Genomic DNA, 57,671 nt, shown 5'->3' with positions numbered 1-57,671 from the left:
CCCAGCGTTAGATTAAACAGCATTGTATCATTAAAGAGTTTAGGATGTTGCAAGATGAGATGAATATTTTCTCTAATAGTGGAAAGTTTCAGTGCCTTGTTGGAAACTCCTCCATAGATAACCTCTCCCTCAACCAAAGGATAGAAGCCTACAAGTATGTTAGCAAGTGTTGTCTTTCCAGAGCCACTCGCACCGACGATAGCAACCTTTGACCCTTTCTTAATATGCATATTAATATTAGTTAATATTTTTTTGTTTTTCTGGTAGGCGAAGGAAAGATCCTTTACCTCTATATCAATAGCATCTTGAGAAGCAAAAGGATCGTGCGCTTCTTCTCTTTGTGGTTCCTGTTCCATCGTATAGATGCTGTTTATACGTGCACAGGCTGCCCTGGCGGTAGAGAGTGCATACTGAAAATTAATAATATCTTGTGTAGGTGTTACCATCACCCACAGATATGAAAAAATAGCGAGCATCAATCCCACGGAGAGATCCGAGTATGCTACCGCTAGGATACTCACTGCCCTGAAAACCTCATAGCCACTCAAAAATACCAGGTAAGAATACTTCATCGCTGCTTCACTCTTATACCCGTATGCAATAGCATGCTCTTTGAGTTCCCTGGCCTTCACTTCACTCTTATCAAAGAAGTAGGCTTCTTTATTTGCTGCACGTATCTGATGAAAGAGCTCCAACGTTTCATTCAATGCAGACTGAAAGAGTTCCACCGCTTTGTTTTCCTCTTTTTTAAGTTTACCGATATTTCGTGCCAGTTTGGCAGTAAAGAAGACCACGATGGGATTGGTGATCAAAATGAACAGGGCAAGCTGCCAATGGATCCACAGGAGTACCGCTGCAGAAAAAAGCAACACAAAACAAGCGATGATGAACTTAGAGATCGTACTGCTGACAAAACCGTCTATCGTCTCTACATCCGTGACCAGTTTGGAAGTCACCGCTCCGACACGCATCGTCTCATACTCTTTGAGTGAAACATATTTAAGATGTTTCAGTAAAGACTCTCTCATTTTATACGTAATATTTTTTGATATGATCGTAAATATTCTGCTTTGCATAATGCTTAAAAGTACGCTGGAGACGCGAAGAAAGATGATAAGGGCTAACACAAAGAGTACATACCCTTTGGTGTCCGAGGTGAAGAGGTGTACAGATATCCAAGTGATGAATCCATGGTCCTGTCCCAGTAAAAGCTCATCGACCAGTATAGGGATAAAGAGTGGAATGATGACGACAAGCAGTGTTGAGAGCAATGCAAGTACATTGCCTAAAAAGACATCTTTTTTATAGTCGAACAGTTGTCGTACAATGCCTTTGATACTACAACTGTTATTTTGCATTAGATTGAGTCTACTATCTGAAGTATCTGTGTGAGGTCTTTCTCCTCTACACAATGCGTAGCCGCCTCTTTCAGTACAGGTTTTGCACAAAATGCCACACGTGTCTCTGCATGGGCGAACATACTGAGGTCATTGGCTCCGTCGCCTACGACAAGGGTATCTTCACGACCTACACCAAGCAGTCCCTGCATACGGGTGATCATATCACCCTTGGCATTACTATACATCATCTCTCCGCCTACCTGTCCGGTAAGTACACCATTTTCAGCATGTAAGAAATTTGAGAAGTCTGCATTCACCCCCAGTCTCTCACAAGCTGGTTTTGTGGCATTTCTAAAACCGCCTGAGAAACAGACCACTGTATACCCTCTCTCTTTGAGCCCTGTGACTACTTCTTGCGCACCGGGCATCATTGGGAGATCGCTGCAGATCTCGTTGACCTTCTCCTCTTCCAGGCCTTCAAGCAGGGCTACCCTTGCTCTAAGGGACTTGTAGAAATCCAACTCGCCTGCCATTGCACGCTCGGTTATCGCTGCAACCTGCTCTTCAAGTCCAAGTGGGGCTGCAAGAAAATCAATGGTCTCGCCATCCATCAATGTTGAATCAAAGTCAAATACTGCTAATTTACTCATCCTAATCCCTACTTAATATTTGTTAATATATTATGCTTTGGTCATTCTGTAATAACCCTCTATGCATTATTTAGGTAGAATTATAACTAATTAAACTATAACTATAAAGAGTATATTCATGTTTGAAAAATTTTGCGACATTCTTTGTAACGATAAGAAGTTCATTACGGTGGAGATAAACCCTCCTCACGGTGCCTCCATAGATGGTATCATCGCTGACATTAAAAAACACGATCTACAGAACAAAGTCACAGGTTTTTCATGTACAGACAACCCTTTGGCAAAACTCAAGATGTCAGGTGTACTCTCTGCCATCAAAGTACAGCAGACATTCGAAAAGCCTGTCATTGCCACGATGAGTATGAGAGACAAAAACAAGCTCTCTCTGCAATCCACACTTCTTGGAGCGAATGACTTTGATTTACGTTGTATACTGGCACTAACCGGTGACCCTGCAAAGTATTCAGACCAACCGGAGGTTAAAGGTGTGCTCGAACGTGACTCTACCCTGCTTCTCAGTATCATCTACCACCTCAACAAAGGGGTTGACTACAGTAATAAGCCATTAAATCCTGCACCTAAACCTATCTATCCGTTTGCTGTGAGCAATGCCACTGCAAAAGATATGAACAGCCTGAAAAAACGTATGATCAAGAAACTCAATTACGGTGCACGTGCCATCATCACCCAGCCGGTATATACCCTGGAAAATGCCAAAGAACTCTTAGCGCTTTTTGAAGAAGCCAAAGCGCTGAGCATACGCGATACAGCAAAAGAAGCCCAGCTTGTCTTAGGTCAGTTCCCTATCGTAAGGGCTAAAACGGCCAACTTCATCGATGATAAAGTCCCTGGTATCTCTGTACCTAAAGACATTATAGACGAAATGAACCTCGCAGCAATGGACGGAGAAGAGAGAGAACAGGAAGTAGGATTTGCCCTTTCAAAACGTATCTTTGATGAGATGATGGATATCCACGGAAAAGTGCATTTAATGACACACAACCGTTTTGATCTGTGTAGTCAACTCATAGGTTGACCAAGCCCCGCAGAATCCTTATTCTTCAAACAGGATTCTACCTCTTTAAGCCTCTACTCCATCAAAGATCAACGGATAGAGTAATCCATACAGTGTCACAAATAACAAAGGGACTGCCCAAATGAGGCCTATACCGAGTGCTAATGCACCCAGTGTCATAATGAGACTGAGTAGCAAAAACAGACCAAAAACTTTAAACCAGTGTTTTGTGACCGTTTTTCTTGAAAGCTCCATCGCCTCCCAGACATCCATGCCTTTATCAGCTATAAGCGGTAAAGTAAAGATATAAGCGATACTCAAGTAGATACCCGGAAGAATAAGCAGTACAAAACCTATCACTGTCATGATATAGATGAGTAGCGCAGCTAATGACAGTCTACCCGTAAGATGATAGTAATTAAATATAGACTGAAATGCTATATGCTCTCCTCGTGCATAGTGGATGGCAAGCATAATAACACCTACGATAAGCGGCATAAGTACCGGATAACTTAAGATAGTAACGATCATCTGGTTCAGGTAATTTGGTTCAGCAGGCGGTGGTGGAGAAGGGAAAAAAGTACCTAATATGATCTGTACGATCACAGAGATAACAACATAGACAATAAATGCAGCTAAAAATATTCCCTTGACACCTTCTATACGTCTAAACCCCTCTTTAAGCATCTCGATAATATCAAAATCATATTCAGGTATGTTTTTTACAACTACATTTTCATTTTTCATCATGTCCCTTTTCGTATCAATAAATCATTATAGCTTAAAAACAATTATTGTTAAACTTCTTCTGATATACTCACAAAAATCTTAATTAGGAGACACTATGTCTGAATTACAAAAGTTCCGTTGGGTCAACAAAATAGAAGGGATCTCATTTATCATCCTGATCTTCATCGCTATGCCAATGAAATACAGTTTTGGCTATCCAATTGCCACTAAAGTCGTAGGTATGTTACATGGTCTGCTCGTGTTTGCATTCATCTATCAGATCATTGAAGCGAAAAAAGAAGCTGGATTTACTTTGAAAGAGACGGCACTCTACTCTATTTTTTCGCTTATACCATTTGGTTCATTCTATACAGACAAACTGCTTGCTAAAAAGATGACGATAGCATAACGTGTCCCTTTAGCTACTGCTACAATAGTTGCAAACCATTTGAACTTATAACGTAAAACCCCCGCAATAAAGGTCAATGGATCCCCGATGATCGGAACCCATGACAACAGGAGGGTCCACCCTCCATATCTGTCAAAAAAACCTCTTGCTTTTTCCATCTTTTGTGCAGAAAGATGCCCTTTCTCTTCTAGATAGGTTTCACCTTTTAACCCTAACCAGTAATTCACCATAGATCCCAGTGTATTACCCAGTGTTGCAAAGGACCATAAGAGGATAAGAGAGTTGTTTTGAGAGATATCGTAAAGAAGCAACCCTTCACTTCCTAACGGAAGTAGTGTGGCAGAGAAAAAGGCCACTGTAAAAAGTGTCATATAAACCATTAAAGTGTCTTAAAGTGCATTTCACCCTCTTCTATGACACCGACCATGCCCTGGCATGCCAATGAGGGCAAAGAGATGTATGTACCTACTGTCTTACACTGATGAAAATGGCCTTCGATCACAAGGTCTGCTTCACTGTAGTGTTCCAGTATCTCTTCCACTCTTTTCTCGAAGCCAGAAAAGGTAAAACAGATATGCTTTTTTGACAACTTTTTCATACGATGATCGATGATCGCCTTTTCAAAAGGTTTAAGGAATGTCAGTGTCTTTTTATTACGTAAGAGTTTACAGTAGAGGTCATACCCCAATCCTGTAGCATATTTGTCACCATGAGAGATCGCCACTTTTTTCTCTTCCAGATCAAACATGACCGGTTGCTCTTCTCTACTGTATACATGAATATCCGGAAACACATCTTTGAGGCAAAAATCATGGTTTCCTTCGAAGTAGTATATATCAAGTTTTTGTGAAAGTGTTTGCAGAAGATCTATGGCTTCTTTTGAAAAGGTCTGAATGTAATCATTATGTCCAAAGAGCAGATCAAAGTTGTCACCCATCAAAAAGAGCTGAGGGGTCTCTAGTTCTCCACTCTCTAGCTTTTTCAGTAATACTAAAAAAGCATCTCCGTGATGGGGATAATGTGAGTCGGCAATAAATAAGGCATTTTCCTTGATTATATACATTGCGACCCTTTCATTTCTAAAATTACCTCTTATCTTACTTGAGGTGTTGTTTCTCTCGTCATTTTTTTTAGAAAAAAACGAAGCAAAAAAATCGTCACTGTTCTCGAATCGCTTCGCTTTCAAGGGCGTTCACAGTGACAAAAACACACTTCGTGTGATTGATAAAAAATATCAATGAGTGATTTTTATGGGATATAGGCGATCGTCGGGATGCCCATACCTTCATCATATCCGCACATCAAGTTCGCAGCCACAAGTGCTTGCGAACTTGCACCACGCAAGAGGTTGTCTATGGCAGAAGAGACAAAAAGTGCATTGCCGTTTTTGGCTGCAAAGATGTCACAAAAGTGTGTGCCTGCCGTACTTTTAATATCGACCGGTGTTTCTCTGATACGGATAAACGGATCGTTTTCATAGTGTTTTTTCAACACTTCCATCGGATCGATATCTTCTTTTAACGTCGCATAGACAGAGACCAGTTCACCACGTGTCGCAGGAATGAGATGAGGCACAAAATTGACATTCATCTTAGCACCGTGTATTTTTTCTATCTTCTCTGCTATTTCGGGTGCATGTCGGTGTTTGATCGGGTTGTAAGCAAAGATATTATCGTTGATCGTCACGAAATGTGCCGTCTCGCTCAGTGTTTTACCTGCACCGCTCACACCGGACTTTGCATCGACAAAAAGAGGTGCAGAGGTATCAAGATACGGTATGAACGGTAAAATACCCAGCAGTGTTGCCGTTGGATAACAACCAGGACCTGCAGCAAGGCTTGTACCCTTCAACTCTTCTCTGTAATACTCGATCAGTGCATACGTTGCATCACCCAAATGCGCTTTATCTTCATGGGCACAATAGTGTGCTTCATATGTATCAAGCTCTAGACGGTAATCTGCAGAAAGGTCGACAACTTTGACCCCTTTATCCAAAAGCAATTTAGCAAAGCCCATAGAGGCTTTATGAGGAAGGGCCAGGAAAACAAGTTCACAGCGTTCAGCCACAGAGTTGGCATCTGCTTTTTCAACAGGCAGGCTAATGACATCTACCAATGAAGGATGCAGTTTCTCTATCATTGTATCTCCCTGCGTTGTGGCAAGATAGGTCAACTGAAAGCCACTGTGGGTCACCAACATCTTCACCAGTTCAAGTCCTGTGTATCCACTGGCTCCTACAACACCTACTTTTACCATCTTATACCTTCTTAATCTAGGATGATCTCTTTGTAAGAGATCTCTTCGATATCATATGTCTTTTTACCGCTAGGAAGTACCAATGAGACTTCATCTCCCTCTTCTTTACCTATCAGTGCACGAGCCATAGGAGACTGGATAGAGATCAATCCTTTAGAAGGGTTTGATTCTGTACCACCTACGATAGTATAGTGTACCTCTTCACCTGTATTTTGGTCTGTCAATTCTACTGTTGATCCGAAACTCACTCTTGTATGCGGCAAAGTCGAAGGATCTACGACCTGTGCACGACCTACTATATCCGTAAGTTCTGCAATACGTGCTTCCATCAAGCCCTGTTTGTCTTTGGCAGCATGGTACTCTGCATTTTCCTTAAGGTCACCGAGTTCTCTTGCCTCATCGATGACTTTGGCTATAGCACCTCTCTCTACAGATTTTAAATGTTCAAGTTCTTCTGATAGTTTCTTGTAAGTTGTTTGTAACATCGGCTCTTTTTGCACGATAGATCCTTTAAAATGATTCATTTATAGTTAATTGGAGGTATTATACCAAAAAGGTTATAATACCGAAAAAATAATGGACTTCTTTTAAAATTCATAAAAGAACTCTACATCTAAAGTATAAAGAATGACAAGAATTAAAATTCAGTACAAGCGAAGCACTAAATGATGAGTCGTAAGCAAATACTAATCACCAATGATGATGGTTTTGAGTCTGAGGGACTTATGGCACTGGTTGAAGCACTCAAACCTTTAGGTCATGTCAGTGTAGTAGCACCAACCACAGAGAAATCAGCGTGCGGACACTCATTGACATTGACCAGACCCCTTAATTTTGTCGAGGTCGAAAAGGATTTTTATAAACTGGATGACGGGACACCTACAGATTGTGTGTTTCTCGCACTAAATAAGGTTTTTACCAAAGAGAAGCGACCCGATATTGTCATCTCAGGCATCAATATAGGCGCAAATATGGGTGAGGACATCACATACTCCGGTACAGCATCCGCGGCAATGGAAGCCGTACTACAGGGAATCCCGGGCATTGCCATCTCCCAAGTCTATAAAGACAAAGGTGAGAGTATCAAGGAGTTCGGATATGAACTGGCACAAAAAAGCATCGTCACCCTCGTAGAAAAGATATTTGCCGATGAATTCCCTCTGCCCCCACGTAAATTTTTAAATATCAATATCCCTCCTGTACCAACTTCAGAGTGTAACGGCTTTAAAGTAACACGTGCGGGTAACCGTCTCTATACACACCATGCTGAAGTACATCATAATCCTCGGGGTAAAGAGTACTACTGGATAGGTCTACCGGCTCTAGGGTGGATGGAAACACAAGGACATCTCACAGACTTTGAAGCGATCAACGATGGCTATGTTTCCATTACCCCTGTACATCTGGACATGACAAGCTATGACGATATCAAATCTTTGGATGCATGGTTATGAGATTCCAACGCTGCCGTATGCTCTTTGGAGATGAAAATTTTGAAAAGTTACAAGAAGCAAAGATCCTTATTCTGGGTGTTGGTGGTGTAGGTTCTTATGCACTTGACTGTCTCTACCGCTCAGGTGTAAGTGACATTACCATACTGGACTATGATATCTATGATGAGACCAACCAGAACCGACAGATAGGTTCAGAAGCTGTAGGGATGATCAAGGTTGATCGTCTGAAAGATCTTTACCCCGGCATCAAGACCATACATCAGCATATGACCGTGGCCTGGGTACAAGAGTTTGATTTTGAACCGTATGACATTGTCATAGATGCCGCAGATACGACTAAAGTGAAGATAGAAGTGGCTAAAAAGTGTTACAAAAAGCTTATCATGGCACTGGGTTCGGCCAAGCGTTATGATACCAACAAGATCGAAGTCACTTCCATTTGGAAAACCCATGGAGATGCACTTGCAAGAAAAATACGCAACGAACTCAAAAAAGCAAAATTTGACCGAAATTTTACTGTTGTCTTTTCTCCTGAACAGGCGAAATGTATAGAGAAAGGTTCGTGTGTTGCAGTAACAGGCGCTGTTGGCCTTACTACCTGTTCGGAAGCGATAAAGAGGATCCTTAAATAGTTTTCGAGTCCTAAAGTAGCAAATGTCTCATCTACACTGTTACTTTGGGACAAAACTGGCATAATTTAACTATTTTAGTTAGACTTCTTGATAAAAAACAAAGAGTATGACCTATGACAACTTTCCCACTTGACAATGTAAAACGCTTAAGAAAAGAGCTTGCAACCCACCCCGTTTATGCATCGGTACAAGACATGGATGATCTCACCATCTTCATGCAACATCACATCTACTCAGTCTGGGATTTTATGTCCTTGGTCAAATACCTGCAACATCAAATTGCACCGGCAAGCACACCTTGGCTTCCTCATGGTGATGCGCAGGTGCAGCGTTTTATCAATGACATTGTACTAGAGGAAGAATCAGATGAAGGGATCCCTCTGGAAGATGGCACACCTACCTACACCAGTCATTTTAATCTTTATAGAACAGCTATGGAAGAGGTAAAAAAAGGAAGCAACAGCCTTATTAACGAATTTATAGACAAAGTGACATCAGATTCTTTGGAGAGTGCACTGAACACGGTTCAAATACCCTCTCCTGCCAAAGTGTTCATGGAAACGACATTTAACTTTATCCATAGCGATAAACCTCATGTGATCGCTGCAGCATTTGCATTGGGGAGAGAACATATTATCCCGGAAATGTTCCGTGCATTGCTGGATAAAATGAAAATATCACGAGAGGAAGCAGAAGTCTTTCATTATTATCTCGATCGTCATATAGAGCTTGATGGGGATCATCACGGGCCGATGTCTTTGCGTATGCTGGACCTTTTATGTGAGGGAGATGAAGCAAAGATCGTAGAAGCTGAAGAAGCTGCCCTCCATGCGATCAGAGCTAGAATAAAGTTTTGGGATGGTGTTTTACTGGCGATAGAAGAGAGTAAAAAACAATCAGCCTAAGCAGCATAAACCTTATAAAAGATATACATTGTTAAGGTTTTCTCAAACTTGAGCACATTCATCTTTGGCTCAAGTTATCCAAAATAGTATAGTGTCTATCAGACGTCCGTATTTCCGCAGTGTCCGCATTTTTTAGCCGCAACCGGGATGGTCTCAGCACATTCACTACATACTTTTGTTGTCGGTGCTTTAGCTGCTTCAGGCTCTTTGAGTCTATTATAGGCTTTAATGAACATAAATACAACAAATCCCAGGATCACAAATGAGATCACATCGTTAATGAACATACCGTACTTGATCGCTGGTGCACCAGCCTTATCCAAAGCAGCCATACTTTCATAACTGTTGCCATCAAGTGCGATAAAAAGTTGAGAGAAATCCACCCTCCCTATAAGCAGTCCGACCGGAGGCATTACAACATTAGCCACCATAGACTTCACGACTGTAGCGAAGGCCCCACCAAATATAAACCCCACTGCCATATCTACCATATTTCCCTTGATCAGAAACTTTTTAAACTCTTCTAACATGCTTGTCCTTTTTTGTAAGATAATAAATTATAATACAAAAGAGAAGAGATAACTCTTAATAGTCTCGATAATAGCTTCGTTTGGAATAAGGATAAAAAAGCCGTTAAATAGTGTATACTTCACTATGGCTATATATCAAGAGACGATCACACTATCACCAAAGTCCAGAGGGTTCCATCTCATTACCTCTGAGATAGAACAAGCGCTACTTTCGATGCCCTCCACTGAGACTGGGCTTTTACACCTGTTTATCAAACATACCAGCGCTTCGCTGAGTATCAATGAAAATGCCGATCCTACCGTACGAGAGGATATGGAAAACTTTTATACTGACATTGCTGATGACAAGTCCTACTATATCCACACGTATGAGGGGTCAGATGATATGCCAGCACATATCAAAGCTTCACTGCTTGGAAGTTCACTGACTATTCCTATCACACATGGAAAGATGAATCTTGGTACGTGGCAGGGGATCTACCTTGGAGAACATAGAGATCACGGCGGGAGTCGCCGTATAGTAGTTACCTTATATAGTTAACTTAGCTTAACTTTCTATTTCTGGCAGCCAGAACTGTCAATACAAACAATCCTGCAACGGCATAATAGACCCACATAGGAATAGGCACCGGATCACCTGCTGCATAAGAGTGTAAACCTGAGAGATAATAGTTTACACCAAAGTATGTCATCAGTACTGTCGAGTACGCCCATGTGGCAGTGACATTGTAGATGAAGTTTGACTTCAATGCCGGGATGAATCTTAAGTGCAGTACGGTTGCATAGATAAGTATCGTCACTGCTGCCCAAGTCTCTTTAGGATCCCAGCCCCAGTAACGTCCCCAACTCTCATTTGCCCAGACACCGCCAAGGAAGTTACCTATGGTCAATAGGAAAAGACCTATGATCAGTCCCATCTCGGAAAGGTTTGTCAACTCTTTGATGGATCGGTCAATATTTTCATTGCCGTTTTTACCTCTCATGATATAGAGTATCAGTACCAATAGGGACAAGATAGAACCAAGACCGAAGAAACCATCACCAGAGATAATAGTTGCCACATGTATCATCAGCCAGTATGACTTCAGTACCGGTACAAGATTCGTGATCTCAGGGTTGATGAAGTTCATATGGGCTACTCCCATCGTCACACCTGCCAAGATAGCCGTACCTGCCAAGGCAAACGGTGAACGTCTGGCCAGGATAATACCTGCTAACACCGTAGAAGCTGCAATGAAGACAATAGATTCATAAGCATTGGACCAAGGTGCATGTCCTGAAATGTACCATCTAATACCCAATCCGACAATATGCAGAGCGAACCCGACGATAAGCACAGCGAGTGCTGCACGCATGATCCATTTCATAGAGAATGCAGGTTTTAGTACATTGATAAATGCAAAGATCAAAAGTACGATACCCAATAAAAGATAGAGCGGTACAAGCTTACCAAAGAGTCCAAATTTATTGTATTTGATCTCCATATCTATATGCCTTTTACTTGGTATCACTGCAGATCCGTATTTTTCCTGGTACTGACGTATCCCTGTCAGTGCAAGATCAGCCCTTGACCAATCACCTGATTTAAGTCCCTGTGCAACCATTTGGAAATAGGCAGCCGTAGCCATTCTGACAGCATCAGCCTGCTCCTTAGGAAATACTTTGATCGCATCCAGAGGTGCCATCCATTTGTTGTTGGCATCATTTGGTTTTGGGAAAATACGTAAAAGAGACCCCTGATATGCCATAAAGGCAACATTGACCCTTTCGTCTATCTTGATAAGTTCTTTATCATACTGCGATTTTTCCAGTGGCTTCTTTTGACTGGCCTCTGTCACTGCTGAAAAGATCCTATACTCGTTATCTTCCTCTGAAAAGAAATCTGTAAATCTTGCATATTTTGTATTCTCTGGCAGACCCAGTGTTACCGCGATCTTTTTATGCCCGACTTTGATCATCGGTACATTCTGATACAGATCCGGCTGCATGATCATACCCAGTAACATTTGTGTAGGTTCCAGATCAAAAAGGAGTGATCTTCCTGTGATCTTCGCGATCACATCATGGGCGACCGTATCCATAGGTTTCATACGTCCCTGATGGTCCTGTACTGCGATTTTTCCAAAGTTCTTTGCATGATCAGCATCATAGGATCGCATCGTTTTTAGCATTTCATCATCGATGGTCGGTGCTGCAGCATTCAGATGTTGCGGATTGAGTGCCAGCAGTGCCACAAAAGCCACTGCTGCAGCAGATGTCTGTAGTTTTCTTGCTCCCTTAAGAAGTTTTTGAAATCTTCCGCTAGGTGCAAAAAGTGACCATATCATTCCGATCGTCAGCAAGATATATCCGATGTAGGTAGGCAGAGTTCCCGGATCATGGTTCACAGAAAGTACGGTACCTTTTTCATCCTGGTCATAGGAAGACTGGAAGAAACGGTAGTTTCTATGATCAAGCACGTGGTTCATATATATCTTATACGGCATATTGATATTCTGTTCTTTGTCTATCAGTACGACGTCACTGGAGTATGATGCAGGTGTCATAGAACCCGGATAACGTTCCAGTTCAAAGTTTTCGAGTTTGATGGAAAACGGCAGATCGATCAGTTTGGCGCCTACACGCATATCGATATGTACACCATTAAGATCTATCTGCTTAATTTTTCCCATTCTACCTTGATATGGACGTGTAATAATGATCTTGCTTTGATCCCCTACACTGACTTTCCATTGCATATACTCTGCCTGACCTTTTTTTGTCTTAAGATCGTGAGATTCCAACTCCACGATCGCTTTTTCATGTATATCTTTCAAAACGATCGCATTCGATCCAAATCGGTATAACATTCTGTTCTTGAACTCATTTATACCTGCATTTAATTCACCTGAACTTCTATCGTTCATATTGAGTGTTTGAAGTGTAAACGGGAAATCTACTTTATAGCCTGCACCATCTTCCTTGATAAGGAAAGTCGGTTTATCGGTTGTAGGTTCAATGTCATATCCCAGGTAAAAACCGCCAAAATCTTTTCTTTCGCCTTTAGCGATATAGTAGATCTCACCTTTTTGACCTGTTGAGATCTTAAGTTCTAAAAGTTTTTTTCCTTTTTCAGACGGTATGACCTTCTCTTGAGCAGTCGGCAAATATTTGAGCAGTTCCACTTTTATTTCTTTATCACCAACCATGACACTCTCAGTTACCGTATTATGTGTCATCGTCGAGAAATAAAGTTCTTTTTCAAGCGTAGCACTCTTCTCCCCTTGTGTCACATGCACTTGTAAAACCTTTGCATCTGAAACCATGGTGTGACTTAATTCACCTTCACGTATGTGCATGATACCTTCATAGCCTATGTAACGTGTGACAACTGCACCTAGAGCGATAACTAAGAAAGAGAAGTGAAAAAGAAAAACAGCAGGTTTGGTTTTGTAACTTTTATATTTGAGGATATTGTAGATCAGAATAGCGATAAAATAGCCCAAAAAGACTTCAAACCATTGTGTTTTGTAGATCAGTGCCCTTGCAGTTTCCGTACCATAATCATTTTCGATAAATGTTGCAGTACCGATCAGCGCACCAAAAGCAAACAACATAAACACAGCCATTTTCATGGAAAAAATATACTTCATCTCTTAATATCCCCTTATACGATTGAGTAGAAGATTATAACGGATGTTTACTAACCGAACGTTAATCCTCAAAATTTCACGCCTATTGTAGGGACAATAGAAGGGAACTGTTACCTAAGAACCCTCACTCTGTAATTCTATCACTACACGAAATCCTATAAAATAGTTTCGCCCGCCAGAACCCAAATTGATGCGTGAAGAACAACGGCTGTTCTCGGCACTCCCGTTCCAAGAACCGCCACGCAAGACCCTACCCTTCTCATTGGGTATCTTATAGGCTGACCCGTCTGTAGGTGTGTTGTCATAGCTTTCACTATACCAGTCTGCACACCACTCCCATACATTTCCGTGCATATCGTACAATCCCCATGCATTGGGTTTTTTGGTACCGACATCATGTGTCACACCTTCAGCGTTGTCCGTATACCAGGCATAGTCACCAAATTCCTTCTCATCATCGCCAAAACAATAATTTCCGGTACTTCCTGCCCGGCAAGCATATTCCCATTCTGCTTCGGTAGGAAGACGGTAGGTCACACCATCTCTTTGTGTTTTCCATGCACAATATGCCTTGGCATCATGATAACGCACACGTCTTACAGGTACATCCAAACCAAGATGTTCATGCCTCTCTTCAGGTACTTCTGCGCCTGTAGCCTGTGCAAAGAGCATATACTCTTCCACGGTCACCTGTCGCTTAGCCATCGCAATATCATAGTTGATATGTACTTCATGTACAGGTTTTTCTCTCTCTTTGGCAAGTACGTCATCAGAACCCATAAGAAAAGAGCCTCGGGGCAACTGTACAAAATTCTCATCAAAATAGGATTGCATCATGTTACTTTAACTCTCCCCAGCTGTCGCCTACACTGACTGAACACTCCAATGGCACATCCAACTCCAAGATATTCTCCATCGTATGCACAAAACGTTTGGAGATTTCTTCTACTTTCTCTTCTTTGACTTCAAAAATGAGTTCATCGTGTATCTGTAAAAGCATAAAGGCATCCAGATTCTCTTCTCGTATCATCGTATCTATTTGATTCATAGAGAGTTTGATAAGGTCAGCGGCACTGCCTTGGAAAACGGTGTTGACCGATTCACGCATGTAGGCTGCTTTTTGCATACCGTTGGCATTTTCATAGTCAAAGATACGTCTTCTTTTCAGTATGGTTTCCACATAACCGTCTATCTTGACACGTTCCTGGATCCCTTCAAGAAAGCTTTTCACTGTGGGGAATGATGCAAAATAGTTCTTGATGATCTCCTTGGCTTCTGCTTGTGGAATACCGACATCCTCAGAGAGTTTTTTCGGTCCCATACCGTAAAGAAGCCCAAAGTTCACCGATTTTGCCAAGTTACGTTTCTCTTTAGCTTCCTCTTCTCCAAAAAGTTTGATGGCAGTCGCAAGGTGAATATCCGTTCCTTGATTGAAGGCATCCATTAAAGCGGCATCTTTGGAAAAGTGTGCAAGCAGTCTAAGTTCTATCTGAGAGTAGTCGATACTGACCAGTTTATAGCCCTCTTTAGCCACAAAAGCTTCTCTTACCGAACGCCCGAGTGCTGAACGTACAGGGATATTCTGCAGGTTAGGATCACGCGAACTTAAACGTCCTGTCGCTGTACCCGTTTGTACAAAAGAAGTATAGATACGACTGTGCTCATCGTTATTGGCCAGCTTAAGTAAAGGATCCACATAGGTAGATAGTATCTTCTGGTATTCACGGTACTCAAGGATCTTCTCAATAATAGGATGCTCACCTACCAATGCACTTAAGACTGCTTCATTGGTACTGTATCCTGTTTTGGTTTTCTTACCGCCTTTGAGTCCCAACTGCTGAAAGAGTACGACACCTAACTGTTGTGTAGATTTGATGTTAAACTCAGAACCGCTGAGTTCATAGATCTCCGAAGTCAAAGTAGCCAGATCTTCACTAAGCGTTTTTTGTAGTGCTTCCAGTTTGGAAGGATCGATCTTAATACCCAGGTTTTCCATACGTATCAGTACATTGATAAACGGGTACTCTACATTTTTAGCTTCCTTCAGAAGATGTGTCAAAGAAGAGAGTTCCATTTTCTTTTTAATCACACCATAGAGCAAATAGGTCATCCAGGCATCTTCAGCTGCATAAAAAGTGGCATCCTCTATGGCTACTGCTGAAAAATCCTCTCCTTTCTTTACCATCTCTTTAAAAGGTTTCATCTCATATTTGAAAAAGGTCTTGGCCAGTGTGTCAAGCCCCACTTTACTTCCCGGGTTTGAAAGCCACGCCATGATCATCGTATCGGCATAAGGTATGATCGGTTCCATGTTAAACTGGTTATAGAGTAATGAAAAGTCAAATTTGAGATTTTGTCCCACGACCTGGAATGTCATGAGCTTTTTGAGTGCACTGATCGCATCATCCAAGCTTACCTGTGCTTCTACACCCAGGTAATTATGCCCCACAGGTACATAGTAGGATCTTTGTGCATCGAAACAGAAGCTGAACCCTACCAGGTTTGCTGTTTTGGTATCCAGTCCAGTGGTTTCTGTATCAAAAGCGACGATCGCATCTTTCTCTATACTCTCTATCACACTGTTTAACTTCTCTTTGCTGTCTAACGTGATCGCTTCAAAACTGAGTGCTGCGCTCTTTGGTTTTTCCACTACCGGACAATCTGTCTCTTCAAGCCCTACTTTTGCTTTTTTAATGGCTTGCTTCATCTCATATTTCTCAAACTCTTCAAGTAGGCACGAGAGGTAGTTCTTGTCTTCAAAGACAAAACTTTCCACATCTAAATCTTTGAAGACATCTGATCTCATAGTCACCAGTTCACGGGACAAGAAAGCATTCTCTTTACTCTCTAAAAGTAGGTTCTGTATACGCGGTGTACCACAGTTTTCGATATCTTCATAGATCGCTTCAAGTGTGTGATACTGGTTGATCAATTTTGCTGCACCGACTTTTCCTATCCCTTTTACACCGGGGATATTGTCTGAACTGTCTCCGAGTATGGCTTGAAAATTGATGAAGTCTTTAGGACGTACACCAAATTTATCCACACATGCCTGTTCATCTACTTCTTGCTTTTTTACAGAGTCATACATGACCACAACGCCATCATCGATCATTTGGTAGAGATCTTTATCATGCGAGACAATACGTACTTTTAAACCTTTTTCTCTGGCAAATTTGGTGACTGTCGTGATCACATCATCTGCTTCAAACCCTTCTCTTGACAGATTGGCAAACCCCATTTGTTCTATCCACTCTATAGCTACAGGAAGCTGTTTGATCAGATCATCCGGTGCTGCTTCACGATGGGCCTTGTACTCCGGATAGAGATCATTACGGAAAGTTCTGCCTTTTGCATCCAGAGCAAAAACCAGGTAATCGGTACTGTGGTCACGGTGTAAAGAGTCCACAAGATTGGCAAATCCGGTTAACAACCCTGTCGGGAAACCTTCCGAATTACGTAGAGGAGGAAGTGCAAAATAGGAACGAAAGAAAAATCCGAATGTGTCTATGATCGTGATCGTTTTCATACTGTTTTTCCTTCCAATTCTTTGGCCAAATACTCACCGGTATAAGACCCTGTTTTTTTATACTCTTTTGCTATCTCTTCCGGTGAACCTGTAGCAATGACAAGTCCGCCTTTATTTCCACCTTCAGGTCCCATATCTATAATGTAATCTGCATTTTTGATCATATCCAGATTATGTTCGATGACGACCACTGAATTACCCAATTCGACCAAATGGTGTAATACACCTGTAAGTCTGTCCACATCAGCAAAGTGAAGTCCCGTAGTCGGTTCATCCAACACATAAAGGGTTTGGCCTGTATCTTTACGGCTTAGCTCTTTACTCAGCTTGATACGCTGCGCCTCTCCCCCTGAAAGTGTGGTAGCATTTTGTCCCAGGGTGATATAATCCAGTCCAACATCTGTCAATGTCTTCAGCTTGACCGCAATAGCCGGGATCGCTTTGAAGAATTCCAGTGCTTCACCTACACTCATACCAAGTACATCGGAGATAGACTTTCCTTTATACAACACTTCTCGAGTCTGTGCATTGTAGCGTGTACCGTCACAGGCATCACACTTTACCAAGACATCCGGCAAGAAGTGCATCTCGATCTTGATCTGTCCATCTCCCTGGCACTTCTCACAGCGTCCACCTTTCACGTTAAATGAAAAGCGGCCTATCTTGTACCCGCGAAGTTCTGCCTCTTTGGTTTGCGCAAAGAGTTTACGTATCTCATCCATAATACCGGTATAGGTTGCAGGGTTGGAACGCGGTGTTCTCCCTATCGGGCTTTGGTCCAGATAGATGACCTTATCAAGTTTGTCCAGTCCTGTGATCTCTACACCATCGACTTTATTCACCTTTTTTGCATGGTTCAGTATCTCTCTTGCCACAGGAAGCAGCGTTTGAAGGATCAATGAACTTTTACCGCTTCCACTGACACCTGTAACACACACAAAATTCTCCAAAGGGATCTTCGCATCAAGTTTTTCGATATTGTTGATCGTCACATTTTTGATCTCTATCCACTCATTTTGGGGCTTGTCATGCGTGTAAGAGATAACTTTCTTGCCATACATATAGTCTGCTGTCAGGGTCTTGGCTTTGGCCAATTTCTTTGCATCACCGGCAAATACTACTTCTCCACCAAACTCACCTGCTCCAGGACCGATATCTATAATGTAATCGGCTGCAAGTATGGTCTCTTTATCATGTTCCACTACGATCACGGAATTCCCTTTGTCACGCAAAGAGTTAAGTGTACGTATGAGCTTCATCGTATCACGTTCATGCAGTCCAATGCTCGGCTCATCCAGTACATACATCACTCCCGTCAGTCCGGAACCTATCTGGGAAGCGATACGTATACGCTGTGCTTCTCCCCCTGAGATACTTCTTGCATCACGGCTCAAAGTAATGTAGCCCAGCCCCACATCATGTAGGAAATAGAGTCTTTCATACAACTCTTTAAGTATGGATTCTGCTATCATCTTCTGCTGCTCATTCAAGTGGGAAAAACTCTTTTCATCTGCGAAATAGGCATACGATTTTTCGATAGGCATATCAATGATATCTGCGATATTTTTCCCCTCTATCTTCACCGCTAAAGAACGGGGTCTGAGTCTATGCCCATGACACTTGTCACACACCTTTTCAGTCATATATTCAGAAAGGTCTTTCTCCTCTTTGAACATGTCATGTGCGAACTTCACGACTCCGGGCCATTCACGTTTGAGCTTATGCCGTTTCCATACGAAATCTACCGTACTCCCATTTCCATAAAGGATGGCCTTTTGCTGGTGTGCTTCAAGTTCACCATAAGGGAGTTGGATGTCTATCTCATTTTGTTCACAGAAAGCATTGAGGAATTTGGTGTAATAACTCTTATTAAACCCGTACATGATCTTGACAGCACCCTTGTCTATACTGAGTTCCTGGTCTATGACCTTCTTCAGATCTATCGCATAACGGATCCCAAGGCCATCACAGGTCGGACAGGCACCCTTAGGTGAGTTGAAAGAGAAGCTTACCGGTTCCAAAGGTTCGAAGCTCAGTTTACAGTCAAAGCAGGCCAAGTGTTCAGAGTAATGGATATGCTGTCTATCAAGTTCCAACTCTTCATAATTGAGTACTTCGATCTCCATCTCGCCGTAACTCTCTTTGAGTGCTTTTTCCACATCCTGTCCTATACGGTCACGGCTCTCTTCTTTGACAACGACTCTGTCGATCACCACTTTAATGGTGTGTTTTTTTGTTTTGGAAAGTTCTATCTCATCATCAAGACGCACCATCACCCCATCGATCATCGCACGGACATATCCTTTGTGGCGAAGAGACTCCAGCATGTCTGCAAAGGTACCTTTTTTCTCTTTGACCAGCGGGGCCATGATCATGAGTTTTGCCCCATCAGGCAGTTTTAGCACCTCTTCTATAATATCAGAAGCGGACATCGAAGAGATAGGCTTTCCGCACTCATGACAATGCTGTTCACCGACACGTGAAAACAGTAATCTCAAGTAATCATAGATCTCAGTGATCGTTCCCACAGTGGAACGCGGGTTTTTAGAGGTGGTCTTCTGGTCTATCGCAATAGCAGGGGTCAACCCCTCTATTTTATCGACATCAGGTTTTCCTACACGCCCCAAAAACTGCCGTGCATACGAAGAGAGTGACTCTATATAACGTCTTTGACCTTCCGCATACAAAGTGGAAAAGGCCAAAGTAGACTTACCACTTCCCGAAATTCCGGTAACGACTACCAGTTGGTTTTTAGGGATGCTCAGATTTATATTTTTTAAATTATTTTCTTTTGCACCGTAAACGTGTATCATATCTTTCTTCATAATTATCCCTGTTTGACTTCACCTAATAGATGGCTATTAAAAAAGTTATTTTACAACAAAGTATCATTGATACCCATAAAGTCTATGGATAATATCAGATCTTTATCACTTGAGCAGGAACAGAAAAGACAAATTTATAATATTCATCTTCATACACAGATTCTATTTCACCTTTCAGTCTTTTGATTAACTTTATACTTAATTGCAAGCCATGTCTCCCTTTTTCATTTCCGGTTAACTTCATTTGTTTTAACACGGATTTGAACAAACTGTTTTTTTGGTACACAGTACTGCCAATCTCAATAGTTAGAAATTTATTTTTATAGGCAAAATGTATATTTACCGGTTTGCTATGTTCAGCAAACTGATAAAGATCCATTAGAAGGTGTAGAAATATACTCTGTATTTTAGGTGCATCAAATACTAAAGATGCAGGAATCTCATTCTCTACGACAATATTAAAATCCATCATCTCCGGGAAAATGTTATGTTTATACTTTTCTATGCTCTTCACAAAATCTTGAATCATACATTTTTCATTATGGACCTTAAGGTTTCCATTAAAATAATACCCTTCTAGCATGTCGGGTACCAACTTTGTTTTTCTTAATGTTTCCTCCAAGTCTTCCATACCTTTTCGGGAGGCAATTGAAAAAACCAATAGCTCAAACAACATATATGCATACTCATTTTTTTCGAAAAGATGGTGCACTTCCTCAAGTATAAATTCGATATTTTGATCGAGCTTTCCTAATCTCTTATTCTCTATCAAAGACCTCTTTAATTTTTCTTCTTTGATGTTTTGAACATTATTACTCTTATTAGCTTCCTTAAGCTCATGCTTTAAATGTTCATGATCTTCTTTGAGTATCTCGAGTTGTGTGGTTAACTCTTTTATCTGTGATTGATAGGCTTGTATCTCAGAAGAAAGTTCTAATGCAGATGTTTCTATTTGCTTACATTTTTCTTCTGATTTCTTTAGCTCACTTTGAGATTTGTCTATTTTGGTTTTATATACAGCTTCGTTTTTTCTATAGAACTCCAGTTCTTCCAAAGTCTCATCAAATTTCTTTTCCAGTGCTGTAAATTCATCGCTCACTTTACTTGGTATATCTTTCGTCTCTGGAGCTACGACAGACTTAGTATCAGAAACAACTTTATTCTCTTTAGTGTCATCTGTAAATGCGATGATCTCTTCTTTTTCCATCTTTTCGCACACTACCAATTTCGTCAATAGTGGCATAAATGATTTCAGTATAGATTCATCTTTTCTGGTAAAGATCTTTTTTTGCTTTAAGCCTCTCCATATACGTAATACCCCTATGACCCGCTTACCCTTTATAATAGGGAAGATCATTAAAGCTTTTACTTTTAACTCTAGGGGATTATCTATTTCAGGAGTATAATACTTATCACTGGTACTATGATTCGAAATCACAGGAGACTTACCAGTGATGGCTTGTTTTGTTAGACTTGGTACTAAAGAAACAGCTTCTTGATCGCCACTTTCAATTAAGTGCAGCATTTCATTCTTATCATCATATGCCCAAAGCTTTACAACCTCGGCATTGAAAAGTGACTCAAATTGCTTTTCTATTTGTTCTATATAGTTTAAATCTTTTGACTCAACATATTTATTTAAAGTGTTAGCCATCGTTTTAAAATTCGACTTTAAATCACCTTGCATTCTCTTCCTTATTCTCTATATTCATTTCTCTTGAGGCAGTGTTGTGCGTATCTGTTTTGGCATATAGTACTTAAACTGTTTAGGTTGTATGAAAAAATCTATTTCACCGCACTTTTCACTGATATCATTCCACGAGTCTATATTTAGATTGATTGCCAATACCCCCAACGTAGGGAGTTTAGAGAAATTTGTCTCTATCAAAAAATTTGCGAATTCAGTCAACTCCGGGTTATGTCCCACTAAAAATATCGTTTCATAGCTGTCATCTTGAAGGGTCAATATATTCATTAGCGTTTCAGGACGCGAATTATAAAGTTCCTCCATATAATGGATCCTACCTTCATAACCGATCTTTTTACCTAGTTGATCCGCCGTAGTCTGTGCTCTGAGTGCTAAACTTGATAAAATAAGATCCGGTTTCAACCTCTGAAGAGACATATATGAACTGATCGTATCAAGGTCTTTATGACCTTTTTTTTCAATCCTCTCTCAAAGTCACTAAGCGACCCATCACTCCAGTCTGATTTTGCATGCCGTATAAGATATAATGTTTTGATGCTCCACTCCTATGCTCTATTTTAATACAAAACCAAACCTAAACCTTTTTAGACTTGATTTCATATTAGGATGCGGTAGACCATAAATGAGCTTACAGCTCATTCATGGCTTTAGACATGCTTTGTACAGTCTTCTCCATAATCATTTTTCCAAGGGCTACATTCCCGTCATCCCTAAAAATGGCAAACGTTGTAAGTTTGGAAAAATTGTCTCCGCCTGCATCTCCAGAACTATTGATAAGGAAAACATGTCCATCTTCCGTTCTGGACTCTACCAAAGAGGCATCAGCAAACCCCACGTCCAAAGAAGATTCAGAGATCATTCTAAATGCATCATTAAAGATACTTGCTGAATATGCGATATCTACGCTTGTGTTCTCTTCATCCATATAAAGTGTTTCACCAGAAAAGTTCAATACTGCAGATCCTAAATATCCGTTTACAGAACGTAATTTTTTCATTGATTGGTCAAATTCGATCATTGTCTATCCTTCTATTAACTGTTTTGAATTTTTTGCATGGTTTCGTTGAATGTAGCTAAGCTTCCGTCATGATCTTTTAAAAATGCTTCTAAGAGTGCCAAAGATGCATCCATGCCACCGTTCTCTTCTGCAGCAAGCAACTCTTTATATAAAGGTTCGATCACAGATCTTGCAGATGCGGACATCCCTCTTCTGGTTGAAACATAATTTCTGAATGATTTATCTGGGTTTGTAGCAACTTTTATATGTGCGAATACCCAATAAAACCCTCCATCTTTAGAGAGATTTTTCACAAATGCTTTGACATCATTCCCTGCTTTGAGACTATCCCATAAATATTTGAAAATAATTTTTGGCATATCCGGGTGACGTACAATTGAATGCGGTTTGTCTAAAAGTTCTGCTTGTGTATAGCCTGCTAATTTAAAAAATATCGGATTTGCATAGGTGATATTACCTTCTGCATCTCCTTTTGAAACAACAATATCAACACTTTTAACTTCGTGTTCTAGATCTATTGGTTTCATGCTCATAAGATAACTCCTTGTAAAAATATAATGCTGACCTTTATCGGCACAGAGGTTGAAAACAATATAACTGAATGAAAAAGAATAGTAAGAATCTATGGTAACCTGGCGATCTCAAAAATAAGACCCATGGCTTTCTGCCCCTATCTCACAATAGGTTTAGCTTTTTCAATGAAGGTATATGGGCGCGAAGTATATAGCTACCTATCTTTTCAAATACTTAATAATTGCAGTATTTATGATAAATTGAGTGATTTTATTATAATTAATATTATTGAAAATATTTGAGGATAATCATGAATTATATTGATGATTTAACGTGCGATTTAAAGCGTCTTTAAAGTAGATATTAGGAGGAGGATTTTTAATGATAAATAGCGATTAAATGGACCCTTTATGTCATCAATTATATAAAAGATACGACTCAGAACCACATTTTTTTTATCAAAATGATCAATGCGAACATATAAAGTGCTAAAAGTGCCATCTTATGATGTTTCGAAGTCACATGATCTTTAAGCCAGATACCCATAGCTACACCGATCAGTGAAGCTACAGCGACCATCAAACCATTGTTAAAGTCTATCGTCCCGCTGCTCAATCGGCTTATCATCCCGGCTACCGAAGAGAAGACTACAAAGAACAACCCTGCACTGACCGCTTTTTTTATAGGGTAATGCAATACTCCTACTAGAAGAGGTGTGAGTATAATAGACCCCCCGATACCCAGTGTAATGGAAAATATCCCAATGCCAAGACCAATACTAAAAAGCAAGGCTTTATTCAATGTTTTACTCTTTCCATCATCCTCATGATGCTGTGAGAAAAAAAGTCGGAACAGAGCAAATATTAACAGCCCAAGAAAGAGAAACTGCAGGATGATATCTGAGATATAGTGTGTGACATACCCGCCGATGTATCCACCTATAAAGCCTCCAAATCCGACAAAGATCCCCTCACCGATGATCAAAGAACCTTTTCTGAAGTTAAGAAATGAGCCGTAAATAGAGCTAAAGACCATTTGAATGATGGAGATACCGATGGCATCTTTAGTATCAAAACCAAGCACTAAAAGTATAGGTACAAGGATCATTCCTCCACCTATACCAAAAAAGCCTGACATCGTACCGATAAAAATACCGACGAATATAAGTTCTATCATCATTTCCTCTGCTCCAAAAATTAAGTTGGAAGTATAACATTTTTCATCATGTTTACACTAATCTCGCTATACTTAGCGTATAGTATAGTAACGACATAGACAGATGTTTGAGTCTCTATCAAACTTCATGCAAAAAAGGCTGAGAAAAAAATGCTTCTATCACTGCTCTCATCTCTTCTGGATCTTCTATACGATTCACATCATTTCTAAATGCAGAAGCACCTTGATAACCCGCTTTTGAGTAGGAATGAAGGTTTTTTCTAAAAATGATCGCTCCATACTTGTCATAATGTTTGATCATTTGGTCAAAATGTTCTAAAACGACCTCTTTGATGAGTTCGGAAGTGGGCTCTTCCATGCCCTCTTTGATCTGTTTGAATATCCATGGCTTGCCTACCGCTGCACGTCCTATCATGATGCCGTCTGCACCTGTATGTTCCAGTACCCATTTCGCTTTGGCAGGAGAATCTATATCACCGTTGGCAATGACTGGTATCGAGACGGTTTCTTTTACCTCCCCTATCGCATCATAATCTACTGCTGCTTTGTATCTGCCTGCCCTGGTTCTTCCATGTACAGCGATGTAGTCTGCACCGGATTCCTGGCATACATGTGCTATCTCTTTATGGTTTTTTTCATTAAATCCCAAACGGAACTTGACTGAAGTATACTCTTTGTTGGAGTATTTTTTGATCGTTTCTATCACTTTACCCATTTGGGGCAGATCTGTAAGCAGGGATGATCCCTGAAGATTATTCACTACTTTGGGTGCGGGACAGCCACAATTGAGATCGATCGTCGTAATACCATCTATGGCATTGATAATTTCCACCGCGCGCTTAATGACATCCAGATCAGAACCCGCTATTTGGATAGCATAGGGGTCTTCTATCGGACTCTTCTCCAACATACGAAATGTTTTCTTTGAGTTATGGACCAAGGCATTAGAGCTTATCATCTCTGAAATGGTCAGGTCGACACCGAATTTCTTGACAACGGAACGAAAAGGGAGATCCGTAAAGCCCGCTAGAGGGGCTAAGACGTAAAGGGGTTTAGTAAAGTCTAGTTTCATTACAAACGGTTTGTATATCGATAATATCTTCTAATGTATATTTGGTGTGCTCTTGTTTGAGTTCCCAGAGTGCTCTGAACTTCATAAATTCGTGGTCTTCTTGTTCATTCAAGTAGGTTGCGACTTGCTCCAATAATTCATATTCGAACAGAAGATAAAGGTAAGCATTTTGTGCCTTAGGGTTTTCAAGTTGATACCCTCTGAAAATTGTCAAGTTCTCATCTGGATTAAAATATTTTTTAGTCACTGAAGCGATTTTAATATAGTCTTGACAACCCATATCAAGTGCCTCTACAAACTCTGAAAGTATCTCAGGTGTAAATTCAAGTCTGTTTTCTTCAGTCACTCTCTCAAGCATGGTAAAAAAGCTTTTCGTATCAAAAACCTTTACATATTTTCTGGCTTTTATAAAGTTCTCTTTGCGGGCAAACAAATCAAGTGCTTTAGCTTTTACTACCTCAGGATATTGTGTTGCAGCTTTGAGTACATCTTCAATGAATTTATCATCAGATTGTAGACGGTTCAGATAATTCTGTGTCAAAATTGGGTTATTAGTACCAAAGACTTTACTCATTTTTTCTTCTTTCAAGTCGACATACTCACCATTTTTTATTTTCTGTATGATATTGACAACACGTGTAAGTCTTGGTGTTAAACCTTCTATAGTATCAGTAATGCCGAGGGATGCTTTACCTAAAAGTGATGCAGAGCTTCTCACTGCATCCAAGCCATACTTTTGTTCTTTTGGCTCATTGATCAGTGACCAGTACAAAGCATCTTCTAAAGTACTGGCATCTTTTTGCCATTTTTTAAGTATAAAATAATTTTTTAAACCATAAATAAACATATGTAACAGAGTAAAGATGAATAAAAGCAGCATAGGTAGAACTATCCATACTGCTACTGGAAAACTAAAATTGATTCCCATCAATTCCATCGCATAATGGTCCGGGTTAACCGTATAAGTAAACGCAGCAATCACTGCCATAAGCGCAAAAGTAACAAAAATATACAGAGCAAGTCTCATTTTATCCCCTTATTTATATAAGCGACGCAAATAGCGTAAAGCTATATATCCACGTAAACACTATATTCCCTTTATCAGAGAGTTCACCTAAGCTGTTACTTTAAAATAGGAAATCTATTTCGTCTCTTTTTCAGTGATCTCTCGACATGTTATACAAAAACGTGCAAAGTTCTTTACTTCTAGACGTCGTCTGCCTATAGGATCCTCACACATTTCACATATACCGAAAACTCCTGCTTTTATTTTATCTAAAGCAAGTTCAATTTCGTTTAATTCTTTGCGTTGTTGTACTAAAATTGCACTATCTATCACAGCTTCTGCAGAAGCAGCTGCAAAATCACCTTCATCGTTCAACTCAAGTTCTCTCATTCCTTCTAACTCAAGGCTAGTACCTCTAAGGTTTTTTTCTATCTGTACTCTTCTGTCTAGCAATTTATTTTGAAATTCATTTAACTCTGTTTCTGTTAACATTTAATGTTGTCCTATTTATGATATGGGTGATTATGATTAATGGTCAAACCTCTAAAGATCTGTTCCATCAATACAACTTTCACAAGTTTATGTGAAAGCGTAATTTTACCAAATGATATTGAATTATTACATTTAGTTAAAAAATCCCTCTCAAAGCCGTATGCACCGCCAATAAAGAGGTTCACCTGAACGCTATCCTTAAGCAAATTTGCAAATTCATGACTATCTACTTCTTTCGAAGAGGGATCTAACGCTATATTTATACCAGAATCCAAATACTTTTCCAGTGCTTTAGTGTATGATTTTTGAGCAGCTTCAGGTGAAATATCCTGTGCCTTGGCTATTTCTTTGTCAAATACTTCGATGACTTCTACTTTTGCAAAAGGTTTAGCAATCTTTTTATAATGCTCTATCAAACCGGCATAGAGGTTATCTTTTCCTTTTTTATCGATAATGATGACATTGATCTTCATAGGAATACTCTTTCATTTTAGATGTATTTTTCATAATATTTTTGGTATTGTACACTATAGAGTTAAAAGGAGAAGTATGGATCGTATATTATTTGTATGCTTAGGAAACATCTGTCGCAGTCCTCTAGCACATGGTGTAGCGGAGCATATCGTCAACACTAAAAGACTTGAACTTTTCATCGATTCAGCCGGGACAAGTGATTGGCATAAGGGGGAAGCACCCTGTGAACACTCTATTAAGGTTGCGAAGCAGTACAATATTGATATCAGTCAACAACATTCCCGTCCTATAATACAAGAGGACATCACATCATTTAACTATATTGTAGCCATGGATAAACAGAACAAATCCGATTTGGAAGCCTTTGGATTTAGCAATGTCTATCTTTTAGGTGACTTTGGAGACTATCAGGGGGGAGATGTCCCTGATCCTTACTTCTTTGAAGGATTTGAAGGGTTTGATCATGTCTACAATATGGTTTCCGTATGTGTAGAAGATTTTATGGAAAAGGTAGAAAATGGAAGCCTCTGATTACTGTATCATCACGACTACTACAGATTCTCAAGAGAATGCCGATCTCATCACACGTCTACTCTTGGAAAAGAAACTGGTTGCCTGTGTACAATCTACAACCATACAAAGCGCGTACCATTGGGAAGGAAAAATCATGCAGTCTGAAGAGATACACCTTCAGATGAAAACCAGAAGATCCCTCTTTGAAACAATTCAAACAGAGATCGAGCAGCTGCATACCTATGACATGCCTGAGATCATCATGGTATCCATGGCAGGTGGAAACCTAGACTACCTTCAATGGATCGAAGAGGAAACCACGAACATTCAATCTCTTTGATAATAAGAGATCATAGAAGCTTTTTGGATCGTATGTTTGTTGATCATAAAACCCACCACTGCACTTTTACTCTCTGCTTTTACAGGTAAACTCTCAACATCCAAAGCATGTATCGTAAAGACATAACGGTGTGCTTTGTCTCCCTGTGGCGGACAGGCCCCGCCAAAACCTGCATGACCATAATCAGTCGTTGTTTCCAATGCACCTTTTGGGAGTGTTTTTTTCGCTGAAGCATCTGCAGAGATCTTATGGGTACCCGCTGGAATGTTCACGATCAACCAGTGCCACCATCCGCTGCCCGTAGGTGCATCAGGATCATACACAGTGAGCGCAAAACTTTTTGTACCTTTGGGTGCATGACTCCAGTGCAGTTCCGGAGAGATATTTTGACCATTACACCCAAACCCATCAAACTCCTGAGCTTTCACCAGCTGTCCTTTGAGCGTCTCACTCTCCAAAGTAAAACTCTCGGCCTCTAAAAATGAGCCTAGTATCATCACTATCCATAGATATCGCATCTTTTCTCCTTCTTTTTTACATATCATAGGGTAATTTATATTAGAATACTATTTAGCTTTTTCAAGATAAATCTTGATACTATACGCCTATAGAATAACCTATCACCCTAGATAAAAAAGGATAAACCATGCAAAATGATTTTACCAAAGCAATGCATTTCAGACATGCCTGTAAAGTATTTGACGAAAACAAAAAGATTAGTGATGAAGAGATGCATTACATCTTGGAAGCAGGAAGAAAATCACCTTCCTCTTTTGGTATGGAAGCATGGAAATTTCTTGTCATCACCAATGAGGATCTAAAAGCGAAACTCAGACCTTACTGCTGGGATCAAGTCCAGATCACCTCTTGTTCTCATCTTGTCATCATACTTGCAGGCATCGAAAATGTCAAAGTTGAGAGCGGTATACCTAAAAAGAGATTCATGCGACGCGACATGCCTCAGGAAACACTTGATTTTTATATGGATATCTATGCCAAACACTTGAAAAAAACACTGAGCACAGATGAGAATATCTATGCATGGACAGCCAGACAAAGCTACATTGCTTTGGGAAATATGATGACTGCTGCTGCTTTTATAGGGATAGACTCTTGTCCTATAGAAGGTTTTGAAAAAGAGAATGTAGAAGAGGTGTTAGGCCTGGATACAAGCAAATACCAAGTAGCTGTTATCGTGCCATTTGGCTACAGACTCAATGCACAATCCACTCAGCTAAGAGTTCCTTTTGACGAAGTGGTTGAGTTTATAAAGTAAGATCCTTTATCCACTCTCTTTAGAGTGGTCTCATATCAGAGATAACAAACAGTTCGTAATAGTTCTACATCGTCTCCACATCTTTAATGTCAATTCCCGATAGTTGTTCCATCTTTTTTTCAACCAGGTCTAAAAAAGTATCTCTGTTCTGTTCATCCATATTGGTATGCAGCATTTCCAATATATATTTGATACCGTTTGCATTGATTTTTTTAACACTAGCCAAATAATGCGTAAAAGCAATAAATTTTACATCATCGATAGAATAGAGCTTTTTATTCTCCTCTTTAGGTGGAAGTAAACCTTTCTCTTCATACATCTTCAGCGTTCTTATTTTTGTGGTTAAGAGTTCTGCAATACTACTCAATGGCAATATGTCTTTTTTATTATCTACTAATGCCAATGTTTTCCCCTTTTATCTGTTTATAATATTTTACACTATTTAGAATTAAACAGCATACACTTTATTATATATATTAACAATTTATTTAAGTATTTAGTAATATAAATATGTTAATATAGTACGTATTATATGTAAATATTTAACCTATTATTTGTTAAATATTTACATATAATGATGTGAAAAATTAAAATGAAATTATTTATCCAAAAAATCTAAAAAACTATTCAAATCTGTCTATAATAGATATATAGCCTATGAAAAAATAGCTGATAAATAATTCTAAAAAGGGAGAAAAACAACTTGAACATACCAGAAAAAATTGCACAGGATGTAAAAGAAGTTGCCTATCAATGGCAAAAGAAAATACAGGTTTCACGCAAGGGTCAAGAGCAAGATTTTCACGAGATGATGTTAAAAATGTTGAAAAATCCTGTGAACAAAATTTTCCTTATCGAACTACTGGACCAAAGCTTTCGTTCTAACGATCCTGACAGGGTTGCAGAGCAGCTGGAGTATATATTCGAAAAATATAAAAGCACAGACTTCTTTTCCCAGTTTGAACAGATCCTGATCTGGCTGTTTCGCGATGTTGGGATCTATCTTACTTCCATCTCCATTCCTCTTTTTGTCAAATACCTCAGAAATGATATCAGTGCCATTGTCATTCAAGGAGAGGATCCTGTGCTCTCAAAGCATATGCACAAAAGAAAAAAAGAGGGTACCAGAGTCAACATCAATGTGATCGGAGAGATCGTCCTAAGCAAGCAAGAAGCAGAAAAACGAGTAGAGAAATATATCAAACTGCTTCAAAATCCTGATGTCGATTATCTTTCTATTAAAATATCGAACCTTTTTTCACAGATCATTCCACATGCCCATGAGAACAACATACGTCACATATCCGAGCAATTACAAAAAGTGTATAGTGCCGCCATGGAAAATACCTATCTGGATAAGGACGGTAAGGAATACTATAAGTTTGTCAATCTTGATATGGAAGAGTATAGAGATATCCAGATGACTATCGATGCATTCAAAACGGTTTTAGAGATGGATGCCTATAAAAACCTTCATGCAGGCATCGTGATCCAGACTTACATGCCCGATGCTATGATACATATCAAAGAGCTCTATGCTTGGGCTAAAAAAAGAGTGCAAAGCGGTGGTGCACCTATCAAGATCCGTATAGTCAAAGGTGCAAACCAGGAGATGGAACTGACCGAAGCATCTCTCAGAGGCTGGCCGAATGTCACCTACGTCTCGAAAGCAGAATCTGATGCAAACTATAAAATTGCGATGAACTTTTTACTTGACCCGGACGTAGCACCTTATGTACATACCGGTGTCGCATCGCACAATCTGTTTGACCATGCATTAGCTATGCTTTTGGCCAAAGAGAGAAAAGTAGAAAAATATGTCACTGCAGAGATGCTTGAAGGGATGAGTGAGGCAGCCTACCAGGTGCTCAAAGAGCAAGGTTTGAATGTGATCCTCTATGCGCCGACTGCGACAAAAGAGACCTTTACCAATGCCATCGCCTATCTGGTAAGAAGATTTGATGAAAACACCGCAGAACAGAACTTTTTACGACACAGTTTCGGCCTTAAGGTCGATACCCCTGCATGGGATATTTTGGTCAAAAGTTACGACGATGCACTGGCACTTATGGCAACTGTTGATCAGAAACCCTACAGAACACAAGATAGGAATAAAGAGATCGTCAAAGAAACAATTGATGTGAAACGCTATCATTTTGAGAATGAGCCGGATACAGACTTTGTGCTCCAAGCAAACAGAGAGTGGGCAGAAAAGATCCGTAATAAGTGGCAGAATATCGGAGAAGTAGGTGGATTTAACGCATATCCCGTTGTTAGCGGTGAGATTGTGCAAAGAGATCTGCATGTGGATGTAATAGACAAGAGCCAGTACCACGAGAAGAAGCTGGCAGGACGCTATGCAGAAGCAACACATGAAGATATGAAAAAAGCCATTGCAACAGCAAAAAAAGACCCGGATGGCTGGAGAACACTGACAGTAGAGCAAAGACAAAAGATCCTGATGGATGTAGCACATGAGATCAGAGTCGCAAGAGCAGACCTTATAGGAGTGGCCGCTGCAGAAGTGGGAAAAGTGTTCACTGAAACGGACGTAGAGGTCAGTGAAGCGATAGACTTTGCAAACTTTTACCCTTACAGTGTAGCAAAGATATCAGGTCTTACAGGTGTTGAAGCCACAGGTAAAGGTGTGGGTCTGGTGATCAGCCCATGGAACTTTCCTATCGCCATTCCGGTAGGCGGCATCGCCGCATCACTGGCTGCAGGAAATACGGTCATCTTAAAGCCTGCAGAAGACTCTATTCTTTGCGGGTACCGTTTGTGTCAATGTTTTTGGGATGCAGGTATCAGTAAAAATACACTCCAGTTCATCCCAGGCCGCGGTTCTGTAGTAGGTGAACATATGATCCCCAGCAGAGATATCGATTTTACAATCTTTACAGGAGGTGAAAAGACGGCTTACAACATCATTAAATCCCGTCCGGATATAGCACTGAGTGCTGAAACCGGTGGTAAGGATGCGACGATTGTCACTGCTTTAGCCGACCGTGACCAGGCGATTAAAAATGTGATCGTATCCGCCTTTCACAACTCTGGACAAAAGTGTTCAGCCACCTCACTGCTGGTACTTGAAAAAGAGCTATTTAACGATGAAGCATTTAAACAGACGATCAAAGAGGCGGTCGAATCACTGAAAACGGGCTCTGTTTGGGATTTTTCCAACCGGATCGGTACCTTGTCAAATCTTCCCTCAGGTGAACTTAAAGAGGCCCTCTCCTATCTTGCTGAGGGCGAAGAGTGGCTGGTCAAACCGGATTACGCGGACAGAGGCAATCCTTATATGCTTACACCATCTGTAAGATGGGGAACAAAGAGAAATGATTTTTGTCATATGAATGAGCTTTTTGGCCCCGTGCTAAGTGTCATGTGTGCTGAAGACCTGGATGATGCCATCGACATAGTCAATGCAACAGGCTACGGTTTGACCTCGGGTATAGAATCCTTGGATAAAAGAGAGCAGGATTACTGGAAAGAACGGATCATTGCAGGGAATCTCTATATCAACCGTGTCACGACAGGTGCGATCGTAACACGCCAGCCTTTTGGCGGTATGAGAAAATCTGCAATAGGAAGCGGTAAAAAAGCAGGCGGTTTCAACTATGTCAGTCAGTTTATGAATCTTGAATATCATGAGACCAATCTTTATGAATCATGTTCAAGCCGGTTTTTAGATCAAATGAGAGTGCTCCTTACAAGAGATACAGTTTTTAATGATGAGTGTGAAGCTGCACTGAGACATATGTGCCACTTTACACATTGGTACGAGGTTGAGTTTTTAAAAGAGCATGACTATGCACATATCAGGGGAGAGAGCAATATTATCCGTTATCTTCCTGTGAAGAATGTACTGCTTAGGATCGAAGAGAAAGATGAACTTGATGAGATACTCACAACAATCATGGCCATCAAGATGATAGGGGCACAGCTTCATATCTCTATACCGGAAAGATCTCGTAAAGCCGAACTGATCTGGCTTGAATCCAAACAGCACTCTTTTATCGGGCAAGAGGACACGTTTGCCCGAGATGATGAAGATGCACTGATAAAGAAGATACCTGAAGTACAACGAGTAAGATTCCTGCATCCGGATAATGTAAGCGACACTATCTACAATGCGATCGCCGATAAAGCGATCTATATAGCCAGTGACAACTTTGTATCTCACGGCAGACTTGAACTGATGCACTACTTTATAGAGCAGAGTATCTCAAACTCTTATCACAGATACGGAAATCTTGGTATTCAAAGTATCAAATTCGAGGAGATTTAAATATGCAGATAGAAATAATCATATCATTTATAGGCTATATGCTGGTGATGCTGGCAATAGGGTTTTATTTTTACTTTAAAACCAATGATCTGAGTGACTATGTGTTAGGTGGACGCGGTCTCAACCCCAGTGTGACTGCCCTGAGTGCAGGCGCATCTGATATGAGTGGGTGGCTACTTCTTGGGCTTCCTGGTATGATGTATAGTGATGGAATCGTCGGTAGTTGGATCGCAGTGGGGCTTATTATAGGTGCCTATCTTAACTGGCATTATGTCGCAAAGCCGCTTAGAGTCTACACGCATCATCTGAACGATTCCATTACGATCCCGGATTACCTGGCAAACCGTTTTGAAGATAACGGACATATACTCCGGGTGGTTACTGCAGTGGTGATCTTGATTTTTTACACGCTTTATACTTCATCTGGGCTTGTAGGGGGAGCAAAGCTTTTTGAGGCAACATTTAACATCGCATATTCAGATGCACTGCTTATAGGAAGTTTTGTGATCGTTTCCTATACCTTTCTAGGAGGCTATAATGCCGTAAGCTGGACAGATTTTATTCAGGGTATTTTGATGATGCTGGCGCTTGTGATCACACCGCTCGTGGTTGTCACTGAACTTGGCGGGATCACCAGTGCCATCACAGCGATAGAATCCTTAGAACCATCACATCTTAACATGGTCAGCGGTGTCTCTCTTATCTCTGTGATATCACTGCTTACATGGGGGTTAGGCTATTTTGGACAGCCTCATATTCTTGTGAGATTTATGTCGATCAGAGATGAAAACGAGACACATAAAGCCAAAACCATCGGAATGAGCTGGATGATTTTATCCATCATCGGTTCTTTAAGCGTCGGTTTTTTCGGCTTTGCCTATGTCGCAGCGAACAGCATTGATCTGGCAGACAGTGAAAAGATCTTTATCTTACTCTCCCAGCTTGTTTTTAACCCTTGGATCGCAGGTTTTTTACTGGCTGCGATACTTGCGGCCATCATGAGTACAATCGACTCACAACTGCTGGTATCCTCTTCTGTGCTGACCAGAGATGTATACCACGCGATCCTACATAAAGAGGCCAGTAACAAAGAACTTGTCTGGATCGGGCGTGCCACAGTGATCTTGATCGCAGTTATCGCATGGTATTTATCCACAGATGAGAACTCCAGTGTCCTTAAACTCGTATCATATGCCTGGGCAGGATTTGGTGCCGCTTTTGGACCGCTCATTATATTGAGTCTCTATAACCGTAACATTACAAAGTTCGGTGCGATCGCAGGTATGGTAATGGGTGCTTTGACTGTCATCATCTGGAAAGAGTTAGAGGGTGGTATATTTGAGATCTTTGAATTGCTTCCTGGATTTGTTTTTTCATGGATAGCTATTTTGTTCTTTAGTAGATATGGCGCATCGAACCCGGATTCTATAGCTAAAAAGTTTGATGAAGTGCAAAACCGATTAGACTATGAATAGGAAATAATGAAGCGTATTAGCATAGATCTTCAAAACTGGACAAAAAAATTTTACAAAACGATAGATGTTTCAGTACAATAAGAGTACAGAACTATACCGTATATAAAAAAAAGGGATAAAAATGAAAAGGATAGTGATCAAGGTAGGAAGCAGTGTCTTAACAGAGACAACAAGTATAGCAAAAGAGAGGATGTTGAACCTAGCCTCTTTAATTGCTGAAGCCAGAAAACAATATGAAGTTATTCTTGTGACTTCAGGGGCAGTTGCTGCAGGATATACAGCAGTTAAATTGAACAGAAGTGTCCCTACAAGTAAAAAAGTGTTAGCTTCTGTTGGACAGCCTATACTTATGAGTTCCTATAAAAACAAATTTGATATTTATGATGTGCCTATTTCTCAGATACTTTTAACGGAAGAAGATTTTGACTCAAGAGTGCATACAAAGATATTTCAGGACATTATAGACAGAACACTGAAAAATGATATTTTGCCTATAGTCAATGAAAATGATATTTCAACAACGCCAGATCAACTCTTTGGAGATAATGACCAACTCTCTGCACACATCACCTACTATACCGGTGCTGATCTGCTTGTCATCTTAAGTGACATTGATGGGTATTATGATGATAACCCTAAAGAGAACCCAGACGCAAAGATCAGAAAAGTGGTCACTGAGATAAAAAAAGAAGAACTGGCACAGGAACATACACCAAACTCACAGTTTGCAACAGGAGGCATCGTAACAAAACTCAAAGCAGCTGACTACATTATGAGTAAAAAAAGAGAGATGTTTTTATGTAATGGTTATGATCTGACAACTGCTAGAGAATTTTTAATAGAGGGTGTACATAATAAAGGTACACTATTTACAACGAAAAAAGAAAAGAAAGAAAAATAATGAAGTTAACATTTATTGGCAATGGTAATATGGCTAAGGCGCTTATTGAAGGGTTAGTTGAACATTATGAGATAGAGGTTCTGGGAAGAAACAAACACTCTTTACAAGCGCTTCAAGAACAGCTTCCTCAAATTTCAACGAAAGTGATGGAAGCGAAAGAAGATATATCAAATAAACATATAGTACTTTGTGTCAAACCCTACTCTCTCCCTGATCTTGCTCCAAAATTAACGGGTGAAGCAGATGCCATTTATTCTGTTCTGGCAGGCACATCCATAGAGAGTCTCAGCGCACAGATCAAAGCAAAAAAATACATAAGAACGATGCCGAACTTAGGTGCGAGTCATCTTAAATCTATGACAACGATCACAGGAGATGAAGATCTAAAGGAAAGTGCATTAAGTATCTTTAACTCCATTGGTAGAAGTTTATGGCTCAACAGTGAAAACGAACTGGACATCGCAACAGGTGTCGCAGGAAGCGGGCCTGCATACTTGGCACTGATCGCTGAAAGCCTGGCCGATGGTGCAGTAAATCAAGGGCTTAAACGTGCGGATGCCCAGGTACTGGTACAAGGTCTTTTTGAAGGATTTGCATCCCTTATAGCACATGAAAACCCAGCGATCCTAAAAGATGGTGTGATGAGCCCGGGAGGCACAACTGCCGCTGGATATGCTGCACTAGAGCGTTGTAACGTGCGTCACGGTATGATGGAAGCAGTCAGTGATGCCTATGCTAAAGCCAAAGAGCTTAAAGAGAAAAACTAATGAAAAAGGAAAGAAAATGACAAAACTAGAAAACATATCAATGATCAAAGAAGCCAATGTATATTTCGATGGAAAAGTAGTAAGTAGAACTATTTTTTTACCCAATGGAGATAGACAGACCCTAGGTGTGATGCAGCCGGGTGAATATACATTTGACACGAATGAAGCAGAGATCATGGAGATGATGAGTGGAGAATTGGAGATAAGACTTCCGGGTGAAACAAAATTCAGGACATTAAACACCCCTGAGAGTTTCAATGTACCGGCCAACTCATCATTTGATCTGAAGATCAAAACAGTTACAGATTACTGCTGTAGTTATATAAAGGCATAACAATGGAAGCTTTTCTAAAAGAAGCGAAAAATTCAAGCAGGATTCTAGCGACCATCAGCGGACGTGAAAAAAACAGAATACTGAAGGAAATGGCTCAGGCCCTTAGAGATAACACCAGCACCCTAGTAGCACAGAACAAAAAAGATATGGAAGATGGAGAAAAGAACAAACTCTCTTCTGCACTGATGGACAGGCTTTTATTAGATGAAAGCCGCATCGATGCAATGGCAGTAGCCATAGAAGAGATAGCAGCCTTGAAAGACCCTGTAGGCCGTGTCTTGGACGGATGGATCACTGAAGATGGCTTAAACATGCAGAAGGTTTCTATCCCTATCGGTGTGATAGGGATCATCTACGAATCTCGTCCCAATGTGACTTCTGACACTGCAGCACTCTGTTTTAAAAGCTCCAATGTTTGTGTACTCAAAGGGGGTAAAGAGGCTCAGAACTCCAACGAAGAGATCGCCAGAATACTTCAAGATGTATTAGAAGCGAACGATCTCCCGCGTGCCTTGATCTCACTCATCCCGGATGCGTCAAGAGAGGGAGTTGACAAACTGATCAAGATGGATAAATATGTGGATCTTATCATCCCAAGAGGTGGTGCAGGACTCATCAAACATGTCACGGAGAATGCGACTGTCGCTGTGGTTAAACACGATAAAGGACAGTGTCATACCTACATCGACAAAGATGCAAAACTGGACAATGCCATAGCGATCGCGCTTAATGCAAAAGTACAACGTCCCGGTGTATGTAATGCTATGGAGACACTCTTGGTTGATGCTGCCATAGCAAAAGAGGCCTTACCTCAACTCAAAACTGCATTTGATGAGGCACACACCGAGCTCAAAGGTGATAGTAGAACACAAGATATTATAGAAGTTGCACATGCAACGGATGAAGATTATGATACAGAATATTTGGCGAATATTTTAAATATTAAAGTCGTTGATGGGGTTGAAGGTGCGATTGAACACATTGTGAGATTTGGTTCAGGACATTCTGAAGCTATTATCACAGAAAATATCACTACGGCTGAACTCTTTTTGAATGCTATCGATGCTGCAGCAGTCTATGTCAATGCCTCGACACGCTTTACAGATGGAGGTGCCTTTGGATTCGGTGCAGAAGTGGGGATCAGTACCAACAAACTCCATGCCAGAGGACCGATGGGCATAGAGGGGCTTACAACCTATAAGTTTAAAATTTACGGTAGCGGACAGGTACGTAAATAACCTGCTGCTTCTTGTCTACAGTTCACTGCAGCCCTCAAGGCTGTAGAGTACCTCAACCAATGACAACCCGTCACTTATTCCGAATACTCGATTTTACGCCTCCAGACAAGCACACCTAATGATGTGATGACAACCAGGAAAACCAACCCCACTACCACACTGAAAGTACCATTCGATCCCTCTGTAAATGGCAGACCGCTTGTATTCATACCAAAAAAACCAACGATCAGATTAAGCGGAAGAAAAACCGCTGAAATAATCGTAAGAAGAAAAATAAGACGATTCATTTTTTCATTGGTACGCGTATTATAAAAATTATAGAGATAATCGAGTTTTGAAAGCTGCAGTGTTGCAGAACGTAAAATACGTTCGCAATGCTCATGAATATCTATATAATGGTTCAAAGGAAAACTCCCATCCGTCTCATAATACTGGATCATATCCTGCATGACAGCTGAAGTACGGTGCATGATGCGTTCTACCCGTAAAATATCTCTTTTTAACGTAAGCCACTGTGTCATAAAGTTCGATTTTACTGTATCTTCATACAGTGTCTCTTCCATGTCGGAAATCTGATCCTGATAGGAGTGAAAGGATTTAAGGAGATAGTCCAAAAGTGTATCTATCTTTTGATGCGGCCCTTCAAATCGATTCCCTAGCTCCTCTAGTCTACTCTTTTCAGCATTGAACAGATAACTGGCATCTTTTGTAATGATAAACCCTAAGGAGATCGCTTCAAGCTTCTCAGTAATGACAGGAAGACGTATGATAAGCATATCATATTCATCATTGTCATCAAAAATAGAGGGGTGTAGAGGGTTGTCTAAATCTTCTAGATGCAGTGTATCGACCAAATGTTCTACGTGTGTCATAATTTTACCTTTTAGATGTCATTACAAACCATAGTGTCAACCTAATATTTCAGCCTCGACAGAGACTAAGATATTCTCATCAGCCTTCAGATCAACTGTGGAATCCTCTACTTTGAAATCAAGTTCTCTCAATATCAACTTCATCGCCTCTATACGTGCTTTATGCTTATCATTTGACCGAATAATATGCCATGGGGACTCAGGGGTATGGGTACGTTCAAGCATGATTCTCTTTTTTTGTGTGAACTCATTCCACATTGCCTGGGCCTGCATATCTATTTCACTGAGCTTCCACTGTCTCAAAGGATCGGTACGACGTTTTTCAAAACGTTCATTTTGTATCTCTTTGGAAACGCTCAGATAGATCTTTATCAGACGTGTACCATGCTTCGTGAAGGAATCTTCAAAGTTGGTCACCGTGTCTAAAAAAAGTTCATACTCATTCTGGGTACAAAATCCAAATACCGGCTCAACCATGGCACGGTTATACCAACTTCGATCAAAAAGTACCAATTCTCCCCCGCGTGGGAAATGCTTAATATATTTTTGAAAATACCATTGTGATCTCTCTTCATCCGTAGGTTTACCAAGCGCAACAGAACGACAGTGCTTAGGGTTCAGATATTGGGATATGCTCCCGATAAGACTTCCTTTTCCTGCCGCATCTCTTCCCTCAAAGAGTACGATCACTTTTTGGGATTTTTCCTCTATTTCAGTCAAGAGTTTCACCAACTGGGCCTGATATATTTCCAACTCTTTCATCTTGGCATAATAGAGATCAGCTTCCGTATGAGTTTGCCGTAAGAGCTCATTCTCTTTACGCAGTTTTTCTATGATCTCTTCATGCATCTGACATTCCTAAATACCAATACAGTCATTTTTATACGATCCTCTCATCTACCATTGGAATCTCCATCAGGGTCTCATCCTGATGGAAAGGTTCCATGCGCTCTTCAGCGATTTGAATATCTTTCAGTGCTGCGATATGAAACGCTGCATCCCCCTCATGGATAAGAGGAATTTGTGTTTTTCCTATGATAATACCATCAAAAGGTGCAGCCACTTCATAGCTTTGATCATCAAACAATGAATGAATACGTGCAATGATATCCCCCTCTTCCACTACATCACCTAATTGTTTAATGGTTTGTATCATACCACTTTCGTGCGCACGTATCCATTTGCTGTTTTTTGTCAACACAGGCTTAATGCGACTGCTTTTTTTGACACGCACCGGCAGCATCTCGTTAGCCCTGAGTACATTGATAATGCCTTTTACCCCGATCTTAATGGATTTTTCATCCAGTCTCAAAGCTTCTCCCGCTTCATACAGTAAGATCGGTATCCCTTTATCTTGTGCTACAGCACGTAAAGATCCATCCCTTAATTCCGAATGTAGTATCACAGGTGCTTCAAATGCATAGGCAAGTCTCAAAGTATATTCATTGTCGATATTGGTACGCACTTGGGGGAGATTGTCCTTATGAATACTGGCCGTATGCAGGTCGATCCCCAGATCACATTGGGATACGATCTCATCAAAAAAGGTCTTTGCCAGACGTGAGGCAAGCGCTCCTTTGGAATGACCCGGGAAACTTCTGTTCAGGTCACGTCTGTCAGGTAGATACCTCGAAAGGTTTATGGCTCCGTAAATGTTCACTATAGGAACAAGTATCAATGTACCTTTAAGTTTGGTAAGCAAATGCAGCTGACGAAGACGACGGATGATCTCTATACCATTGAGTTCATCTCCATGAATGGCTGCACTAATGAAAACCGTTGGACCCGCTTTTTTACCGCGGATCACATAGGCTGTAAGAGACGTAGGTGTACCGTAAAAACTTGGCAACTCTATCTCTACACGTCTTTGTGTACCTCTAGGTATCTCTTCACCACCTAAGATAAAAGGATTATGTCTCATTTATGCCCCAATATTATCTTTTCTGCGACGCGGTGGTTTTTTATTATCCGTAGGTTTAATGTTGGCTTCAATATAATCCATGATCTTCCCTGCGATATTTGCATTGGTCGCTTTTTCAATACCTTCAAGTCCAGGAGATGAGTTCACCTCCATCACCAATGGACCACGATCAGAAGGGATCATATCTACACCGCATACACCCAGTCCCATTGCCTTTGCAGCAGCGATCGCCGTAGATTTTTCCTTACGGCTGAGTTTATGTGCAGTTGCACTTCCTCCCTGATGAAGGTTGGATCTGAAATCACCTTCTGCACCTTGGCGTTTCATCGCCCCGACCACCTGGCCATTGATGACAAATGCACGGATATCTGCTCCCCCAGCCTCTTTGATGAACTCCTGCACCAAAAGACTCACATCCATGCCATAAAAAGCATCCAATACTGATTGTGCTGCTTTTTGTGTCTCTGCAAGTACCACTCCGACCCCCTGAGTTCCTTCAAGGATCTTAAGTACCAAAGGGGTCCCTCCGATGAGTTTGATCACATCTTTCGCATTGGCTTTATTGGATGCAAACACTGTTTTTGGCATATCAACATCATTGATAGATAACACCTGAAGGCTTCTGAGCTTATCCCTGGATCTTGCGATCGCAAGATTACCCGCCACACTGAAAGCTCCCATCATTTCAAAGTGACGCACCATCGCTGTGCCGTAAAACGTTCGACTTGCGCCAATACGAGGGATGATAGCGTCTGGTACCGGTAACAATTCACCATCATAAATCACTAACAGCTCTCCCTTCACGATCTCGATCGTACACATCAAATAATCTATGACACGTACATTCCATCCTTTTGCTTCAGCTGCCTCTATCAACCTTTGTGTTGAATAGAGATTTATATTTCTAGAAAGTATGTAAACGGTCATTATTTATCCTTTGTAATATATTTATGAGAAACATCTATCAAATAGTGATGTGATAGGAAACGTCTTCCTATCAGCATAGGATACTTCATATTTTCTCTATTGGTCAGTGAGATCTCAGCCTCATAGGTTTTACAGCCCAATTTCACCATTGATTTCACGAATATTCTCTCTTCAATACTGCCATTGGAACTTTTTACATTTTTGACCTTGTATATGGGCAAAGTAAGCCTTTTACCATGATAGGCAGGATGCACTTCATCATGCAGGGTGAAAATAACATTCTCACCCTCTACTTCAATGTCATCACAGTGCATAGAACAAGAGTCCGCGCCTGTATCGATCTTGGCATCCAAAGCAAAAAGTTCCAGTCCTGGAAGATCCACTCTTTCTATATATCCTATTACTTCCATCTTCTTTCCTTTTCTATACTTTCAAATAAATTGTTTCCAATATTTTCAGTGCTTTCTCAATGGATTCCAGAGAGACTGTTTCTGCCGTCGTGTGATACCCTGTCGTAGGAAGCTGAAATGTTGTTCCCTGTATGGAGCCGTCACTCGCTTTTGCCAAGCGTCCCATCTCCGTACTTCCTAGAGAATAAAGGGGTTTTCCTTGCGCCAAGAACTCTCTGTTGAGATCCTCTATAAATGCATCTTTGTATCCGTATTTTATCGAGAACTCATCACAAATGGTTTCGATCTGTTTCGTCAATGGTGAAACAAAAGTGGCATTTGCATCTTTATTCCTCAACACGATATGCTGTGCCTCTGCAGCAATCCTTCCGGGATATGGACTGGTATCAAGCACCAATAAGGAATCGGTTGAGAGATCATGTCCTCTGAACCATTCAAGTAAATACCGCCAACTCTTCCCTACCTCTTCTTGTGCAGTGAAAAAAGCGCGCCCCTGGTATCCTCTCTCATATAAAAAAAGAATGATCGCTGCACTCAGTACGTTATCGAGTTGTGCAGAAAGATACCCATCCTCATAAGTAAGTGTATCCACATAGGCTACAGGTGTACCCGCATACAAATGTTCCAGTCCTTTTACTTTAAAAAGAAGGTTCAATCTGCGTTCACACATATAGGCACTGTCTATCTCCCCTAACCCCAGGTACGCACCTGACCATGGATCATAGGCTTGAACACGCTGATTCATAAAACGTCCTATAATATCCTTATAGGTTTTTTCAGCCACAGAATCTCCTGTCAGATCTCCTCTGTTCTGTGCAATAAAGGCTGCATACTGGAATTCATTGGGACCGGTACAGATAAGACCATGACGGTCAATATGCGCAGAGATCATACCGTTATCAGGTTCAGATCCTTCTGCTACAAGTAAGCCTTCATACAGCGTTGCACTGATCCCTCTCTCTTCCAGTTCTCTTTTCAAGTAAAGGAAAAAAGAGTGTTCAGCCCCTACAACAGAAGGTGTTCGTATAAGCTGTTTCAGTATATCAAGAAAACGGCCTATCTCTTCGGGTTCCCCGCCAGTCTCTTGCATATGTTTTAAAAAGATCCTCTTAAACACAATACCCTGCTTTCTTTCATGAAATTAAAACTAATTATTGCATACATAAGCTTCTAAAAGCACCTATAACAGGCTAAATCTATATTTTTGCATGAAATCTACTTTATCATAGTAGGTAGATAATATAGTCCACACTGAATACACACATTCATTTTATACTATTCCAAATAGGATCTTTAAGTATGAGAAAAATGAAAAATAAAATTTTTTATAATCAAAGAGACAAGGACGATACGTAATGAAAGCATCAGATCTATTTATCAAAGCATTAGAGAATGAGGGGGTTGAATATATCTTTGGTATTCCCGGAGAGGAGAATCTGGACCTTTTAAATTCCTTGCGAGACTCCAGTATTCAATTTATTTTGACCCGTCATGAACAGGGTGCAGGTTTTATGGCTGCGACCTATGGACGACTCACGGGAAAAGTCGGTGTATGTATGGCTACTTTGGGACCGGGTGCAACTAACCTTGTGACACCTGCAGCGTATGCCAACCTGGGAGGTATCCCCATGTTGATGATCACCGGTCAGAAACCGATCAAGAAAAGCAAGCAAGGACGTTTTCAGATCATAGATGTTGTGCACATGATGAAACCCATTACAAAATGTTCCAAACAAGTGGTCAATGGCAACAACATCGCTGGGATGGTACGTCAGAGTTTTAAATTGGCTTCACAGGAGAGACCCGGTGCAGTACATATTGAACTGCCTGAAGATATTGCAAGAGAAGAAGTGGAGGAACAACTCTTTCCTGTGCGTAAAACCTATTACCCGATTGCCAGAAATGAAAGTTTACAAAATGCCTTAAAGATGTTATACGAAGCAAAAATGCCGTTGGTCCTCATTGGAGCCGGAGCCAATCGCAGGTGCATTGGCTCTGCTATGAAAGAGTTTATAGATAAACTCGGAATACCCTTTTTTATGACCCAAATGGGGAAAGGCGTTGTGAGCGAGTTCCATCCTTTATACCTTGGAACAGCCGCACTCTCTGAGAACGATTATCTCCATTGTGCAATAGACAGGGCTGACCTGATCATCAATGTAGGGCATGACATCATCGAAAAACCGCCATTTATAATGAAACAGGGAGGAACAAAAGTCATACATATCAATTTTTCACCTTCCAGTGTAGATGACACCTATTTCCCTCAGCTTGATGTGACCGGTGATGTTGCCCAAAATTTGGTCTCTTTGACCGAACTGGCCCAAAAACAAGCACACTGGGATTTTACATACTTTATGCGTATTAAAGATGAATCACAAAGACATATCGTGAAATATTTTAAAGATGAAAGATTTCCGATCTTACCGCAAAGAGCACTCAAGGACATTAGAGATGTTCTTCCAAAAGATGGCATTTTGGCTTTAGACAATGGTATCTATAAGATTTGGTTCGCACGTAATTACAAATGTTTTTTACCCAATACACTGTTGCTTGATAATGCATTGGCCACTATGGGTGCCGGTCTGGCTTCTGCGATGGCTGCCAAGATCGTACATCCCGATAAAAAAGTGATAGCGGTATGTGGGGACGGTGGTTTTATGATGAACGCACAAGAGTTGGAAACTGCTGTCAGACTGAAGTTGGATCTTGTGGTCATCATTTTAAATGACAGTGCCTACGGTATGATCAAATGGAAACAGGAAGGCATGGGATTTGATCATTTTGGATTGGATTTCAAAAATCCGGACTTTGTCCAGTATGCCAAAGCGTATGGTGCCATGGGGTATAGACCGGCCTCCTGCGATGAATTCGGTTCCATTTTAAATAATGTGATCGACCGTAAAGGTGTACATCTGATCGATCTGGCGGTAGACTATAGTTTAAACCATGCCATTTTAAATGAGTTACTCAAAAATAAAACGTGTTTGGCATAAGGCGTAAACCATAGAATAAATCAATCATTTTAGGAGTGGGTAGTATGAATAGTATTAAAGTAAAGTCACCATTTGACGGAAAGGTATTGGATGAGATACCCCTTTCAAATGAAGAAGATATTGATCTGGCTTTAGATCGTGCCCGTAAAGTGTATGAAAAGCAGGAGATGTGGTTGCCCAAATATGAACGTATTTCTATTTTAGAGAAAACGGTTGAGATCATGAGCAGCCGCATAGAAGAAATCACACTTATAGCAGCCAGTGAAGGCGGTAAACCTTACATGGATTCAAAGGTTGAAGTGGAACGTGCCATCAATGGTGTAAAACTTGCTATTGAACATATGGGTGTTTTTGAGGGGAAAGAGATAGCCATGGGTCATACGAAAAGTTCAGTGAATCGTATGGCCTATACTATGAAAGAGCCTATTGGTGTGGTTGCCGCAATTTCAGCCTTTAACCATCCCCTAAATCTTGCTGTACATCAAACCGTTCCGGCTATAGCCGTTGGATCGCCTGTTATTATTAAACCATCTGAGTCTACCCCTATGTCCGCGATTAATTTTGTCAACATTTTATATGAAGCAGGATTGCCTAAAGCGTGGTGTCAAGTAGTAGTATGTCACAGGGAAGCAGCGCAGTATCTCGCTACAAGCCCCAAGATAGACTATTTGACCTTTATTGGTTCAGGTGCTGTCGGATGGTACCTTAACTCAAAAGTCTCTCCAGGTACCCGTGTGGGCCTCGAACATGGAGGTGTCGCACCTGTGATCGTTGAAGCTGATGCCGATATGGAAACATTGATCCCTGCTTTGGCCAAAGGTGGATTTTATCATGCAGGCCAAGTCTGTGTCTCCGTGCAACGTATCTATGTCCATGAAGATATTTGTGATGAAGTGGGTTTGAAATTAGCTCAGGCGGCGCAAAAGCTGATCGTTGGTGATCCTCTGGATCCCAAAACAGAGGTGGGACCGCTCATTTCACACCAAGAAGTCAATCGAGTAGAGTCATGGGTCAATGAGGCGATCTCCGGAGGTGCAAAAGTTCTTTGTGGAGGTCAACGTATTTCTAAAAGCTGTTTTGAACCCACAGTACTTTTAGATCCACCACATGATGCCAAAGTAAGTACCTCAGAGATTTTTGGTCCGGTTGTCTGTATTTACCCCTATAGTGATATTGAAGATGCGTTTAAAGAAGCCAACCGTCTGGAATACTCTTTTCAAGCAGCCGTATTTACTAAAAATATTGACACAGCCTTGCTGGCAGTTAAGCGTCTCAACGGCACTACTGTGATGGTCAATGACCATACAGCATTCAGGGTTGATTGGATGCCGTTTGGTGGGGCTAAAGCATCAGGTTTGGGACTGGGTGGCATCTCTTATTCAATGGAAGAGATGAGTAAAGAGAAATTGATGGTGATAAAATCTTCAGTTTTATAAATTCAATTTTACTTTTACACATGCATTACACATAGCTTGAGTACTGTAAATAATACCAAAAAAAAGAGAAAGAAAATGCTACGAAAAATACTATTAAGTTTGTTTGTATTTACGTCACTGTCTATATGTGACACAGTTGCAAATAGTCCGGCACTGAGCTTTTCACATCATGATAAATCCCTAGCATGGGGACCTTGCCCTGCATTTCTCGGTGAAGCGTGCAAGATAGCCATACTCCATGGGGATCCTGCCAAAGAGAACCTGGATATTTTCTTTAAAGTTCCGGCTGATTATGCTATTCCGCATCACTGGCATACTTCAGCAGAACGGATGGTACTGGTATCAGGGAAGATGACCGTTACCTATGACAACCAGGAGAGTGAACTGCTCACAAAAGGTATGTATGCCTACGGCCCATCCAAGCATCCACATACAGCCTATTGTGAAAAAGGTGAGGAGCCGTGTGTACTCTTCATCGCATTTGAAGAGCCTATCGATGCTTTTGAAGTGATCAAAGAGACGAGAGAGTAGATCTTGGGAAGTATAGCTATGAATACTTCCAGAGATGGTACAAAACTTTACAAAAGCGCTTCTATCCCTAGTTATACTAAAACAAAAATGTTGTAGTATAGTGCAATGAAAAGGAGTTGTATTGTTTCGTCTGTTCCCTCATCTCTATATCAGGCTTATTGGTATGGTCACATTGACACTGCTATTGACTGCCTGTTCATTCAAGTCACGTACCTATGAAGCACCAAGTGTTACAGCGTATCAAAATGCTAAGGTTGCAGGGTATAAACATATACGATACTGGGGTGATAAAACAGCACAATATACCTATACAAGAGACAATATCAAAAGACTCGGAGCCAATAAAAATTTTCGTAAAAGAATAGATATACTTGCCCTTTCAGGTGGTGCCGAGGACGGTGCGTATGGTGCAGGTTTTTTGAAAGGCTGGAGTGAACGTGGTAACAGACCCGAGTTTACTGTGGTAACAGGTATTTCAACCGGTGCACTGATCGCCCCTTTTGCTTTCTTGGGACCAAAGTATGATAAGGTGCTACAAAAACTCTATACAGAATCTTCACAAAAGAACATCGTCTTATTATCGCCGATGGAAGCGCTCTTTGGTGCTTCACTAGGAGATACAGCTCCACTTAAAAAGATCCTCTCGGAAGAGATCAATGACGATTTTGTAGCAGAGTTGGCAAAAGAGGCAAAAAAGGGACGTTTACTGCAGATCGGTACTACCAATCTTGATGCACAGCGTCCAGTGGTTTGGGAGATCACTGAAATCGCTTTAAGTGGTCGTTCAGATGCACCAAAACTTATCAGAGATATCATGTTGGCCTCAGCTTCTATTCCAGGAGCCTTTCCACCCGTACTCATAGATGTTGTGATCAATGGAAAAAAATACCAGGAGGTACATGTAGACGGTGGTGTAACCAGACAGATCTTTGTCTATCCTCGTGATCTCGATATACGAAAGCTGCAGCGTATGTTACATATGTATCCTCAAAAAAACATGTGGCTGATACGAAATACCAAAATTGACCCTGAGTATAAACCTATTTCTCTTTCACTTGCTGATATTGCAGAGCGCTCATTTTATACTTTGACAAAATACCATGGACTTGGGGACCTGGTCAATATCACCTCACTGGCAAAACGTGATGGATTTCATATACATATAACCAATGTTCCAAAGAGTTTTGATGTACCTTTAGAAGATTTTTTTGACAAAAAATATATGAAAGCACTCTATCAAGTAGGCTATGAAAAAGGGCGTTCAAATTCAGCCTGGCAAACAACGCTTAAATTTTGATCATAAAGTTCAAAACTCTTTTTTGCATTTGGTCTAAAATATTGTATACTAAAAATAATGCAATGAATAAACATGATTATAGAAAGCCGAATGTAAGTGATAGCAGATACTTATATCTATGATGCAGATCATAAATCCCGGAAAAGCTTGAGAAAGCATCGCTCATTATCCTAGGAGGATAAGTTGACAGATTTTGGTAGTTGGCCGTTGCCATTCATAGTTTCAGCCTTCACTATCGTTACTTTAATTATCGGATGGTTCGGTATCAAGATGACCAAAACTGCCCGAGATCTCGCTCAAAGTACCGGATTAGGCGAAGCACTTATGGGCGCAGTGTTTATTGGTGCATCTACATCTTTGTCAGGTATTACTACCTCCGTCTCCGCTGCGGCTTCAGGATATGCAGAGCTGGCAGTGAGTAATGGATTAGGAGGTATTGCGGCTCAAACTGCATTTCTTGCTTTGGCCGATATCACTTATAAACGTGCTAATCTTGAACATGCAGCTGCATCCGCTGAAAATCTTTTTATGTCCTCCTTCCTTCTTACATTATTGGCCATACATGCATTAGCACTGTCAGTCCCTGCGATCAGTATCTTCGGCGTGCATCCTGCTACATTTGTTTTGATCATTATATATATATTTGGTGTACATCTTCTGGCTCGTACGCACGAAACCCCGATGTGGCTTCCCAAAAAAACAAGAGACACTTCATCTGAAGCCGAAGACAAAAGTCGTCGCCATGGTAATCATATTTGGAAACTTTGGATACGCTTTACCCTCTACGGAACAGTCGTTGCTTTGGCAGGTTGGTCACTTGCGCAGCTAGCCATACCTCTTGGAGAGAAATCTGGTTTATCTGATGGAATCGTCGGTGGTATATTTACAGCTGTGTCGACATCTATTCCCGAACTTGTGGTCGCTATTACCGCTGTGCGCATGGGTGCACTGAATTTAGCTGTAGGAGACATTATCGGAGGCAATGCATTTGACACACTTTTTATTGCCGCATCAGATATTGCCTACCGTGAAGGCCCAATTTATGCCGATGTTTCAAGTGCAGAGCAATTCTGGCTTGCCAACTCGATGTTGATGACCAGTGTACTTCTTATGGGACTCATATATCGCGAACGTCACGGGCCAGGAAATATTGGTTTTGAAAGTGTAGTGTTACTCATTCTATATTTAGGAGGACTTGTAAGCCTATCTTTAGTGGGATAACAAAATTTTGAGGATGATGGGCTATAATAACTCATAGCATAACAAGGAGAGTAGAAATGGTCAATTTCACTTATCAAAATCCAACAAGAATAGAGTTTGGAAGAGACAAAGAAAAAAATATCGGTGAGTATCTCGCTGCAGAGAATATCAAAAAAGTCTTATTGACATACGGAAGTGATCGTATCAAAAAAGACGGTCTGTTCGACATAGTTATATCCAGCCTAGAAGCAAATGGTATCGAATTTGTTGAGTTAGGAGGAATCGTTAGTAACCCGATCCTATCAAAAGTCTATGAAGCAACAGAACTGGCAAAAAAGCACAGTGTTGATGCCATACTCAGTGTCGGTGGGGGTTCTGTATTGGACAGTGCAAAAGCCATAGCGGCCGGCAGTCTGTATGACGGTGATGTGTGGGATTTCTTTATCGGAAAAAGTGTTATTCAAAAGGCACTGCCGGTATTTGACATTATCACCCTTGCAGCCACGGGGAGTGAAATGAACACTTTTGCCGTGGTGACGAATGAAGAAACGAAGCAGAAATTCTCTATCGCTTCACCGCACCTCTATCCAAAGGTATCCGTCGTCAATCCTGAACTTCAAAAGTCGGTCTCGAAGGAGTACCTGGTCTATTCTGCTTCAGACATTATCGCCCACTCTATCGAAGGGTATTTTACTGCATCCTCACATCCAGATATCATTGCTGCTTATATCGAAGCGAACATTGCCACGGTCATGAAAACCACTGAAACACTGCTGGCGGACCCAGATAACTATGACGCACGCGGGGAGTTCGCGTGGGCAGCGACCCAGGCGTTAAACGGTACAACCTATCTGGGAGTAGAAGGGTACAGTTTTCCAAACCATATGATCGAGCATACCCTTTCTGCACTCTTCAATGTACCACACGGTGCAGGTCTTTCGGTCGTCATGCCGGCATGGATGAAATGGTACCTTTCACAGAACGAAGCGCAGTTCGAACGTTTCGCGCAAAAACTGTTTGGACTTTCCGGTGCGATGGAAGGAATAGAAGCATTGGAGTCATGGTTCAACAAAGTCGGTACCCCAACCAGGCTTTCCCAACTCTCGATAAAGAAAAGTGATATTGATCTGATTGTGGAGAATGCTTGTGAGCATGCAGAAGCTTTCGGGTTGGCTGAAATGTATACGAAAGATGTGTTAAAAGAGATTCTTGAAAAAGCATTGTAGGTTGTGATCTGATTTACATACAGGAGTCTACTACTTTTAGCAGACTTCTACAGTATATTGATATTCTTTGTTTATAAGATTCAAGCGTTTCTAGTAGATTATAAATAATAACTATCGAATTATGTCTATTTTTTCAATTTCGGCAAACAACAACGTTTATATTTCACTCCGCTTCCACATATACATTTTTGGTTGTTTGTAAATTTTACTTTATCCTCATAGATCTCACCATCGACATATTTGTACATATCGTTTATTTTGATAAAAGTGGATCTTTCATGATGTAGATGTTGCACATGATCGAAAATATAATAGGCTTTAAACTCCACGATATCATCACTAGACTCAATGATCTCCAAGTGCTGCCACAGACTGTTATCTGCCCAGTCTTGTATAAATTTGAGTTCTTCATCACTCCATGTATGATCATGTGTTGTCGCCTGAAGATAGTTTACATCCCCCAAACAGTAGGCACTATAGCGTGAGCGCATAAGACTCAGAGCCGTCGTTGCCGGCTTCTGCACTCTTAAAATAGGTTCACAACATTCTGAAAAATCTAATCCGCTTTTACAATAACACTTCATCCTCTTAACCTTAAATCCTCTAGTATCTCTTGACCACTGCTGAGAGTGACCCATATGGGACAGCATCATACCATAAAACGCATTTTATAATATAAACTTAGTATACTACACTCTGACATGAAGCATCAATTCAGTGGAGGAAGCCCTAAAATGCCAAGAAATAAACATTTACCTCTAAACAATATCTTTATCCCCTCCAAGGTTCCTTCTAAAAAGCTTATGATCATTTTGCACGGCCGCGGGGATTCAGCCCGTGGCTTTACCTTCTTACCACCCTACCTCAGTCTTGATGACATGAACTACCTTTTACTCAATGCCCCCTATAGTTACTATGGAGGATACTCGTGGTATGATCTGCCCCCCAACCAGTTAGAAGGTATTACACATTCACGTGCACTCCTAACAGAGATCTTTGATGCCCTTTTTGAAGAGGAGTTCAATGCCGAGGAAAGCTTTTTGTTCGGATTCTCTCAAGGTGCCCTGCTCACCTTTGAATTTGGGGCCAGATATGAAAAAGTGCTTGCAGGGTACATCGCGGTAAGCGGGTATATCTACGATGTCGACACACTTTTACAAGAGATGAACCCAAATGTAAATACTTCAAACTGGTTATGTACGCATGGGACTTATGATGGTATACTCCCATTTAATACCTCAAAAACACAAATTGGAATATTACAAAATGGCGGGTTTGACATCACATTTAAAAGTTATGATAAAGACCATACTATTGCCGAAGATGAATTGATGATGATAAAAGAGTGGATAAAAAACAAACTTTAAGGACGAGGTTTTTGTAAGGATGTATGCTTAAGTATATGTTCTTTTTTTCTTCTATGTGCTACTTTGAGCATCTGCGTTTTTTCTTCTATATTTGCTTTGTTCCATTGACACATATCGTCAAAAGTACGAAAACACCCTAGACAGACATCATCTTCATTGAGACAACATTTTTTTATGCATGGTTTGTTTATATCTATCATCATTATTTCCTTCTAAGTGCTGCGATAAATGTTTTAATTTCTTTTCTCCATACCACCATCAAAGAAGTACGGTTGTATTGGTTTTCATACTACTTTGGGATCGCTTTAGTTTGGCTAAAAGGTATCGACATCATTTCCTTATGTTTTACTATCACTCCTCTTAAAAAATATGCTATTATCTCTGCAGTAAATAAAACAGGATCACACTATGCACAAGCAGGCTTTAGAAAAAATAGCTTTATGTAAAAAAAAGAAACTCACATACCTGGATCTCAGTGGTCTTGGACTCACAGAGGTGCCTTCAGAGCTAGCTGCACTCATTTGGCTTGAAACGCTTTCCCTCTCTGATAACCATATCTCCGATATTACACCACTTTCATCACTGAAAAAACTGCATAAACTGTCGCTTTCCCACAATAGGATCTCTGACCTGAGCCCTTTGAGTTCACATGCAAAAATGAAATTTCTTTTTATTCAGGAAAATCACATCACAAATATTACACCTCTGCATCACCTTACAGCACTCAAAAAAGTGGTTGCACATAACAATCACATCCAAGATGTTACAAGTCTGACATCACAACAAAACCTTGTCTATCTGGATCTAAAAGATAATCCTATTCAAGATGTAAATATACTTAATACTTTTAGTAACCTGCTTGTGATAAAAATATAATTTCATATCTACCCAAAACTATAGACGTTTCAATAATCCAAGTGCTGAAGTGACTGCCCCCTCCAAATACCCACCTTCTACAAAGCTACTCTCTGTACCTGAAAAGATCAGCTGGCCGTCAAAATGTGTTGCATTGAATCCATAGGAAGGATGCTCACGCAAAGGCATAGCATCCAAAGGTGTTGACGTATAGGGCTCTTTTTTCCAATCTACAAGATGGAAATTAATAGGATTGGAAGCTTTTCTTCCATAAAGTCGAGTAAGTTGTTGAATGACATCTTCTTCAAAGTTTTCATACTTCGCAGTACTGTGTACAAAACCAAAGAGTGCTGCTTTCTCATGAGTACAGGCATCATGTATCTCACCCAATGGTCCCAGATGAGAAATGGCAAAACCACTCAAACCCTCATCTCTCCAAAAGGCATCAGCATATTCAATCACGCACTTGGCAGCATATCCCATCCATGTAGGTATGTTCTGCAGTTGTGTATGAAGTGTCTCAGGTAAGGCAGGAGCATATACCATGTTTTCTACAGCCAAACGTGGAGGCAGTGTCAAGATCACCCTATCTGCCTCATACGTTCTCTCTGTCGTCTCAACCACTATCATTTCACCTGATTGCGTTAAAGAGAGAACCTTTTCATTAAGATGGACAGGGGTTTCAAGTCTCTTTTGCAAAGCCATGACCATTTGAGTGATACCGCCTTTGATACGGAAAGAAGGCGCTGTTTGAGAGGGTCTAAAGTGTTGTACACCATCAGGGGCATCATACGAAGCAAGTCCCTCCGTATATTGTGAAAAGAGTGATAAATCCAATGTCTCTATGAGCTTTAGAATGTTTTTTTGATGTGGCCAAATCCAAGAGGGTCCCATATCATGTCCACCCATCTCCATGATCCGTCCACCTGTACGATGACGTGCTTCTATGATCGTTACATCATATCTATCTTGCAGCAGCACGCCACTCACTAATCCACTCAGCCCTGCTCCGATAATCACTAATTTCTTTTTCTTCATTCCGCCATTGTAACCAATGATCATGAGAGAGAGGTAAAAGCACCTTTTGGATGCAAGGTATTCTTTTTGTAAACCTCCCAAGAGCGATCAATATATAGATGATTCTATTTTTATTTCAAAAGTGTGACAGAATAAGTTATAATGATAAAAAGGAGACAAAATGAAGCAGATGAAACTATGGGGTCTACTATTTATACTTATATTGGCTACACACACCCTTCACGCAGAGACAAAACGTTATGAGATTCAGTCTGCTATCATTGAATATGCTACCAGCAGCAGTGGTAATGTCATGGGGATACAAACCCAAACTGAGGGCAAAAGAAAAATAGTTTTCAAAGAGTGGGGGAATGTAGAACTCCATGATGAGACCACCAAATCTGTGATCATGGGTAGAGAGGCATATAGCCGTCAGACTACAAAGATCGATCATGACAAAGTCTATATCGTGGATTATCAGAAAAAGAGCATTCAACAGTATGATCCTGAGATGTTGATACGTTCTCAGTATAAAGATCTTGCCAAAAATGCTAAAGAGATGATACGCTCCATGGGCGGTGAAAAAATCGGGAATGAGACCTTATTTGGCTATGATTGCGAAATATGGGAAACCCAACAGATAAAACTCTGGCTCTACAAAGGGATCATACTAAGATCTGTAACCCATATGATGGGGCTCACACATACAACAGAGGCCACGAACATTCAGATGGATGTTTCTGTTTCAGATGAAGCGCTGAAACTGCCTGATTTCCCCATCAAGACCATGCAACAGGACGATCCGTCCCCCATGCCTCAAATGACCCCTGAACAGATACAACAAATGCAAGAGATGATGAAAAACTTCACACAAAAATAAAAGGAGACAATGATGCAAAATGTACTGATTATCAACGGACATCAAAGATATGACAAGATTGCAGAAGGGAGGCTAACCAAACTCTTTGTAGACACTGCCGGCGATTTTTTTACCCAACATGGGTTCAATGTGAAAGAGAGTATAGTTGAAGGTGCCTATGATATCCAAGACGAGCTTGATAAACTTGCCTGGGCGGATTATATTCTATTTCAGTATCCTGTTTTTTGGATGGGAGTACCTTGGATCACTAAAAAATACATCGATGAAGTTTTCTCTGGAGGTATAAATACCGTCACCTTTGTCAGCGACGGCAGAAGTAAAGAAGATCCGTCTAAAAAGTATGGGAGCGGCGGACTGATGCAGGGTAAAAAATATATGTTAAGTCTCACCTATAACTGTCCTGAGAGCGAATTTGACAACAAAGAGGGTTTCTTTGATGGGCTCACATTAGATGAGGCGAATGTTGCCACACATAAACTCTTCCAATTTTGCGGTGCGGAACCGCTGGAAACCTATGCGATACATGATGTGTTTAAAGAGAACTTGGATATAGATGCTGAGCTCAAACGCTTCAAAGATACATTGGAAAGAAATTTTATAACCAGTCGATAGATATCTTTTTGGTTGTTACATCTCTTTGGGGTGTAACCCAACTATGCTCTTTTCATCTCCACTAAAAGTATATGTACATTGCTCAGAGCTTCAACATGCAGATCTTCATCTGAAACCTCAGCGGCATCACCCTCTTTAAAGTCTATACCGTTGATCTTGGCGTCACCCTCCATGAGTTTCAGATAAAGCTGTCTATTCTTTCCCAGTTCGAAGGTAAGTGTTTTGTTTTGATCTAACTCCGAAACATACATGTTTGCATCCTGATAGATATTGATGATGTCAGGCGTACCTTGTGGGGCTATGAGATGCAGCCATTTATTATGACGTGCTTCAGGATTAAAGACCTTTGAACCATACTGGGGTTGAAGACCTTTAGCGTGAGGGAGAATCCATGTCTGTATGAGATGTACCTCTTCATCACCCTCATTCTTTTCAGAGTGTGTGATACCCGTACCTGCACTGAGATACTGTAAAGATCCACGTCCTAAACTCTCTTTATTTCCCATACTGTCTTGATGTGTCAGTTCTCCACGTATCACATACGTAATGATCTCCATATCTTCGTGTGGATGCGTACCAAAACCTGTATGGGGCTGTATAATGTCATCATTCATCACACGCAGTACACCATAATGCATATTCTCCCGATTATAATATTCGGCAAAGGAAAAATGAAACCTGCTTTTCAGCCAGCCATGATCCGCAGTATAAAGTCTATCAGTAGCTATATGAGTCGTCAAAAAAACTCTCCTCTAAAAAATCCCAAAATGATCTACCTTTGATGTCTTTTTTCTCTTCATAGACCAAAGTAGTTTCAATGTCATTGAGGTATCTATCATAGACCATTTCTCTTTCATGCTTAAGTGGTGTCTCACAGTGACATGTCTGATACCATTCCAATGTCACAGGATCTGTCATTAACGCTCTTTGCATCGCATTGACAATATAGGAACCTTCAGGTTCTAGATCATCGATACTACCATCAGTCAGTGCCGTAAAAAAATCTTTCAATTTTAGTTTATCTATTTTCGCTTTAACCTTATATAACATGTTGGCTCCTTACACATTGATTATGTATCATATCAAGCACTCTGTGTACTATATATGTAATCATTGTATAATACCCATCACATTATCCTAAGGCAGACCATGAATATCACCTACCAACTCACCCAAGATGAATACCTACAGGCAGTCAATTTACATCATAAAAGAAGCAAAAGAGTATTTTCACTTGCAATCTATGTCATATTGGCTACTCTCATTGTGATCGTCGGAACTGACTTTTCAAATACCCGTGAGATTTTGACCAATATGATCGCTGCATTTTTTTCTATCTCTTTTTATATGCTTTTTGTACGTATGCTTTCTGCTTATCAGGCCAAAAGTGTCTATCAGAAAAGTTCTACTCTGCCAAATGAGGTCACGCTGCATATCTCAGGTAAAGGTATCAAGTTAGATAAAAAGAGTAAAAATGCTTCTATTCCATGGAGTACATTTTCTAAGTGGAAAAATAATGAGAAGTTTTATCTACTATATACGAATCCTCGCCAATTCAATGTCATTCCTCTCCGTGCTATGAGTGAAGTACAGAAAAAAGAGCTCGATGCATATCTGAAGAAATATA

General features: G+C 40.7%; 60 protein-coding genes and 1 riboswitch (2 of these 61 running past the window's edge). Of the genes, 26 read left to right on the top strand and 34 right to left on the bottom strand.

Annotation, left to right across the window (positions count from 1 at the left end; genetic code table 11):
* On the bottom strand, window positions 1-1,358 hold the 5' portion of the coding sequence (locus SULAR_RS01460; protein WP_008242233.1) for an ABC transporter ATP-binding protein. It extends 409 nt beyond the left edge of the window; the window shows 1,358 of its 1,767 coding nt (coding positions 1-1,358); the start codon lies at window positions 1,356-1,358; the stop codon falls past the left edge of the window.
* Complete coding sequence (gene serB, locus SULAR_RS01455; protein WP_008242231.1) at window positions 1,358-1,990, bottom strand: phosphoserine phosphatase SerB; 633 nt, start codon at window positions 1,988-1,990, stop codon at window positions 1,358-1,360. Before serB ends, SULAR_RS01460 begins: the two co-directional genes overlap by 1 nt.
* A 118-nt stretch (window positions 1,991-2,108) precedes the next feature.
* Here serB and SULAR_RS01450 point away from each other — a divergent pair, with 118 nt between their 5' ends.
* Window positions 2,109-3,026: a methylenetetrahydrofolate reductase gene (locus SULAR_RS01450; RefSeq protein ID WP_008242229.1), complete on the top strand. Its 918-nt coding sequence runs from the start codon at window positions 2,109-2,111 to the stop codon at window positions 3,024-3,026.
* Window positions 3,027-3,071: 45 nt separating this feature from the next.
* On the opposite strand, the gene SULAR_RS01445 is transcribed toward SULAR_RS01450, so the two are convergent.
* Entirely contained in the window at window positions 3,072-3,752 is a 681-nt protein-coding gene (locus SULAR_RS01445; RefSeq protein WP_008242227.1) for a glycerophosphoryl diester phosphodiesterase membrane domain-containing protein, read from the bottom strand.
* A gap of 97 nt (window positions 3,753-3,849) precedes the next feature.
* Between SULAR_RS01445 and SULAR_RS01440 the strand changes: the two genes are divergently transcribed.
* Window positions 3,850-4,143 carry a DUF3817 domain-containing protein gene (locus SULAR_RS01440; protein WP_008242225.1) on the top strand — a complete coding sequence of 98 codons (294 nt, stop codon included), beginning with the start codon at window positions 3,850-3,852 and terminating at the stop codon, window positions 4,141-4,143.
* Here the strand turns inward: SULAR_RS01440 and SULAR_RS01435 are convergent.
* The 4 genes from SULAR_RS01435 to greA all read right to left on the bottom strand — a co-directional run bounded on the left by SULAR_RS01435 (window position 4,101) and on the right by greA (window position 6,899).
* Window positions 4,101-4,523, bottom strand: a complete 423-nt coding sequence (locus SULAR_RS01435; protein ID WP_008242223.1) for a YqaA family protein — start codon at window positions 4,521-4,523, stop codon at window positions 4,101-4,103. The two genes, SULAR_RS01440 and SULAR_RS01435, sit on opposite strands and share 43 nt — an antisense overlap.
* Window positions 4,523-5,206 carry a UDP-2,3-diacylglucosamine diphosphatase gene (locus tag SULAR_RS01430; protein WP_008242221.1) on the bottom strand — a complete coding sequence of 228 codons (684 nt, stop codon included), beginning with the start codon at window positions 5,204-5,206 and terminating at the stop codon, window positions 4,523-4,525. The genes SULAR_RS01435 and SULAR_RS01430 overlap by 1 nt, the downstream gene beginning before the upstream one ends.
* 185 nt (window positions 5,207-5,391) lie before the next feature.
* Entirely contained in the window at window positions 5,392-6,399 is a 1,008-nt protein-coding gene (gene argC / locus SULAR_RS01420; protein WP_008242217.1) for an N-acetyl-gamma-glutamyl-phosphate reductase, read from the bottom strand.
* A gap of 11 nt (window positions 6,400-6,410) precedes the next feature.
* A complete protein-coding gene (gene greA / locus SULAR_RS01415; RefSeq protein WP_008242216.1) occupies window positions 6,411-6,899 on the bottom strand; it encodes a transcription elongation factor GreA in 489 nt (162 codons plus the stop codon).
* 165 nt (window positions 6,900-7,064) lie between these two features.
* Between greA and surE the strand changes: the two genes are divergently transcribed.
* From surE to SULAR_RS01400, 3 genes are all read left to right on the top strand, one after another.
* Complete coding sequence (gene surE, locus SULAR_RS01410) at window positions 7,065-7,853, top strand: 5'/3'-nucleotidase SurE (RefSeq protein WP_037999780.1); 789 nt, start codon at window positions 7,065-7,067, stop codon at window positions 7,851-7,853.
* Window positions 7,850-8,485, top strand: a complete 636-nt coding sequence (locus SULAR_RS01405) for a tRNA cyclic N6-threonylcarbamoyladenosine(37) synthase TcdA (RefSeq protein WP_008242211.1) — start codon at window positions 7,850-7,852, stop codon at window positions 8,483-8,485. The genes surE and SULAR_RS01405 overlap by 4 nt, the downstream gene beginning before the upstream one ends.
* 113 nt (window positions 8,486-8,598) lie before the next feature.
* A complete protein-coding gene (locus SULAR_RS01400) occupies window positions 8,599-9,390 on the top strand; it encodes a DUF3050 domain-containing protein (RefSeq protein ID WP_008242210.1) in 792 nt (263 codons plus the stop codon).
* 98 nt (window positions 9,391-9,488) lie between these two features.
* Here SULAR_RS01400 and mscL read toward each other — a convergent pair whose 3' ends face one another.
* Window positions 9,489-9,920 (bottom strand): large conductance mechanosensitive channel protein MscL, encoded by a 432-nt coding sequence (gene mscL / locus SULAR_RS01395; RefSeq protein WP_008242207.1) that lies wholly within the window; start codon window positions 9,918-9,920, stop codon window positions 9,489-9,491.
* A gap of 124 nt (window positions 9,921-10,044) precedes the next feature.
* On the opposite strand from mscL, the gene SULAR_RS01390 reads away from it, so the two are divergent.
* Complete coding sequence (locus SULAR_RS01390; protein ID WP_008242204.1) at window positions 10,045-10,461, top strand: secondary thiamine-phosphate synthase enzyme YjbQ; 417 nt, start codon at window positions 10,045-10,047, stop codon at window positions 10,459-10,461.
* A 1-nt stretch (window position 10,462) separates the two neighbouring features.
* Here the strand turns inward: SULAR_RS01390 and ccsA are convergent, their stop codons facing one another.
* The 13 genes from ccsA to SULAR_RS01325 form a co-directional block, all read right to left on the bottom strand.
* Complete coding sequence (gene ccsA / locus SULAR_RS01385; RefSeq protein ID WP_008242202.1) at window positions 10,463-13,552, bottom strand: cytochrome c biogenesis protein CcsA; 3,090 nt, start codon at window positions 13,550-13,552, stop codon at window positions 10,463-10,465.
* Window positions 13,553-13,666: 114 nt separating this feature from the next.
* Complete coding sequence (locus SULAR_RS01380) at window positions 13,667-14,386, bottom strand: formylglycine-generating enzyme family protein (protein WP_037999779.1); 720 nt, start codon at window positions 14,384-14,386, stop codon at window positions 13,667-13,669.
* A 4-nt stretch (window positions 14,387-14,390) separates the two neighbouring features.
* On the bottom strand, window positions 14,391-17,081 hold the full coding sequence (gene polA / locus SULAR_RS01375; protein WP_008242199.1) for a DNA polymerase I: 2,691 nt from the start codon (window positions 17,079-17,081) through the stop codon (window positions 14,391-14,393).
* Window positions 17,078-19,906, bottom strand: a complete 2,829-nt coding sequence (uvrA, locus tag SULAR_RS01370; RefSeq protein ID WP_008242197.1) for an excinuclease ABC subunit UvrA — start codon at window positions 19,904-19,906, stop codon at window positions 17,078-17,080. The genes polA and uvrA overlap by 4 nt, the downstream gene beginning before the upstream one ends.
* A 94-nt stretch (window positions 19,907-20,000) precedes the next feature.
* Window positions 20,001-21,593: a GAF domain-containing protein gene (locus SULAR_RS01365; protein ID WP_008242189.1), complete on the bottom strand. Its 1,593-nt coding sequence runs from the start codon at window positions 21,591-21,593 to the stop codon at window positions 20,001-20,003.
* Window positions 21,594-21,614: 21 nt separating this feature from the next.
* Window positions 21,615-22,031: a histidine phosphatase family protein gene (locus SULAR_RS01360; protein WP_008242188.1), complete on the bottom strand. Its 417-nt coding sequence runs from the start codon at window positions 22,029-22,031 to the stop codon at window positions 21,615-21,617.
* Window positions 22,032-22,242: 211 nt separating this feature from the next.
* Window positions 22,243-22,632 (bottom strand): hypothetical protein, encoded by a 390-nt coding sequence (locus SULAR_RS01355; RefSeq protein ID WP_008242186.1) that lies wholly within the window; start codon window positions 22,630-22,632, stop codon window positions 22,243-22,245.
* 14 nt (window positions 22,633-22,646) lie between these two features.
* A complete protein-coding gene (locus SULAR_RS01350) occupies window positions 22,647-23,165 on the bottom strand; it encodes a PAS domain-containing protein (RefSeq protein ID WP_008242184.1) in 519 nt (172 codons plus the stop codon).
* Window positions 23,166-23,255: 90 nt separating this feature from the next.
* A riboswitch (cyclic di-GMP riboswitch) is annotated at window positions 23,256-23,333 on the bottom strand.
* Window positions 23,334-23,583: 250 nt separating this feature from the next.
* On the bottom strand, window positions 23,584-24,324 hold the full coding sequence (locus SULAR_RS01345) for a sulfite exporter TauE/SafE family protein (RefSeq protein WP_188084871.1): 741 nt from the start codon (window positions 24,322-24,324) through the stop codon (window positions 23,584-23,586).
* 115 nt (window positions 24,325-24,439) lie between these two features.
* Complete coding sequence (locus tag SULAR_RS01340) at window positions 24,440-25,393, bottom strand: tRNA-dihydrouridine synthase (protein ID WP_008242179.1); 954 nt, start codon at window positions 25,391-25,393, stop codon at window positions 24,440-24,442.
* On the bottom strand, window positions 25,374-26,420 hold the full coding sequence (locus SULAR_RS01335; protein ID WP_008242178.1) for a hypothetical protein: 1,047 nt from the start codon (window positions 26,418-26,420) through the stop codon (window positions 25,374-25,376). The genes SULAR_RS01340 and SULAR_RS01335 overlap by 20 nt, the downstream gene beginning before the upstream one ends.
* A 114-nt stretch (window positions 26,421-26,534) precedes the next feature.
* Window positions 26,535-26,891: an RNA polymerase-binding protein DksA gene (dksA, locus tag SULAR_RS01330; RefSeq protein WP_008242177.1), complete on the bottom strand. Its 357-nt coding sequence runs from the start codon at window positions 26,889-26,891 to the stop codon at window positions 26,535-26,537.
* 11 nt (window positions 26,892-26,902) lie between these two features.
* Entirely contained in the window at window positions 26,903-27,364 is a 462-nt protein-coding gene (locus tag SULAR_RS01325; RefSeq protein WP_008242176.1) for a 23S rRNA (pseudouridine(1915)-N(3))-methyltransferase RlmH, read from the bottom strand.
* Window positions 27,365-27,440: 76 nt separating this feature from the next.
* Between SULAR_RS01325 and SULAR_RS01320 the strand changes: the two genes are divergently transcribed.
* A complete protein-coding gene (locus tag SULAR_RS01320) occupies window positions 27,441-27,896 on the top strand; it encodes a low molecular weight protein-tyrosine-phosphatase (RefSeq protein ID WP_008242175.1) in 456 nt (151 codons plus the stop codon).
* Window positions 27,883-28,218, top strand: a complete 336-nt coding sequence (cutA, locus tag SULAR_RS01315; RefSeq protein ID WP_008242173.1) for a divalent-cation tolerance protein CutA — start codon at window positions 27,883-27,885, stop codon at window positions 28,216-28,218. The genes SULAR_RS01320 and cutA overlap by 14 nt, the downstream gene beginning before the upstream one ends.
* On the opposite strand, the gene SULAR_RS01310 is transcribed toward cutA, so the two are convergent.
* On the bottom strand, window positions 28,206-28,736 hold the full coding sequence (locus tag SULAR_RS01310) for a YbhB/YbcL family Raf kinase inhibitor-like protein (RefSeq protein ID WP_008242160.1): 531 nt from the start codon (window positions 28,734-28,736) through the stop codon (window positions 28,206-28,208). The two genes, cutA and SULAR_RS01310, sit on opposite strands and share 13 nt — an antisense overlap.
* 128 nt (window positions 28,737-28,864) lie before the next feature.
* Between SULAR_RS01310 and SULAR_RS01305 the strand changes: the two genes are divergently transcribed.
* The gene (locus tag SULAR_RS01305) at window positions 28,865-29,494 is read left to right on the top strand and encodes an NAD(P)H-dependent oxidoreductase (protein ID WP_008242157.1); all 630 of its coding nucleotides are present in this window, start codon (window positions 28,865-28,867) and stop codon (window positions 29,492-29,494) included.
* Between the two features lie 64 nt (window positions 29,495-29,558).
* On the opposite strand, the gene SULAR_RS01300 is transcribed toward SULAR_RS01305, so the two are convergent.
* The gene (locus SULAR_RS01300) at window positions 29,559-29,897 is read right to left on the bottom strand and encodes a MerR family transcriptional regulator (protein WP_008242156.1); all 339 of its coding nucleotides are present in this window, start codon (window positions 29,895-29,897) and stop codon (window positions 29,559-29,561) included.
* A 300-nt stretch (window positions 29,898-30,197) separates the two neighbouring features.
* Here SULAR_RS01300 and SULAR_RS01295 point away from each other — a divergent pair, with 300 nt between their 5' ends.
* From SULAR_RS01295 to SULAR_RS01270, 6 genes are all read left to right on the top strand, one after another.
* Window positions 30,198-33,782: a bifunctional proline dehydrogenase/L-glutamate gamma-semialdehyde dehydrogenase gene (locus SULAR_RS01295; protein ID WP_008242147.1), complete on the top strand. Its 3,585-nt coding sequence runs from the start codon at window positions 30,198-30,200 to the stop codon at window positions 33,780-33,782.
* A 2-nt stretch (window positions 33,783-33,784) separates the two neighbouring features.
* Entirely contained in the window at window positions 33,785-35,257 is a 1,473-nt protein-coding gene (putP, locus tag SULAR_RS01290) for a sodium/proline symporter PutP (protein ID WP_008242146.1), read from the top strand.
* Window positions 35,258-35,378: 121 nt separating this feature from the next.
* Window positions 35,379-36,158 carry a glutamate 5-kinase gene (proB, locus tag SULAR_RS01285; RefSeq protein WP_008242144.1) on the top strand — a complete coding sequence of 260 codons (780 nt, stop codon included), beginning with the start codon at window positions 35,379-35,381 and terminating at the stop codon, window positions 36,156-36,158.
* Complete coding sequence (locus SULAR_RS01280) at window positions 36,158-36,925, top strand: pyrroline-5-carboxylate reductase (protein WP_008242142.1); 768 nt, start codon at window positions 36,158-36,160, stop codon at window positions 36,923-36,925. Before proB ends, SULAR_RS01280 begins: the two co-directional genes overlap by 1 nt.
* 16 nt (window positions 36,926-36,941) lie before the next feature.
* Window positions 36,942-37,259 (top strand): pyrimidine/purine nucleoside phosphorylase, encoded by a 318-nt coding sequence (locus SULAR_RS01275; protein ID WP_008242140.1) that lies wholly within the window; start codon window positions 36,942-36,944, stop codon window positions 37,257-37,259.
* A gap of 2 nt (window positions 37,260-37,261) precedes the next feature.
* Window positions 37,262-38,497, top strand: a complete 1,236-nt coding sequence (locus SULAR_RS01270; RefSeq protein ID WP_008242137.1) for a glutamate-5-semialdehyde dehydrogenase — start codon at window positions 37,262-37,264, stop codon at window positions 38,495-38,497.
* A 74-nt stretch (window positions 38,498-38,571) separates the two neighbouring features.
* On the opposite strand, the gene SULAR_RS01265 is transcribed toward SULAR_RS01270, so the two are convergent.
* From SULAR_RS01265 to SULAR_RS01240, 6 genes are read right to left on the bottom strand one after another with little or no spacing between them, the layout of a single operon-like run.
* The gene (locus SULAR_RS01265; protein WP_008242134.1) at window positions 38,572-39,369 is read right to left on the bottom strand and encodes a CorA family divalent cation transporter; all 798 of its coding nucleotides are present in this window, start codon (window positions 39,367-39,369) and stop codon (window positions 38,572-38,574) included.
* Between the two features lie 36 nt (window positions 39,370-39,405).
* Complete coding sequence (gene ppk2 / locus SULAR_RS01260) at window positions 39,406-40,218, bottom strand: polyphosphate kinase 2 (protein ID WP_008242132.1); 813 nt, start codon at window positions 40,216-40,218, stop codon at window positions 39,406-39,408.
* Window positions 40,219-40,249: 31 nt separating this feature from the next.
* The gene (locus SULAR_RS01255) at window positions 40,250-41,290 is read right to left on the bottom strand and encodes a succinylglutamate desuccinylase/aspartoacylase family protein (RefSeq protein WP_008242131.1); all 1,041 of its coding nucleotides are present in this window, start codon (window positions 41,288-41,290) and stop codon (window positions 40,250-40,252) included.
* The gene (gene rimK, locus SULAR_RS01250) at window positions 41,291-42,217 is read right to left on the bottom strand and encodes a 30S ribosomal protein S6--L-glutamate ligase (protein WP_008242128.1); all 927 of its coding nucleotides are present in this window, start codon (window positions 42,215-42,217) and stop codon (window positions 41,291-41,293) included.
* On the bottom strand, window positions 42,217-42,627 hold the full coding sequence (locus tag SULAR_RS01245) for a RimK/LysX family protein (protein WP_008242125.1): 411 nt from the start codon (window positions 42,625-42,627) through the stop codon (window positions 42,217-42,219). The genes rimK and SULAR_RS01245 overlap by 1 nt, the downstream gene beginning before the upstream one ends.
* A 13-nt stretch (window positions 42,628-42,640) precedes the next feature.
* Window positions 42,641-43,744, bottom strand: coding sequence for a peptidase M42 (locus SULAR_RS01240; RefSeq protein WP_238536342.1), 1,104 nt, complete (start codon window positions 43,742-43,744; stop codon window positions 42,641-42,643).
* A gap of 238 nt (window positions 43,745-43,982) precedes the next feature.
* On the opposite strand from SULAR_RS01240, the gene SULAR_RS01235 reads away from it, so the two are divergent.
* The 6 genes from SULAR_RS01235 (at window position 43,983) to SULAR_RS01210 (ending at window position 51,313) form a co-directional block, all read left to right on the top strand.
* Window positions 43,983-45,623, top strand: coding sequence for an acetolactate synthase large subunit (locus tag SULAR_RS01235; RefSeq protein ID WP_008242121.1), 1,641 nt, complete (start codon window positions 43,983-43,985; stop codon window positions 45,621-45,623).
* A 44-nt stretch (window positions 45,624-45,667) separates the two neighbouring features.
* Complete coding sequence (locus tag SULAR_RS01230) at window positions 45,668-47,059, top strand: aldehyde dehydrogenase family protein (protein WP_008242119.1); 1,392 nt, start codon at window positions 45,668-45,670, stop codon at window positions 47,057-47,059.
* A 75-nt stretch (window positions 47,060-47,134) separates the two neighbouring features.
* Complete coding sequence (locus tag SULAR_RS01225) at window positions 47,135-47,590, top strand: cupin domain-containing protein (protein ID WP_008242117.1); 456 nt, start codon at window positions 47,135-47,137, stop codon at window positions 47,588-47,590.
* 121 nt (window positions 47,591-47,711) lie between these two features.
* Window positions 47,712-48,887: a patatin-like phospholipase family protein gene (locus SULAR_RS01220; RefSeq protein WP_008242115.1), complete on the top strand. Its 1,176-nt coding sequence runs from the start codon at window positions 47,712-47,714 to the stop codon at window positions 48,885-48,887.
* A gap of 183 nt (window positions 48,888-49,070) precedes the next feature.
* Complete coding sequence (locus SULAR_RS01215) at window positions 49,071-50,108, top strand: sodium:calcium antiporter (RefSeq protein ID WP_008242114.1); 1,038 nt, start codon at window positions 49,071-49,073, stop codon at window positions 50,106-50,108.
* Between the two features lie 56 nt (window positions 50,109-50,164).
* Window positions 50,165-51,313, top strand: a complete 1,149-nt coding sequence (locus SULAR_RS01210) for an iron-containing alcohol dehydrogenase (RefSeq protein ID WP_008242113.1) — start codon at window positions 50,165-50,167, stop codon at window positions 51,311-51,313.
* 125 nt (window positions 51,314-51,438) lie between these two features.
* Here SULAR_RS01210 and SULAR_RS01205 read toward each other — a convergent pair whose 3' ends face one another.
* On the bottom strand, window positions 51,439-51,897 hold the full coding sequence (locus SULAR_RS01205) for a YchJ family protein (protein ID WP_008242112.1): 459 nt from the start codon (window positions 51,895-51,897) through the stop codon (window positions 51,439-51,441).
* Window positions 51,898-52,047: 150 nt separating this feature from the next.
* On the opposite strand from SULAR_RS01205, the gene SULAR_RS01200 reads away from it, so the two are divergent.
* Entirely contained in the window at window positions 52,048-52,680 is a 633-nt protein-coding gene (locus tag SULAR_RS01200) for an alpha/beta hydrolase (RefSeq protein WP_008242111.1), read from the top strand.
* On the opposite strand, the gene SULAR_RS01195 is transcribed toward SULAR_RS01200, so the two are convergent.
* Entirely contained in the window at window positions 52,677-52,880 is a 204-nt protein-coding gene (locus SULAR_RS01195) for a DUF1289 domain-containing protein (RefSeq protein ID WP_008242110.1), read from the bottom strand. The two genes, SULAR_RS01200 and SULAR_RS01195, sit on opposite strands and share 4 nt — an antisense overlap.
* 208 nt (window positions 52,881-53,088) lie before the next feature.
* On the opposite strand from SULAR_RS01195, the gene SULAR_RS01190 reads away from it, so the two are divergent.
* Window positions 53,089-53,556, top strand: a complete 468-nt coding sequence (locus tag SULAR_RS01190) for a leucine-rich repeat domain-containing protein (protein WP_008242109.1) — start codon at window positions 53,089-53,091, stop codon at window positions 53,554-53,556.
* An 18-nt stretch (window positions 53,557-53,574) separates the two neighbouring features.
* Here SULAR_RS01190 and SULAR_RS01185 read toward each other — a convergent pair whose 3' ends face one another.
* Window positions 53,575-54,573, bottom strand: coding sequence for an FAD-dependent oxidoreductase (locus SULAR_RS01185; protein WP_037999841.1), 999 nt, complete (start codon window positions 54,571-54,573; stop codon window positions 53,575-53,577).
* 160 nt (window positions 54,574-54,733) lie between these two features.
* On the opposite strand from SULAR_RS01185, the gene SULAR_RS01180 reads away from it, so the two are divergent.
* A complete protein-coding gene (locus SULAR_RS01180) occupies window positions 54,734-55,432 on the top strand; it encodes a DUF4412 domain-containing protein (protein ID WP_008242107.1) in 699 nt (232 codons plus the stop codon).
* 12 nt (window positions 55,433-55,444) lie between these two features.
* Window positions 55,445-56,044, top strand: a complete 600-nt coding sequence (locus SULAR_RS01175; protein ID WP_008242105.1) for an NAD(P)H-dependent oxidoreductase — start codon at window positions 55,445-55,447, stop codon at window positions 56,042-56,044.
* A 41-nt stretch (window positions 56,045-56,085) separates the two neighbouring features.
* On the opposite strand, the gene SULAR_RS01170 is transcribed toward SULAR_RS01175, so the two are convergent.
* Window positions 56,086-56,784, bottom strand: coding sequence for a pirin family protein (locus SULAR_RS01170; RefSeq protein ID WP_008242102.1), 699 nt, complete (start codon window positions 56,782-56,784; stop codon window positions 56,086-56,088).
* Window positions 56,762-57,094 (bottom strand): hypothetical protein, encoded by a 333-nt coding sequence (locus tag SULAR_RS01165; protein WP_008242100.1) that lies wholly within the window; start codon window positions 57,092-57,094, stop codon window positions 56,762-56,764. The genes SULAR_RS01170 and SULAR_RS01165 overlap by 23 nt, the downstream gene beginning before the upstream one ends.
* Window positions 57,095-57,193: 99 nt before the next feature.
* On the opposite strand from SULAR_RS01165, the gene SULAR_RS01160 reads away from it, so the two are divergent.
* Window positions 57,194-57,671 carry the 5' portion of a YcxB family protein gene (locus SULAR_RS01160; protein ID WP_008242094.1) on the top strand. The gene runs 14 nt beyond the window's last position, so 478 of the gene's 492 nt are visible here — the first part of the coding sequence; it begins with the start codon at window positions 57,194-57,196; its stop codon lies off the right edge, out of view.

Source organism: Sulfurovum sp. AR (assembly GCF_000296775.1).
Lineage (GTDB): Bacteria > Campylobacterota > Campylobacteria > Campylobacterales > Sulfurovaceae > Sulfurovum > Sulfurovum xiamenensis.
The sequence above is the reverse complement of the archived record's forward strand: the minus strand, read 5'-3'. Positions and strand labels throughout refer to the sequence as shown.

Excerpts from the sequence above, each read along its gene's own strand:
- serB (WP_008242231.1), bottom strand. The coding sequence starts at position 1,990 with ATGAGTAAATTAGCAGTATTTGACTTTGATTCAACATTGATGGATGGC.
- SULAR_RS01450 (WP_008242229.1), top strand. The coding sequence starts at position 2,109 with ATGTTTGAAAAATTTTGCGACATTCTTTGTAACGATAAGAAGTTCATT.
- SULAR_RS01445 (WP_008242227.1), bottom strand. The coding sequence starts at position 3,752 with ATGAAAAATGAAAATGTAGTTGTAAAAAACATACCTGAATATGATTTT.
- SULAR_RS01440 (WP_008242225.1), top strand. The coding sequence starts at position 3,850 with ATGTCTGAATTACAAAAGTTCCGTTGGGTCAACAAAATAGAAGGGATC.
- SULAR_RS01435 (WP_008242223.1), bottom strand. The coding sequence starts at position 4,523 with ATGGTTTATATGACACTTTTTACAGTGGCCTTTTTCTCTGCCACACTA.
- SULAR_RS01430 (WP_008242221.1), bottom strand. The coding sequence starts at position 5,206 with ATGTATATAATCAAGGAAAATGCCTTATTTATTGCCGACTCACATTAT.
- argC (WP_008242217.1), bottom strand. The coding sequence starts at position 6,399 with ATGGTAAAAGTAGGTGTTGTAGGAGCCAGTGGATACACAGGACTTGAA.
- surE (WP_037999780.1), top strand. The coding sequence starts at position 7,065 with ATGATGAGTCGTAAGCAAATACTAATCACCAATGATGATGGTTTTGAG.
- SULAR_RS01405 (WP_008242211.1), top strand. The coding sequence starts at position 7,850 with ATGAGATTCCAACGCTGCCGTATGCTCTTTGGAGATGAAAATTTTGAA.
- SULAR_RS01400 (WP_008242210.1), top strand. The coding sequence starts at position 8,599 with ATGACAACTTTCCCACTTGACAATGTAAAACGCTTAAGAAAAGAGCTT.
- mscL (WP_008242207.1), bottom strand. The coding sequence starts at position 9,920 with ATGTTAGAAGAGTTTAAAAAGTTTCTGATCAAGGGAAATATGGTAGAT.
- SULAR_RS01390 (WP_008242204.1), top strand. The coding sequence starts at position 10,045 with ATGGCTATATATCAAGAGACGATCACACTATCACCAAAGTCCAGAGGG.
- ccsA (WP_008242202.1), bottom strand. The coding sequence starts at position 13,552 with ATGAAGTATATTTTTTCCATGAAAATGGCTGTGTTTATGTTGTTTGCT.
- SULAR_RS01380 (WP_037999779.1), bottom strand. The coding sequence starts at position 14,386 with ATGCAATCCTATTTTGATGAGAATTTTGTACAGTTGCCCCGAGGCTCT.
- polA (WP_008242199.1), bottom strand. The coding sequence starts at position 17,081 with ATGAAAACGATCACGATCATAGACACATTCGGATTTTTCTTTCGTTCC.
- uvrA (WP_008242197.1), bottom strand. The coding sequence starts at position 19,906 with ATGAAGAAAGATATGATACACGTTTACGGTGCAAAAGAAAATAATTTA.
- SULAR_RS01365 (WP_008242189.1), bottom strand. The coding sequence starts at position 21,593 with ATGCAAGGTGATTTAAAGTCGAATTTTAAAACGATGGCTAACACTTTA.
- SULAR_RS01360 (WP_008242188.1), bottom strand. The coding sequence starts at position 22,031 with ATGTCTCTTCAGAGGTTGAAACCGGATCTTATTTTATCAAGTTTAGCA.
- SULAR_RS01355 (WP_008242186.1), bottom strand. The coding sequence starts at position 22,632 with ATGATCGAATTTGACCAATCAATGAAAAAATTACGTTCTGTAAACGGA.
- SULAR_RS01350 (WP_008242184.1), bottom strand. The coding sequence starts at position 23,165 with ATGAGCATGAAACCAATAGATCTAGAACACGAAGTTAAAAGTGTTGAT.
- SULAR_RS01345 (WP_188084871.1), bottom strand. The coding sequence starts at position 24,324 with ATGATGATAGAACTTATATTCGTCGGTATTTTTATCGGTACGATGTCA.
- SULAR_RS01340 (WP_008242179.1), bottom strand. The coding sequence starts at position 25,393 with ATGAAACTAGACTTTACTAAACCCCTTTACGTCTTAGCCCCTCTAGCG.
- SULAR_RS01335 (WP_008242178.1), bottom strand. The coding sequence starts at position 26,420 with ATGAGACTTGCTCTGTATATTTTTGTTACTTTTGCGCTTATGGCAGTG.
- dksA (WP_008242177.1), bottom strand. The coding sequence starts at position 26,891 with ATGTTAACAGAAACAGAGTTAAATGAATTTCAAAATAAATTGCTAGAC.
- SULAR_RS01325 (WP_008242176.1), bottom strand. The coding sequence starts at position 27,364 with ATGAAGATCAATGTCATCATTATCGATAAAAAAGGAAAAGATAACCTC.
- SULAR_RS01320 (WP_008242175.1), top strand. The coding sequence starts at position 27,441 with ATGGATCGTATATTATTTGTATGCTTAGGAAACATCTGTCGCAGTCCT.
- cutA (WP_008242173.1), top strand. The coding sequence starts at position 27,883 with ATGGAAGCCTCTGATTACTGTATCATCACGACTACTACAGATTCTCAA.
- SULAR_RS01310 (WP_008242160.1), bottom strand. The coding sequence starts at position 28,736 with ATGCGATATCTATGGATAGTGATGATACTAGGCTCATTTTTAGAGGCC.
- SULAR_RS01305 (WP_008242157.1), top strand. The coding sequence starts at position 28,865 with ATGCAAAATGATTTTACCAAAGCAATGCATTTCAGACATGCCTGTAAA.
- putP (WP_008242146.1), top strand. The coding sequence starts at position 33,785 with ATGCAGATAGAAATAATCATATCATTTATAGGCTATATGCTGGTGATG.
- proB (WP_008242144.1), top strand. The coding sequence starts at position 35,379 with ATGAAAAGGATAGTGATCAAGGTAGGAAGCAGTGTCTTAACAGAGACA.
- SULAR_RS01280 (WP_008242142.1), top strand. The coding sequence starts at position 36,158 with ATGAAGTTAACATTTATTGGCAATGGTAATATGGCTAAGGCGCTTATT.
- SULAR_RS01275 (WP_008242140.1), top strand. The coding sequence starts at position 36,942 with ATGACAAAACTAGAAAACATATCAATGATCAAAGAAGCCAATGTATAT.
- SULAR_RS01270 (WP_008242137.1), top strand. The coding sequence starts at position 37,262 with ATGGAAGCTTTTCTAAAAGAAGCGAAAAATTCAAGCAGGATTCTAGCG.
- SULAR_RS01265 (WP_008242134.1), bottom strand. The coding sequence starts at position 39,369 with ATGACACACGTAGAACATTTGGTCGATACACTGCATCTAGAAGATTTA.
- ppk2 (WP_008242132.1), bottom strand. The coding sequence starts at position 40,218 with ATGCATGAAGAGATCATAGAAAAACTGCGTAAAGAGAATGAGCTCTTA.
- SULAR_RS01255 (WP_008242131.1), bottom strand. The coding sequence starts at position 41,290 with ATGAGACATAATCCTTTTATCTTAGGTGGTGAAGAGATACCTAGAGGT.
- rimK (WP_008242128.1), bottom strand. The coding sequence starts at position 42,217 with ATGACCGTTTACATACTTTCTAGAAATATAAATCTCTATTCAACACAA.
- SULAR_RS01245 (WP_008242125.1), bottom strand. The coding sequence starts at position 42,627 with ATGGAAGTAATAGGATATATAGAAAGAGTGGATCTTCCAGGACTGGAA.
- SULAR_RS01235 (WP_008242121.1), top strand. The coding sequence starts at position 43,983 with ATGAAAGCATCAGATCTATTTATCAAAGCATTAGAGAATGAGGGGGTT.
- SULAR_RS01230 (WP_008242119.1), top strand. The coding sequence starts at position 45,668 with ATGAATAGTATTAAAGTAAAGTCACCATTTGACGGAAAGGTATTGGAT.
- SULAR_RS01225 (WP_008242117.1), top strand. The coding sequence starts at position 47,135 with ATGCTACGAAAAATACTATTAAGTTTGTTTGTATTTACGTCACTGTCT.
- SULAR_RS01210 (WP_008242113.1), top strand. The coding sequence starts at position 50,165 with ATGGTCAATTTCACTTATCAAAATCCAACAAGAATAGAGTTTGGAAGA.
- SULAR_RS01205 (WP_008242112.1), bottom strand. The coding sequence starts at position 51,897 with ATGAAGTGTTATTGTAAAAGCGGATTAGATTTTTCAGAATGTTGTGAA.
- SULAR_RS01200 (WP_008242111.1), top strand. The coding sequence starts at position 52,048 with ATGCCAAGAAATAAACATTTACCTCTAAACAATATCTTTATCCCCTCC.
- SULAR_RS01195 (WP_008242110.1), bottom strand. The coding sequence starts at position 52,880 with ATGATAGATATAAACAAACCATGCATAAAAAAATGTTGTCTCAATGAA.
- SULAR_RS01190 (WP_008242109.1), top strand. The coding sequence starts at position 53,089 with ATGCACAAGCAGGCTTTAGAAAAAATAGCTTTATGTAAAAAAAAGAAA.
- SULAR_RS01185 (WP_037999841.1), bottom strand. The coding sequence starts at position 54,573 with ATGAAGAAAAAGAAATTAGTGATTATCGGAGCAGGGCTGAGTGGATTA.
- SULAR_RS01180 (WP_008242107.1), top strand. The coding sequence starts at position 54,734 with ATGAAGCAGATGAAACTATGGGGTCTACTATTTATACTTATATTGGCT.
- SULAR_RS01175 (WP_008242105.1), top strand. The coding sequence starts at position 55,445 with ATGCAAAATGTACTGATTATCAACGGACATCAAAGATATGACAAGATT.
- SULAR_RS01165 (WP_008242100.1), bottom strand. The coding sequence starts at position 57,094 with ATGTTATATAAGGTTAAAGCGAAAATAGATAAACTAAAATTGAAAGAT.